Origin of the sequence: Herbiconiux sp. A18JL235, from assembly GCF_040939305.1 — a bacterium.
Classification (GTDB): Bacteria; Actinomycetota; Actinomycetes; order Actinomycetales; family Microbacteriaceae; genus Herbiconiux.
In genome coordinates this window covers 2,651,236-2,706,783 of the sequence record NZ_CP162511.1, presented here as the reverse complement: position 1 = coordinate 2,706,783, position 55,548 = coordinate 2,651,236, and the positions used below count along the sequence as shown (strand labels likewise).

Sequence of the window (55,548 nt, the reverse complement as noted above, 5' to 3'; positions counted from 1 at the left end):
GTCGCGGCGCAGCTCGGAGACGACGTCGCGCTGCATCGCCTTGATCGACTCGGCGACCCGCGCGAAGTCGGCGGGCAGCTCGCGCGCCAGGTGGAGCACGTTCTCGGCCTCTTCGAGCAGCTGCTCGTCGTCGAGGGCGAGGGGGGCAGGGGAGGTGGCGGAACCGTCGGCTGCGGTGCGGGAGGCGGGGTCGGCGCCGGATAGGGATCCTGCCGCGCTCGCGTCGGCGGAGTCAGCACCGCTGGCCATGCCGGCACCTGCGTCTGCGTGGGTGGCCGCGTCGTCGCTCGACAGGCCGGCGCGCAGGGCGGCGATCTCGGCCTCGAGGGCGTCGCGTTCGGCGGTGAGCAGCGCGATGCGGCGCTCGGGGTCGGCCTCGGAATCGCGAGCGAGCCGGTCGACGGCCTCGAGCAGGGTGCGCACCCGGGAGCGCGAGACACGGGCCCGCCCGACGCCCGCTCGGCCGGCTATCTCGAGTGCGCCGACCGCATGCGCCGAGAGGCGGTACACCTCCACGTCGTCTTCGATCTGCGGCACCAGCCAGCCCATGCGCACCCAGCTGCGGCAGATCTCGCGCGCGGTGCCCGAGGGGATGCGACGGTCGTCGTCGCCGTAGCCCGCCGCCCGCAGCTCATCGACCGCCTCCGTGACCTCGGCGTGCGCGTCGGCGACGGCGACCGCCGGGCGGTCTGCGGTGAACACGATGGAGAGCACCGCGACGACGAACGGGGCGAACCGGCCGTGCAGCAGGTCGAGCGTGGGGTTCTTAAAGGCGGCTGCGGATCTCTGGTAGGCAGCCTCGGCCCGGGTGCTCGACATATCGCAGCAAGACTAGCCGCATCCGCTCGGCGCACCCGCCCCGTCGTCTTCTCGTCACTCACGTGGTCGCACAAACTGCGCGCAAAACCAGTGCTGCGAGCACTGTGCTCGACCACAGGAGCGCAATCGAGTGAGTGGTTCTCCCCACACGCGTGTGGAGAGGAACCGCACTCTGCCACCATGCTGGGAGGGGAGTCGGATTCGCCGCCTCGGCGACCGCTGCCTCGAGGAGGAGACGATGACCATGAGCCACGACGACGTGCGGTGGAGCCGGGGCCGTGGGGCTGCAGTCGCCGCGCTCGCAGCGGTGGTGGTGGGGATCGGCGGGATGCTCGGGTCGGCATCGGCGGCGACCGCCTCGTCACCGGTGATCGTTTCGTCACCGGCGGCCGCCCTGCCTGCGCAAACCGCCGTCCGCGACAGCGGCCGGGTGATCGTCTACTACCAGAAGCAGTTCGTCGACGGCTCGACCGGCGCCTACATCTCGCCGCTGCCGCTCGTCACCGAGAACACCGGCGTCGACGTGGTGAACCTCGCCGCGGTGCACATGAACCCCGACGAGCTGAGGCTCAACGACCTGCTGCCGAACGATCCGCGCTTCGACACGATGTGGCGCGAGCTCGCCGAGGTTCAGGATGCGGGGGTCGCCGTGGTCGGCATGATCGGCGGCGCGCAGAACGACACCTGGCAGAGCCTCAGCACCGACTACGACACGCAGTACCAGCGGCTCCACGACTTCGTCGTGACGTATTCCCTCGACGGCATAGACCTCGATGTCGAGACCGAGACCGATGTCGCCGTCGTGGAGCACGTGATCGCCGATCTCGCCCGGGACTTCGGCGACGACTTCCTCATCACGCTCTCACCCGTGACCGCGGCGCTCGTCGGGGAGGACAACCTCTCCGGCTTCGACTACGACCAGCTCTACGCTTCGTCGGGCGCGTCGATCGACTGGTTCAACACGCAGTTCTACTGCGGCTGGGGTGAGCCGACGGCTGCCGACTACGGCGAGATCACCGCGTACCAGGCTGCGCGCAGCGGCGGCATCCCGCCGAGCAAGGTGGTGATGGCAGTGCTCACGAACCCCGAGAACTGCGGCGACGGATGGATCCCGCTCGACGAACTCACCGCCTCGATCCTGCAGATCCGCGAGACGACGCCTGACTTCGGTGGCGTCGCGGGATGGGAGTACTTCAACTCCCTCCCCGGGGGCCCCGAGGCGCCCTGGCGCTGGGCGGGAGTGATGCGCGCGGCGATCGACGCGCCGCTGCCGACGCCGACCCCCACGCCGACTCCGAGCCCGACGCCGTCGCCGGCGCCCACGCCCACCCCGTCATCGACCGGCGCGGCGCTCGCCGACACGGGGTCGGCGGCGAGCGGCCAGGGCCTCGGTGAGCTCGGGGCGCTCGGCGGCATCGCGGCGATGCTCACGATCGGCGGCGTGCTCGTGCTGCGCACCCAGCGCATCCGTTCCCGCCGTCGGGTGTAGCCGATGAGCGACGACGGGTACGAGATCGCCGCCGAGTCGCCGTTCGCGCGCCTCGACGACGACGAGACGCGGGCCTGGTACGCGTACATGAAGGTGCATCTGCGCATCCGCTACGAGATGAACCGGCAGCTGCGCGACGACAGCGGCATCTCGCTCGCCGACTACGACGTGCTGGTGGCGCTCGTCAGCGACGAGCGCGGCACTCTCACCGTCACCGATCTCGCGACCCGCATCGGCGGGGAACGCAGCCGGCTGAGCCATCACGTGAAGCGCATGGCGGCGCGCGGGCTCGTCGAGCTCGGGGTGAGCGAGACCGACCGGCGCGCGAGCACCGTGATGCTGACGACCGACGGGCGGGCGACGCTCGCCGCCGCCGCTCCGGCGCACGTCGACTTCGTGCGCCGGGCTTTCCTCAGCGCTCTCGACGCCGACGAGCTCGCCGGGTTCGCGGGATCCCTCGAGCGCGTCTACGAGCGACTGCTCGAGCACGGAACGCTCCCGCGGCCCGTCGACCACCCGTGACCGGTCGTCGCTACTCGGTGAGCAGAGTGTAGATCTTCGCGATCAGCCCGTTCTCGGCGAAGCAGATGTCGATGCCCTTCACGACCGGGGGCTGGCCGGCGGGACCAAGGTTCCAGGCGAGGTAGCCGAGGTCGTGATTGACGTACACCGGGCCCGCCGGGGAGAACTCGAAATCGGGCGACTGGTCGGCGAGAGCCTGCGCCTTCGCGTTGAGGGCGTCGCGGCCCACGACGACCTCGTCGGGGTCGGTGAACACGACGCCCTCGGTGTAGGTGCGGGCGATGGCCTCGGCGCGGCGGTCGAAGTCCTTCTCGGCGAAGACCTCGAGCAGGTTCGCGTGCATGAGCTGTTCGATCGATGCGGTCACCGGTAGCGCTTCCTCGTTACGTGACATGTCACGTGAATTCCACCAGGTGGACGGATGCGCGTCAAGAGCGACCGGGACGCGACCGGTCCCGAGGCGCTGAGGCGTCGGTCAGAAGATCGGCCAGGGCACCGCGGGCATGCTTCCCGCGGGTGCCGGGAAGCGGCCCGACGCCAGCAGAAGGCCGCAGCGCTCGTCGAGCGCCACGATCTCGAACTCGGTGAGCAGCGGTGACAGGGCGGTGCCCAGCTCGCCGCCCAGCGCATCCTGAACCCTCTTCACCGCGGCGAGCTCGGTCGGCGCGAGGGGCTCGTCGATGAAGCCCCAGAGCACGGTGCGCAGCTTGTGCTCGGCGTGGAAGGTGAGGCCGTGGTCGATGCCGTGCCGGTGCCCGCCCGCGACAGGCAGGATGTGGCCGGCCTTGCGGTCGGCATTGTTGGCGACGACGTCGAACAGCGCCATGCGGCGCAGCGCCTCGCCGTCTTCGTGGATGAGCGAGACCTCCCGGTCGCGTTCGTCGACCCCGTCGAAGACGTGCCGCCAGCCGTTCGGGGGAACCTCGTCGAGCGGCACGACGTCGACCCCCGACTGGTCGGGGTCGACGTCGCACCAGAGCTGCACCATGCCGGGGCCCGCCGGGCCGTCGCGGAGCCACGTCATCGGCACGATGTCGCCGCCGAAGACCTCGGAGACGAGGTAGGCGGCCACCTCGCGCTGGGCGAGGGTGCCGTCGGGGAAGTCCCAGAGCGGTCGCTCGCCCGCCTCGGGTTTGTAGACCACCTCGGTGTCGCCGATCGCGCCCCTGAAGACGGCGTTCGAGGCCGACTCTATGCGGGCGACGAGCACGAGCTCGCCCTCGGGTACGGGACCGGTCGGGCCCTCGGGCGCGGAACCCGCAGGGCCGTGGGGCACGGAACCCGTCGGGCCCTCCGGCTTCACCATCGGGTCACAGGCCGTCGCCGAGCCGCCCGCACACGTGGTCGTCGGCGTCGAGGGGTTCTCCGCAGAGCGGACACAGCGGCCGGCCGGCGCCGACGATCTCACGTGTGCGATCGGCGAAGGCCCGCGCCGTTCCCACCGGGATGCTCACCCGCAGCACCTCCTCCGGCTCGAACTCGACACCCTCCTCCAGGCCCGACTCGAGCGCATCCGCGTCGATCTCGGAGAGCGGGAAGGCCTCGATGACGATCTGCGCGGTCGTCGGGTCCCATCCCAGGGTCATCGCCCCGGCCCGGAACTGCTCGTCGACGGGCTGGTCGAGAGGCTCGTTGTCGATGAGCTCGAGCGGGGTCGACTCGGGAACGCTGAAGCGGTTCTGCTCCACCTTCGCCAGTTCGGCGAGCACGTCTTCGATCTTCTCGGCCAGCACCGCCGACTGCTGCTTCTCGAGCCCCACGCTCACCAGCCGCCGGCCGTCGCGCACCTGCAGGTAGAACGAGCGCGAGCCGGGCCTGCCGATCGTTCCGATCACGACTCGGTCGGGCCAGGCGAACTCGTGGGTGATGGTGGCCATGTGCTCAATCCTAGGAGGGGTCGGCCTCGGCCGCCCGAGGTCCGGCACCCCCGCCGACCGTCGCCGTCGATGCCGCCTTCTCGGCGGCGAGCCAGCTCAGCTCGCCGGCGACGGTGTTGGTGGCGAGCACCTCCGGGCGGTCGGCGCCGTAGCGCACGATCGACACCGAGGCGGGGTCGACCCGGATGCGCTGGAACAGGTCGAGATGCATACCCAGCGCATCCGCCAGCACCGACTTGATGACGTCGCCATGGCTCACCGCGAGCCAGACCGCGCCCGCGCCGTGCTCGGCCTCGACGGCCCGGTCGAGGCGGCGGATCGCCGACACCGCTCGCGACTGCATGCCGGCCATCGACTCGCCGCCGGGGAACACCGCCGACGAGGGATGCCGCTGCACGACCTTCCACAGCGGCTCCCTCGCCAGCTCGGCGAGCGGGCGCCCCTGCCAGTCGCCGTAGCCGCACTCGGTGAGGTCGTCGTCGAGCGTCTCCGCGGGTGCCGGCTGCGTCAGCTGGGCGGCGGCGACCGCGGCTGCGGTGCTGCGGCAGCGCTCGAGCGGACTCGTCACGACCGCGACGAGCGGAACCGCGGCGAGGCGCTCGCCGGCGCGCGCCACCTGCTCGCGGCCGAGCTCGTCGAGCTCGACCCCCGGCAGCCGCCCGGCCAGGATGCCCGAGGTGTTCGCGGTGGAGCGGCCGTGCCGCACGAGGACAACAGTCGCCATGCCTCGAGCCTACGCGCCGGGTCGCCGCCACGAGCCGCCGTCTGGCGATCGACCCGTCACGAACCGCCCTTCAGCGCAGCGCAAGGGGCGGATTGCGACGGGTCGGTGGTGCGCGAGCTACATCACGGCGCCGAAGTAGGAGTACTTCACGAAGACCTCCGAGGCGAAGCCCGCCTCGTCGAGTACGCCTTGCACGGCAGTGAGCATGTACTTCGAGTCCCAGCCCATGTAGAGGAAGGTGTCGTCGTCGAGCCTGTCCCAGTGCCCGTTCCAGGCCTGGGCGTCGTACACCGGGCCACCGCGACGGGCGCTGAAGTCGACGACACTCTGCCGCGAGTCGGCCCAGAGGCGCTTGAACACCCGGTTGAAGAGGTACTTGACGTCGTAGACCTCCCAGTGCTCGCCGCGGTACTCGACGTAGTCCCACTCCCGCTCCCACCCGCGCGGCCAGCCGCGGCGCTTGATGGCGTCGAGCACCGGGGTGAGGTCGTCGTCGTCGATCACCACGACGGCCGGGCGTGCCCACACCGTCACGAACAGCTCGGTGAGCCGCGCCGTGCGAGCGGCGATCGCCGCGGTGTTCCAGGCCGGGATCTCGGCGAGCTCGGTGGTGGTGGGCACCGCGCTCTCGCCGTAGAGCGCCCGCTTCTCAGGGTACGAGCGGTCGAAGGCACGATCGGCGAGCGGCCGTTCCACCAGGGCGAGGTTGCCGAGCGTCTGCGCGAGGGCGCGATGGCTGTTCTGCTCGTCGTCGCTGTAGTCGGCCCACTCGCGCACACCGTCGCCGCTCCACGAGTCGCCGGGCGACACCGGCACGATGTGCTCGACATCGAGCGGACCCAGCGGGCGGAGGCGGAGGCGAGCGGATGCGGGGGCGGGGCGGTGCGCATCCGTCACCGCAGCATCCGGTGTCGTCTGGTGAGCGGCGGAAGACGCATCCGCTCGGGCGCCCGCCGCTGCGGCGAGTCGGGTGAGCACGTAGTGCTGGTGAGGGAGCTCGCTGAACTTGAGGGCGACGCGCACGCGGTCGTCGGAGGGCATGATGCGGGCGATGGCGTGCACCAGGGCTTCGGGGCTCTCGGCGCGGGCGCGGCAGAGACGGGCCACCAGCCGGTCGTTCTTGAGACCGGCGACGGTGCGGCGCAGGAGCAGCGACTGCACCTGCTCGACGAGCTCGACGAACGCCGCCTTCGGCAGCTCGCCGCGCGAGTACTCGCGGTAGGCGCGCATGACGAGGGGGTACATGGCGCGACCGAACACGGCGAGGAAGCCGAGCTGCTCGGCCACCTCGGCGTCGGGTTCGACCGAGGGGTCGAGCAGGGCGCGGTAGGCCTCGGAATACTCGCGCCACTCGGCGGCCCGGGCGCGCAGGGTGTCGATGTCGAGGCGCGGGAACTCCTGGCGGAAGGCGTCGTAGACGCCGCGTTCGCCCGCGACCACGACCTCGCGACCCGTGATCATGACGAGGTAGTGGCGCCAGAAGCTCGCGATCGACTCGCCGGTGTTCTGCTCGATGGGGAGCCAGAACCGCTCCTCGATCTCGCTCTGCTCGGCGTGCGAGAGCCCCATCAGCACGTAGTTGTGGATGAGCTCGTGGTCGCGCAGCGGCTCTCCCGTGGAGTTGAGGCTCTCGAAGATCTGCTGCGCGTTGGCGTCGGCGCCGAGCGTGATGGCGACGTGCTCGAGCTTCTGCAGGCCGCGCCAGATGCGGGGAACCTCGTCGGGGCGCACCTGACTGCGGAAGAACGCGTAGTTGTCGTCGAAGCGCGACTCGCGGAACGCCTCCTCGTCGCTGCGCCGGTCGAGCACGACGCTCTCGAACACCTCGGCCCAGGCGCGGTGGGGCCGCAGCTTCGTGCGGTTCGGGTCGTTCTCGCGCACCAGCACGCGTTCGAGCTCGGCGGCGAGCTCGGGGTCGTCGTCCTTGATGCTGTGGTGGAGGGCCGAGACGAGCAGCATCAGGGTAGTGATGCGCTGCTGGCCGTCGATGAGTACCAGCTCGGAGTCGTCGGAGGAGTCGGCGTCGGCGGCTGTCGAGAGGATCGAACCGATGAAGTGGGTGTGGGCGTCGTGGGTGTCGGAGACTGCACGGATGTCGCCGAGCAGCTGCTCGCATCCGCCGATGTCCCAGCGGTACTGGCGCTGGTAGACCGGCACCACGATGGTGGTTCCAGGTGCACCGAGCCAGGCGATGGTGTTGACGGCGGTGGCTTCTACGTTCGTGGCGTTCGTGGCGGTGACCATGGTGTTCGAGTCTAATGCGGGGGTGCGACCCTGGCTGGGCGGGCGTCGGGCGGGCGTCGGGCGGCCGCGGGACGGGGCGTGTGACGGGCCTCGGGACCTAAGGCCCTATGCAGGGTGGCCGGGATAGGCTTGCCTAAGTTCGGGCCTGTTAAAACGTGCTGGCCCATGACGAAAGGACATGATTCAGGTCATGGCATACATCAAGAGCGCCGCTCTCGAAGAGACCGGTTACGTCGTACTCGACAGCTACAACCAGGAGCTCGACCCCAAGGAGTGGCTCGACATCGAGTACAACGACTGGAAGTCGTCGGGCGACACCCGCTTCGCGCCGCTCGCCTCCGCCAAGGGCGAGATCGAGTGCAACGGCTTCTGGAACCACGAGCCGCCGCGCACCGACAAAGACGGTGTCTGGATCGAGTCCCAGGTCGAGAAGGCCCCCAACCTCACCCGCCGCGCCCAGGAGCCCGGCGCCAACGTCGGCCGCTGCCGCGTCATCGAGCTGCAGCCGAACACCTACGCCGACTGCCTGTACAACCTGCACCAGGACGACAACAACCGCCTCAACCCCGACGGCACCGGCTGGGTCGTGCGCGGATTCTTCAACCTCACCGACGACAAAGACAGCTACTTCGTGCTCCGCGAGAACCGCACCGACCCCGAGGGCGAGGTGCGCATCGCCCTCCCCGCCGGCGCCCAGCTGATCGTCGACACCCAGCGCCTCTGGCACGCGGCCACCCACCCCGGGCCCGACCCGCGCTACTGCCTCATCACCTCGTGGACCTCCGGCCCCGAGCTCGACGCCTACATCGAGAAGTACCACGGCAAGTCGCGCGTCGACAGCGTCGAGGTCTCGCAGGACGTGCTCGACGCCGGTCAGGCCGAGCAGGCGCGCCGCCTCGCCGCCCGTGCCGCGGCGCTCGCCGCCCGCGGCCAGCAGGAGAAGGCGGTGATGAGCGAGGCCTGATCCTCTGCTCTGAGCTGTTCCGGGGGCCCCGATCGTTCGCGATCGGGGCCCTTTCCGTGTGCCTTCGTACGTTCTGGCGGACAAAGTCCGTGATGAATGAGGTTGGGACGGACTTTGTCCGCGAGAACGTTGACGGGTCGCCGTGGGTGCCGCTGTCACTAAGAGGATTCTCATGCGGGGGCAGGGGGTCGTGTCGGGGGTCGCGCCGATAATGGGCAGATGTCGGTGCGGCTGTCGGTGCGGGTGCGGATTCTCGCGACCCTGCTGGCGGTCGCCGCGCTCGGCATGGTGGCGGCGGGGGCGACCGCCTACTTCGTGCAGCGGGAGCGTGTGCTGAGCGCCGTCGACGAGCGGCTCGTGCTGCTGGCGGGCGACGTCGGCACCGTCGCTGAGGAGGCCGTGGCCGACGGGTTCGACGGCGGGTCGGGCGGCGGCGCGTCGGGCGGCGGTGCGTCGGGTGCGGATGCGGGTGGCGGGGTGCTCGACGACGTGATGACGGCGATCGTGCAGCGGGTGCGGCCGGGGGCGAACGAGTCGAGCCTCGGCATCGTGGACGGCGTCGCCGCGCTGAACCCCGGAGGCAGCCTCGACTTCAGGATCGACCGCGACGACGCCCTCGTCGCCCGCGTCGTCGAGGAGACCTCCGGCGGCGAGGTGGTGCGCGGCACCTTCACGGCCCCCGACGGCCAGACGCTCCGCTACGTCGCCGTGCCGGTGCGCGTCGCGGGCGACGACCGGAGCGGCGTCTTCGTCAGCGTCGTCGACCTGCGGGCCGAGCTGCGCCCCCTCACCGACGCCTTCACCACCTACGCCGTCATCGCCGCAGGAGCCCTCGTGGTGGTCGCCGTCGTCGGCTGGTTCGTCGCCGGCCGGCTGCTCGCCCCCATCAGGAGACTGACGGATGCTGCCGACCGCATCAGCGCATCCGATCTGTCGGAGCGCATCCCGGTGGTGGGCAACGACGACATCTCGCAGCTCACCACGACGGTGAACGGGATGCTCGACCGGCTCGAAGAAGCCCTCACGGCCCAGCGCCAGCTGCTCGACGACGTCGGCCACGAGCTGAAGACCCCGATCACGATCGTGCGCGGGCACCTCGAGCTCGTCGACGAGGACGACCCGGCTGACGTCACGGCGACCCGCGACCTCGCCGTCGACGAGCTCGACCGCATGAACGGGCTCGTCGACGACATCGCGCGCCTGGCGGCCGTGGGGCGTTCCGGAGCGATCGTGCGCGAGGCCGTCGACGTCGGGGAGCTGACCGATCGCCTCCTGGCCAAGGCGCGGGGCATCGGCGACGCCACGTGGGTGCTGGCGGGGCGCGCCGGGGGAGTCGCGTCGCTCGACGTCGACCGCATCACCCAGGCGGTGCTTCAGCTCGCGGCGAACGCGGTGACGCACGGGGGCTCCGCGGGGCAGCCGATCGAACTCGGCAGCGCCTGGAACGACGAGCGCGACCCCGTCGAGCTGCGGTTCTGGGTGCACGACCACGGGCCGGGGGTGCCGGTCGAGGCGCAGTCGCGCATCTTCGAGCGGTTCCAACGCGTGCGCGGTGGGGGCGGGCGCGGGGCATCGGGATCGGGGCTCGGGCTCGCCATCGTGGCGGGCATCGCTGCCGCCCACGGCGGCAGCATCGCGGTGCAGTCGAGCCCCGGCAACGGAGCGCGCTTCATCCTGACGGTGCCGGTGGAGGAGGCGGTGCCGGTGTCGACTGCGCGGGGTGCGGGTGCTGTCGGTGTCGGAAGTGCGCGGGTCGGTGATGACGATCGTGCCGGTGCTTCAGGTGCCGGTGCCGGAGGTGCCGCGGCTGCGGCTGCGGTTGCGGACGACGAGGTGGTCGACGATGGGTCGCGGCGCGGGACGACGGCCGGGGCGGAGGGTGCGGGAGGCGCATCCGGGCTGGACGGCGGGGGCGGCGCATCCGGGGTGGAATCGGCGGGAGGCGCATCCGAGGTCGAGGGTGGGCGCGCGAGGGCGAGGGAAGGAGGAGGCGGATGACGGGGATCTTGATCGCTGAGGACGAGGAGCGCATCGCGTCGTTCGTGGCGAAGGGGCTGCGGGCTGCGGGTTTTCAGCCGACCGTCGTCACGAACGGAACCGACGCGCTCGACTTCGCCATGACGGGCGACTTCGGACTGCTCCTGCTCGACATCGGCCTGCCCGGGCTCGACGGGCTCGAGGTGATGCGGCGGGTGCGTGCGGCAGGGTCGACGACGCCGGTGATCATCCTCACCGCACGGTCGGCGGTCGAAGACGTGCTGGCGAGCCTCGAGGGCGGTGCCAACGACTATCTCGCGAAGCCGTTCCGGTTCGATGAACTGCTGGCGCGCATCCGGTTGCGGTTGAACGATGCGGCGAACTCGGCCGAGACCGGTGTCGAGTGGGGCGGGCTGCGACTCGACCTGCGCTCGCGGCGGGCGGTCGTCGAAGGGCGGCAGGTCGACCTCTCGGCCCGCGAGTTCGCGCTGGCCGAGGAGTTCGTGCGGCACCCGGGCCAGATGCTCAGTCGCGAGCAGTTGCTGAGCCGGGTGTGGGGGTTCGACTTCGATCCGGGATCGAACGTCGTCGACGTCTACGTCGGGTACCTGCGGCAGAAGCTCGGCGCGGCGCGTATCGAGACGGTGCGCGGGATGGGGTACCGGCTGGTGTGAGGGGCGCGCGGGGCGCGGGGGCCGCGCGGGGCGTGCTGGCCGCGCAGGTGGGTGGTGCGGGTTGAGCTTTCTCGCGGACAAAGTCCGTCTGAAACAACGTTCAGACGGACTTTGTCCGCAAGGAATGTAGATGTGTGGATGAGGGGTCAGACGTCGCCGCCGTGGTGGCCGGAGTCGTCGGGGTGAGGGGTGTCGTCGGCGCCGCCGTGGCGGCCGGAGTCCCCGGTGCCGTCGTCGGTGCCGCCGCCGTGGTGGCCGGGGTGGTCGGAGTCGTCGTCGTTGCCGCGGCCGCCGCGGTCTCCGCCGTGGTCGTCGGGGTGGGGAGTGTCGTCGGATCCCGGCGCGGGGGCCGGGGCTGCGGGTGCCGGTGCCGGGTCGGCAGGCGCGGGGGGAGCAGCGGGAGCGGAGGCGCCGGGGTCACCGGGAGTACCCCCCGCCTCCGGCCCGGCGGGTGCACCTTCCGCGCCGGGGCCGACGGGCCCACCGGGGCCACCGGGCGCGGCGGGCGGCTTCAGCGAGTCGTCGGAGGACGTGTCGTCGGGGTGGGGAGTGTCGTCGCCGGGACGGGTCGACGGCGGGGTGGGTGGCGCCGACGGAGTGGGCGCGGGCGGGGTCGCATCGGGCGATCCGGTAGGCGCGATCAGCGTCGGCGTCGGGCTCGGCGAGCCGGTGTCGTCTCCGGCGGAACCGCCGTCGCCCCCGACGCGGTCGCCGCCCCGATCGTCGGCGACCGCGGAAGGCGTGGGGCCGGGCACCGCGGCCGCCGAGGCCGCAGCGACGCCGGCCGCTCCGGCGATGAGCCCTGCGGCGATGGCCGCGGTGGTGATGATCTTCGAACGCTTGGAGGTGAGGGGCACGATGAGTCCTTCGGTCGGTCCGCACGGGGCGGGAGTGGCGGGGCGGATGCCCTGACTCCACACTCGCCTCACCCTCTAAGACAGCTCGAAGCCCGCCATGAGAGACCTCTCACGATCAGCGAGCCAGCGCCCTCGAACGCTCGCTCGCGTCGTCGTCGCCCGCCTGACGCGTCGCGGCGAACCAGACCAGTTCCTGCATCGCCTCGAACCCGGCCAGCTCCGGAGTCGTGTCGTACCCACGTCTCAGCCGCTCGCCTCGCGGCAACCGGATGCGCATCCGCACGTCGTCTCGCAGCCCGGCCACCGGCCTCGTCGCGTCGCCGCCGGCGCATCCCGCTCGTCTCACGGCCCGTCCGTCTGCCTCGTCGCGTCACCGCCGGCGCATCCCGCTCGTCTCACGGCCCGTCCGTCTGCCTCGTCACGTCGCCGCCGGCGCATCCCGCTCGTCTCACGGCCCGTCCGTCTGCGTCGTCGCGTCGCCGCCGGCGCATCCACTCGTCTCACGGTTCGGCCATCTGCGTCGTCGCGTCGCCGCCGGCCCATCCCATGTGCCGCCTCGCGGTGGCCCGGATGCGCATCCGCAGTTCACTCGCAGCCCGGCCACGCGGTGCCTCCGCGCCGAGGCTCAGTCGTCGCTGCCCCCGCCGGGGCCGCTCTTGTCGTCTTTGCCGCTGCGGTCGCCGCCGTGGTCGTCGACCGGAACCGGTGGCGGGTCGGGCACCACCACCGCCCCGGTCGGGGTCGGCCGGGGAGGTGGGGTCGGTTCGTCGGCGGGCGGTGTCGGGATGCCGGTCACCGCATCCGTCTCGATCACCACCGCTGGGACGCCGACGCCCTCGCCGCTGCGATCGGGTAGCGCGTTCGCGGCGATGAGTGCCGACCCCACCACCACGGCACCCACAACGGCCCCGCCGACGCCGGCGATGGCGATGAGGCGGCGGCTGCGGGGCATGGGATTCCGTTCGAGAGGATGAGGAGCGACCTCTCCATTGTCGCCCCGCAAGTCATACCAAGGGATGAGAAAGCTCTCACGTTCCATCGGAGCTCTGGACATTTACCCTGACTTCGCTAAACTGAGACATCATCAAGCTCTATTTTTATACGAAAGCTAAACTGTGCATCGCAGGGAGGTGTCTATGCCGGTTCGGACCCTCATCCGCGGCGCTCGCCGGAGGCTGGGAATGAGCCAGAGCGAGCTGGGCCTTCGCTCCGGAATCGCAGGCTCCTCGTTGTCTCAGATCGAGAGTGGGCAGCGCGTGCCCACTCTCGATACGGTCGAACGTCTGCTGTCATCGATCGGGCATCGGCTCATCGCCATTCCCACCACCCGGGCAGACGTTGCGACCGCCGCCGCCGCGATCGCCGATTCCGAGCGAGACGGCCGACCTGACGACGCGTTCCGGCACTTCATCCAGGTCAGCGACAATCTCGCGGCGGAGCACGGCGACGTCCGGTTCGCGCTGGCGTTGGTCGAACCCGAGCCGACGGGTGTGAAGCACTGGGATGCCGCTTTGGCCGCGCTGGTCGAGTACCGCATGCGAGAGGAGGGTCTCCCGCTTCCCGCCTGGGCCGAGTCCGCTGACCGTCGGCTCAAGCGGTCGTGGACGATCAACGCGGGCACCTACGTGGTGCCCGTCGATCGTGAGCAGGTGCCGCCTGAGTTCCTCAGTCGAGGTGTCCTGGTCGATGCGGTCACCTTGGCGAGCGTGTGACCTAGTGCTCGATCGCTCCGACCTCATCGACGGACTGCGGGATGTCGTCAGCCGCCTCCGAGAGCGCGGTGAACCGTGCGGTATTCGCATTGTCGGCGGTGCGGCCCTGTCATTGCGTTACTTCGAACGGCGCACGACCGAGGACATCGACGCGAAGATCCACCCGTCGGATGCGACCTTCGCCGTCGCAGAAGCGATTGCACGGGAGCGAGGCTGGCCGAATGATTGGTTGAACGACAACGCCAGTCAGTTCGTGCCGATTGTCAGGGACGAATGGGAGCCGCTCTACGACGACGGTCGGATCGGTGTGTGGGTGGCGTCTGCTCCCATGCTCCTCGCCATGAAGTTGCGAGCGAGCAGGCCCGGCCGCGACGACGACGACATCGCCAAGCTGTTGGTGATCTGCGGCATCGGTGACCTGGCATCTGCCGAGCGGCATTTCGAGGAGTTCTACCCCGGCGAGGTGCTCAGCGACCGTGCACTCGTGGTTCTCGGCGTCATCCTCGGTGAGGGGCTGCCCGCCCGTCCCGACGAGCCGGAGTTGCCGCTCCTGGGTTGACTCCCGCAAGCGGACTCGGGTGAGACCTCGCAGGGGGCGTGCCCGCACGGGCAGGGGAGTGGTTGGATGGGGGCATGGGTGAGGAGATCATTCCCGCGGACTACGCGGAGTTGCTGGAGCAGCCGAACTACGGGCATCTCGGAACCATCAGGCCCGACGACACCGTGCAGGTGAACCCGATGTGGTTCCTGCGCGACGGGAACACGCTGAGGTTCACGCACACGACGAAGCGGGCGAAGTTCCGCAACCTGCAGCACAACCCGTCGATGAGTCTGTCGGTGATCGACCCGCAGAACCCGTTCCGATACCTCGAGGTGCGCGGCAGGCTGATCGCCGTGGAGCCCGACCCGACGGGGGCGTTCTACGTGGTGCTCGGCAAGCGGTACGGCAACCCCGAGCAGACGCCGCCGCCCGACTCGGCCGACCGGGTCGTGCTCGTCATGAGCATCGAGAAGACGACGGCGCAGTAGCGCGACGCGGCTCAGCCCGACAAGGCCCGGCCGCACTCAGCGCTCCGAACCGCGCAGCACCAGCGCGGTCGGAAGCACCGTCGTGCGGCTCTCCTCGTCGGCCGCCCCGTCGAGCCGGGCCAGCACCGCGCGCGCAGCCGTCTCGCCCATCAGCGACACGTCCTGAGCGACGACGGACACCGCCGGCCGTACCAGCGGCGCCGCCTCGAAGTCGTCGAAACCGACCAGCGGCAGCCGCGTTCCCGCGTGGGTGAACGCCTCGAGCGCACCGATCGACGACCGGTTGTTGGCCGCGAACACGGCGTCGATGCGATCGGACCCGAGGAGCCCCGTCACGATCGCCGCCGCCTCGACGGCCGTGTGTGCCGAGGTGTCGACGAGTGCCGCATCCGGAGCATCGCCGCCGTCGCCCCACGCGCTCAGCGCGCGGCGATAGCCGACCAGGCGCTCGCGCATCGTGTAGAGCTCGATCGAGTCGCCGAGGAACAGGATGCGCCGCGCGCCGCCCTCGAGGAGAGCCCGCGTCGCGTTCTCGGCACCCCCGGCGTTGTCGGCGAGCACGGTCTCGACGGACGGGGCGGGCGGCGGTGGGCCGCCGGGCGGGTGCGCGTCTGGCGACTCGGCGTGCACCGGCTCAGAGGGCTGGGCCACCGGCCGGTCGATCGCCACGACCGGCACCACTGCCGAGGCTGCGGCGGCCCAGAGTCCGTCGTCGCGGCGCGGCGGTGCGACGATGAGGCCGTCCACGCGCTGGGCGATGAGGCGGTCGACCAGGAGGCGGTGGCGCTCGCCGTCCTCCTCCGAACTCACCGTCACCAACAGGTAGCCGTTCGCGCTGCAGACCCGCTCGACGGCGCGAGCGAGCACCGACCAGTACGGGTTCGCGAGGTCGCTGATGACGAGCCCGACGACCTTCGCCGAGCGCCCCGGCCGGATGCTCGCCGCCGCCAGATTGTGCCGGTACCCGAGCGAGACGATGGCATCGGCGATGCGCTGGGCCAGCACCGGGTCGATGTTCGTGGCGCCGTTCACGTGCCGCGACACCGTCTTCAGGGCGACACCCGCCGCGGCCGCCACGTCTTTCATGGTGGGCGGTCTGGCGGGCATGGAGTTCATCGTGTCGGCCGAACGCCACTCGCGCCGCGCGACGCGCCGGTGGACTCGTCGCCGAACACCTCGCCGGCCACCGGCAGGATGCTCCGCATCACCTCCGGCGTCGGCCGCCGCCCCGAGATCACCGCTGCCGCCGCCGCGGTCGCGAGGTGCGCCGCCACGGCGGGTGTCGCGCCGCGCGCGATCCCGAACAGCAGCCCCGCGGTGGACGCGTCGCCCGCCCCGTTGGTCGTCTCCACCCGTGTCACGGTGAGCGGACGCACCCGCAGCGACACATCGGCCCAACGATCGGCGAGCGGTGCGAGCATCCGTCCGCCCTCGGCGAGCCGCGCCGCCGACGCGGTGCGCAGCAGCAGCCCCTCCGAGCCGGCGGAGATCGCGACCACCGCCGCCCCCCATGACAGCAGCACATCGGCATACTCCGCCGCCGCGCGTGCCGGGGGCAACGGGGGGATGCCGAGAACCGGGCCGAGCGCCGAGGTGAGGTCGTCGAGGCTCGGGCTCATGATGTCGGTCACCGCCGCCGCCCGCCGCAGGATCGCCTCCCAGTCGACACCCCCCACCTCCGATGTGGGGTCGACCACGGCGAGGTCGAGCGAGGTGGTGGCCCCGCGCATCCGTGCCGCCGTCAGCACCGCCTCGAGCGGCGCACCGCCGTCGACGAGAAGCGCCGGAAGCAGGGGCGGGTACCCGAGGTGCAGCAGATCGGCATCGCCGACGTCGAGCTGAGCGCCCGTGAACACCGCGTTCGCGCCGGTGTGGTGCCAGAAGGTGCGGTCGTGTCCGGCGGGTTCGAGCACGAGGCTGTACGAGGTGGCGTGCCCCTCGACCGTGTGCAGGTCGGCCCGCACCCCGGCGCGCCGGGTGAGGGTGTCGGCGACGATGCGCCCGAGTTCGTCGTCACCCACCGTCGAGTGCAACGACACGGATGCGCCGAGGTCGGCGAGTGCCAGGCCGGTGTTGGCGACGCACCCGCCGAGCGAGAGCGCGATGGGGCCCACGTCGATGAGTCGCCCCGGGTCGAGGCGGGCGCTCGGGCCGAGCTCCGGCGCCAGGTCGAGGCAGATGTGCCCCGCCACCACGATCGTGCCGTGTGCGCTCATGCGCGTGTCCTCCTCGTCGAGCCGGTGTGGGCTTGTGCCGGGATCCCGGCTAGACAACGTTGTCTCACGGGTATTACTGTGACACATCGAGGGGGTTCGACAAAACCCCGACCGACGACAACTCCCACGATCTGGAGCCACCGCAATGACGCTGTACCGCCTCAACCGCCTCTTCAACCCGCGCTCGGGCCGTGCGCTCGACGTCGCCGTCGACCACGGCTTCTTCGGCGAGCGCTCCTTCATCACCGGCATCGAGAACATGGATGCTGTGGTGAGCACCCTGGTCGACGCCGGGCCCGACGCGGTGCAGCTCACCATCGGACAGGCACGCAAGCTGCAGGCCCACAAGGGCAAGAACAAGCCGGGCCTCGTGCTCCGCACCGACGTCGCGAACGTCTACGGCAACCCGCTCGACGCCTCCCTGTTCAGCCACCACGTGCCCCACGCCATCGAGGAGGCCGTGCGGCTCGACGCGGTAGCGGTGTGCGTCAACCTGATGGAGCTGCCCGGCCGGCCCGAGGTGCGCGAGGCGAACATCCGCTCCATTCTCGAACTGCGCCGGGAGGCGACCCGCTACGGCATGCCGCTGATGGTGGAGCCCCTCGTCATGCAGGACAACTCGAAGGCCGGCGGCTACATGGTCGACGGCGACATCGACAAGATCGTCACCCTCGTGCGCCAGGGGGTGGAGCTCGGCGCCGACCTCATCAAGGCCGACCCGAGCGACGACCTGGCGGAGTACGGGCGGGTCATCGAGGTCGCCGGCGACGTGCCGGTGCTCGTGCGCGGAGGCGGGCGCGTCGACGACCGCACCCTGCTCGAGCGCACGGTCGCCGTGCTCGAGGCGGGCGCGCAGGGCATCGTGTACGGGCGCAACATCGTGCAGCACGAGAACCCGGCCGGCATCACCGCAGCGCTGCTCGCCGTGCTGCACGACGGGGCGACGGTCGAGCAGGGGCTGGCGATTCTCGAGGAGTCGGATGCGGCACGCGGCACGGCAGGTACCTCCGGCACGTCCACCACCGAGGGGGTGCAGGCATGAGCGCCGAGCGCGTGAACGTCGCCATCGTGGGCGGCGGGCTGATGGGCCGCGAGATCGCCGCGGCGATCCAGCGCTGGCCCGCTCTCATCGACCACCCCGTGCGCCCTCGACTCACCGCGGTCTGCGACATCAACCCGGCCGCCCTCGACTGGTTCGACGAGATCGACACCGTCACCACCAAGGTGACCGACTACCACGAGCTCCTCGCCGACGACAGCATCGACGTCGTCTACGTGGCCGTGCGCCACGACCTCCACGAGAAGATCTACAGCGACGTCATCGCAGCGGGCAAGAGCCTGCTCGCCGAGAAGCCGTTCGGCATCGACGGTGCGGCGGCGGAGGCCGTGCTCGCGGTGATGGCCGAGCATCCGGAGAGCTTCGTGCGGTGCTCGAGCGAGATGCCGTTCTTCCCGGGCGCCCAGCTCGCCATCGACTACGTGCGGTCGGGGGCGCTCGGCACCATCGTCTCGGCACGCAACAGTTTCTTGCACTCGAGTGATCTCGATGTGCACAAACCCATCAACTGGAAGCGGCAGACGCAGTTCTGTGGAGAAGCCGGCGTGATGAACGACCTCGGGATGCACGCCTGGCACGTGCCCCTGCGTCTCGGTTGGGTGCCGCAGACCGTCTACGGCGTGCTGCAGAACATCGTGCCGGAGCGCCCCGGCCCCGACGGCGCACCGGTGCCGTGCGACACCTGGGACAACGCGGTGCTGCACAGCTGGACCCGTCACGACGGCGTGCTGTTCCCGCTCACCACGGAGACCAAGCGCATCGACCCCGGTCAGAAGAACACCTGGGAGTTCGAGGCGATCGGGCTCGACGGGGGAGTGCGCTTCAGCACGAAGTACCCGAAGTCGGTGGAGGTGTTCGCGGTACGCGACATCCCGGGCGGCGGCCGCGAGCAGGTGTGGCAGCAGGTCGACGTGGGCAGCCAGTCCGTCTGGCCGACGGTCACCGGAGGCATCTTCGAGTCGGGGTTCTCCGACTCGATCCTGCAGATGTGGGCGGTGTTCCTCGCCGAACGCCACGGCTCGCTGGGCGACCGCTTCGGTGCCGCGCGTCCGGAGGAGGCGGCGCTCACCCACCGCATCTACCGTGCCGCCATCACCTCCCACGAGGAGCACCGCGCCGTCGCTCTGTAGTGCGGGGTGCGGTCGGCGGGGGCGCCGCCCGCCCCCCACGCTGCCGGGCGTGCGCGGACGGTATGAGAATCGTGGCGTCGAGCTCTCTACAGGCTCGAGTGCGCGATTCTCATACCGTTCCGACGCCCACCCGGCAGGAGTCGCGCTCGACGAGGGTGACGGGCAGCACGGTGCGGCGGCGCAGCCGCCGGCCGGGGTGGGCGCTCCGCTCGAACAGCCGAGCCGCTGCCAGGCGCCCGAGCTCGGCGGGGTCTTGGGCGATCACCGTGATCGAGGGCGTCAGCGAGTCGGCGAGCGGGAAGTCGCCGAATGCGGCGAGCGCGATCGGGTCGGCCGTGAGCGCCGGAACGGCGGCCATCGTGCAGCGCGCATCCGACGAGAACACCGCGGTGACGCCGAGCGCCGGCGACCGCAAGCGCTCGAGCGCCGCAGCCGCCCCGGGACGGGTCGCCGCTTCGAGTGCGACGAGCTCGGGGTCGAACGGGACTCCCGCCTCGGCGAGGGCCTCGCGGTAGCCTTCGAGCCGCTCGGCCACGGTGGGCAGGGCGAGGGAGTCGCCGAGGAACCCGAGGCGCCGATGCCCGTGCCCGAGGAGGTGCGCGGTCGCGAGGCGTGCCCCGCCCCGGTCGTCTTGGGTGAACGAGTCGGCGACGAGCCGCCCGGGCGCCCGGTCGACGAAGGCGATGGGGATGCGCTCGGCCCACGGCTTCAGGTACGCGTGATCGGTGGTGGTCGGCGCCACGACGAGCCCCGAGAGCTGCCGGCGCAGCACCGATTCGAGGGCCTGCCGCTCGCGCGCCGGGTCGTGCCCGAGGCTCGTGACCAGCGTCGAGAGGTCTTCGGCGAGCGCAGCCTCCTCCACCGCGTTCACGATCGCGGCGAAGAACGGGTCGACGATGTCGGGCACCGCCACACCGACCACCGGCGACCGCCCGGAGCGGAACGTCGTCGCCAGCGCGTTCGGCACATAGCTGAGTTCGCGCATGGTGGCCTCGACGCGCATCCGTGTCGCCGGCAGCACGTGGGGGTCGTCGTTCTGCACGCGTGACACCGTCTTGAGACTCACCCCGGCGGCCGCGGCGATGTCGCGCATGGTGGCCATGGGTGCTCCTGTCAATGGTGGGGTGCCGGATGCCGCAGGCCCGCCGACGCACTCAGGCTATCGGCGGGCCGGCGGCATCCGTGGGTCGTCAGCGGCTGCTGTAGCCGCCGTCGATGGGGAGGGAGACACCGGTGATCATGCCGGCGGCGTCGCTCAGCAGGAACACCACGGGGCCGGCGATGTCGTCTTCGGTCGCCCACTTGCCGAGCGGCATCTGCTCGAGGAAGGGGCCCTCGATGTCGGGACGGCCCCAGTACCAAGCCGACATCGGGGTCATGACGACTGTCGGGTTGACGCTGTTGACGCGGATGCCGTACCGGCCGAGCTCGAGCGCCGAGACGCGGGTGATGTTGTCGAGAGCCGCCTTCGACGAGCCGTAGGAGATGTGGCCGGAGAGGCCGACAAGGCTCGCCTGGCTGGAGATGTTCACGATGGAGCCGCCACGCCCCTGCCGGATCATCTCACGCGAGGCGTACTTCGTGACGAGCAGCGAGCCGCGGGCGTTGATGCTGATGACCTTGTCGAACACCTCGATGTCGGTGTCTTGCGGGGTGGCGATCTCGCCGCCCCAGCCGCCCGAGTTCACGACACCCCAGATGTCCCGGCCCTCGATGGCCTCACGGATGCTGTCTTCGCTCGTGAGGTCGAAGGGCAGCGGGGTGGCGCCGGTGGCGGCCGCCACGCTCTCGAGCTGCTCGACGTTGCGGCCCGAGGCGAGCACGTCGGCTCCGGCTGCGACGAGGTGTCGCACGACGGCGCCGCCGATGCCGCCGCTGGCGCCGGTGACGAGCACGGTGCGTCCGGTGAAGTCAGTCATGGGGTGTTCCGATCAGGTCGAGTGGTGGGTCGCCGCGTCGGTGCGGCGACCTAGATGATGCACCATCATAACCACGGATCCACGCGGATGACACCCGTGTCATGGAAATGCACGACACCGGTGTCATCGCGTTGACACGACGACGACGGATGCGTACTGTCTCGGTCGAGACGACCGTCGCGACACCGTCGTGCGGCACCCGATCGTCGGCCCGCTGCTGCGGTGCCGCCCCTGCGTCGACTGGAGACACCGATGACCATCCTGACTGCCGGCACCGTCGGTTCCCTCGCGAGTGCGGTCGCGGTTCCCCCCTACGATCGCGGTGCGGTTCGTGCCGGCATCGTTCATTTCGGGGTGGGGGCGTTCCACCGGGCGCATGAGGCGATGTTCGTCGACCGGGTGCTCGGGGCGGGTGCCGGTGGGGGCGCGGGCGACTGGGGCATCATCGGTGTGGGCACGCTCGCGGGCGACGCGGCGATGCGCGACGCGCTGACAGCGCAGGACTGCCTCTACACCCTCGTCACCACGGCGCCCTCCGGCGAGGTCGAGGCCCGCGTGATCGGCTCGCTGGTGCGCTACCTCTTCGCGCCCGAGCAGGGGGCGGAGGTGGTGGAGGCGCTGCGCGACCCCGCCATCCGCATCGTCTCGCTCACCATCACCGAGGGCGGCTACGGCATCAACGACGCCACCGGTGCCTTCGAGCCGAGCGATGCGGCGACCCTCGCCGACCTGGACGTGTTCGTGGGGCACAAGGAGGAGTTGACCGGTGAGGGTGGCGACGACGCGCATCCGCTCGACCGGCCCGTCCCCACGAGCGCCCTCGGGTTCATCGTGCGGGGTCTCGCCGATCGACGTGCCGCCGGCGAGGTGCCGTTCACGGTGATGTCGTGCGACAACATCCAGGGCAACGGGCGGGTCGCCCGCGCGGCAGTGCTGGCGTTCGCGCAGCGCATCGACCAGGAGCTCGCCGAGTGGATCGCCGCCGAGGTCGCCTTCCCGAACTCGATGGTCGACCGCATCACGCCGGCGACCACCGACGAGTCGCGGGAGCGGGTGGCACGCGAGTTCGGCATCGAAGACCGCTGGCCGGTGCTCTCGGAGTCGTTCGTGCAATGGGTGCTCGAAGACTCGTTCACGGCAGGGCGCCCGCCGTTCGACGAGGTGGGTGTGCAGATCGTGCCCGAGGTCGAACCCTACGAGCTGATGAAGCTGCGGCTGCTGAACGCCTCGCACCAGGCGATGAGCTACCTCGGCCTGCTGGCCGGAGCCGAGTACGTGCACGAGGTGTGCCGCGACGAGCTGTTCGCCGACTTCCTGCTCGGCTACATGACGCGCGAGGCGCGACCTACGCTCGACCCGGTGCCCGGCGTCGACCTCGACGAGTACAGTGCCGAGCTCATGCGGCGCTTCGGCAGCGAGGCGATCGCCGACACGCTCATGCGGCAGATCGTCGACGGGTCGGAGCGCATCCCGAAGTTCCTGCTCCCGGTCGTGCGCGCGCAGCTCGTCTCGGGCGGGGAGATCGAGCGCTCGGTGCTCGTGCTCGCCGCCTGGAGCCGCTTTCTCGAGGGCGTCGCCGACGACGGCTCGACCCTGACCCCCGTCGACCGTCGGCTGCCCGAGCTCCAGGATGCGGTGGCCGGCGAGAAGGATGCCCCCGGCTCCTTCCTCGACTACGCACCCGTGTTCGGCGACCTGGGCGCCGACCCGCGCCTGCGCGCGGCCTTCGTGGACGCGCGGGCGCGCCTCGCGGAGCTCGGCGCCCGCGGCGCACTCGGGGCGCTGCGCGGCTGAGGCGCGGGCTGCGCCCGCCCGCGCGCCTGCCCGCCCGCGCGTTGGTCGCGCGAAGTGCTCCTTGGCGCGGGAATGGGGACGCCTTGTGCGACCAAGTTCGGGGGTGGTGGGTGCGGCGCGGGTGGGTGTGCGACCAAGGTGGGGCGACTCGTCGGGTTGGTCGCGCAGAGTGCTGCTTGGCGCGGGAATGAGGACACTTAGCGCTGCCAAGTGCGGCAGGGCGCGCAGCGCACGCGGGGCGCGGGGCGCGCAGCGGCCACGAGGCGCGCCGCGGCGCGCGCTACGCGGGTGCGAGGCGGAAGCCGCCGCCCGCCTCGGGGAGGGCGCGGAGCTGGAAGAGGCCGTCGATGACGAGATCGGCGTCGAGGTCGGCGGCGTCGTGGGTTCCGGCGATGGCGATCGTCGCGCATCCGGCAGCGCGGGCGGCGGCGAGGCCCGCGGGGGCGTCTTCGAAGACCACGCACTCGGCGGGGTCGACGCCGAGCCGCGACGCGGCCAGCAGGTACGGCTCGGGATGTGGTTTGCCCCGAGTCACATCGTCGAACGTCACGAAGACGGCGGGGCTCGAGAGCCCGGCCGCGGCCACCCGGTTGCCGGCGATGAGACGGGTTCCGCTCGTCACGATCGCCCGCTGCGGGTCGGGGAGGGAGTCGAGCAGCGCCGCCGCGCCGTCGAGCGCGATGACGTCGTCGAGCTCGTCGGCTTCGATCTCGGTGACACGTGCGAGTGCCGCCTCGGCGTGCTCGGGCGGGAAGAGCGCGGCGATCACCTGGGCCGCGGGCTGCCCGTGCCCCGCCGCCATGAGGTCGAGGGTGAGTCCGAACTCGCGACCGAGCTGCTCCCAGGAGCGGTTCACCGCGGGAGTCGAGTCGATGAGCGTGCCGTCGAGGTCGAACAGCGCGGCGGCGAAGGTGCGCGCGAACACCGGTGACGAGACGGGAAGCTGCCGCCCGCCGCCCAGCCTCCGCAGCACCGAGGACAGCTGCTGGCCTGTGGTGAGGGATGCATCGACGACGAGGTGGGGCACGCGCGGAGCGGAGTCGGCGGGGGAGTCCACGATGTGCGCGTCGCGATCGGCCGAGCGGATGCGCCGGCGTTCGGCGAGCAGCTCGGGTGAGGCGCGCAGCCAGACGACGGCCGGCTCGCCGCCGGCGGCGTCGACGAGCTCCCGCCACTCGGTTCCACCCTGAAGCTCGGCGGTGAAGGGCGCTACAAGCACCGCGTCGACACCCGCCCGAACCTGGTCGGCCAGCACCGCCCGCAGCGCGGCGTAGCGGGCGGGACGGACGACGGGGCGGAGCTCCGGGGCGTTCCAGTGCGTTCCGGCGGGAAGGGTCGGGGTCATCGCCTCGAGCACCGGATTGGTGATCGTGTCGAGGTCGAGCAGCGCTGCACCCAGTGCGCGCGCGAGTTCGACGGCGAGCGTGCTCTTGCCGCTGCCGGCCGGTCCTGAGACAACGATGTTCATCATGCTCCTGGCTCGACGGCCCGAGAGGCCTGCCGTGATGGGTTGGTTACCAAATCGAGACATCGACGCCGCTTGACAACGTTGTCGCTCTGTGGTCAGTATAGGCGAACACGAGAACGACGGGGTTCGGGAATCCGGATCCCTCCAGGCATGACAACGCTGTCAAGGAGGTGAGCGCAGATGCTCCGCACGACTGGGTACCCTGCTCTCGCCGAGGTGATCGCATGATCCGCCGGCCGGGCATCAAAGACGTCGCCGCGAGCGCCGGCGTCAGCATCAAGACCGTCTCGCGGGTGGTCAATGCCGAGGAGTCGGTGCACCCCGAGACCCGGGCTCGCGTGCTGCACGCCATCCAGGCCCTCGGCTACGTGCCGAACACCGCGGCGCGCTCTCTCAAATCGGGCACGGGCGGGGCCATCGGCGTCGTCATCGACTCGCTCGCCGACCCGTTCTTCGCCGCACTGGTGAGCGCCATCGAGAGCCGCGCCCTCGAAGAGGGGCTCAACGTCCTCGTCGCCTCGTCGACGCTCGACGCCGAACGCGAGCGCGAGTTGCTGCTCAGCTTCGTGGCCGGCCACCAGGTGGCGGGCGTCATCTTCGCGCCGGTCGCAGGCGAGCATCCGTACCTCGACCCCTACCGCGCCGTCACCCCGCTCGTCGCCGTCGACCGCTCGAGGGTCGGTTTCGACAGTGTCGTCGTCGACGACCGCGGCGCGACCGCGCTCGCCGTCCAGCAGCTGGTCGACCTCGGCCACGAGCGCATCGCCTTCTTCGATCGCGACGAGCGCTTCTCCACCATCCACCGCCGCATGAGCGGTTACCTCGACGTGCTGCGTGAGACCGGCATCCCGTTCGACCCCGAGTTGGTCTCGTCGACCATCGACGGCTCGCTCGCCTACCAGGCCGAGACGCAGCGGCTGCTCGGCCTCGACCGGCCCGCCACCGCGTTCTTCGCCTCGAACACCAAGGCGGCGATCGGGCTGACCGCGTCGCTGCATCACAGCCACCGCACCGATGTCGCGATGATCGCCTTCGGCGACTTCTCCTTCGCCGACGTGCTCCGCCCGGCCGTGAGCTGCATCGACCAAGACCCGTTCCTCATCGGCAACGCGGCGATCGAGCGGCTCCTCGCCCTCCGCGAGGCGGCATCGAACGAGCCTCGCGAGTGGATCGTCCCGACCGCCCTCCTGCAGCGCGGCTCGGGCGAGATCGCGGCTCCGGTCGCGGGCCGGGAGCCCGTCGAAGCCGCACCGGATGCTGCAAGGGCGACGGAATCGGGGGCCGCCTCTGCCGGCGTCCCCGTGTCGGCGATCCGGCCGTCCCGCTCGGTCACCGTTTCCGCCCAGCCAGCCGGCGCATCCGTGATCGCCCCTGCTCCCGCCCCCGCACTCATCACCACCGCTGGAGGAGAAGCCTGATGAAACCCACACCGCTCGCCCCCAACCTGATCGACCACTTCTACCTCGGTGGGGGCCGCATCGCCGCCCTCCGCGGCATCGAGCAGACCTCCGAGCGCCAGCCCGAGGAGTGGCTCGCGGCCACCGTCTCGCGCGCCGGCGCCGGCGATGTCGGGCTCGCCCGTACCGTCGACGGCGACCTGTTGCGCGACCTCGTCATCGCCGACCCCGCCGCCTGGGTGGGGGAGCACCACGCCGACGCGGCGGATGCGAGCGACACCGGCATCCTGGTGAAGCTCCTCGACGCCGGTCAGCGCCTCCCCGTGCACGTGCACCCCGACCGTGGGTTCGCGGCGAGCCACCTCGACTGCCCCTACGGCAAGACCGAGGCCTGGTTCGTGCTCGAAGCCGATGCCGGTGCCGCCGTGCATCTGGGCTGGAAGGAGGCAGTCGACCGCGACGAGCTCGACCGCCGTCGTGACGCGCAGGACTCCGAGTGGATGCTCGACCACATGAACCGCATCGAGGTGGAGCGGGGCATGGGCGTGCTGGTGCCCGCCGGCACGGTGCACGCGATCGACGGCGGCATCTTCGTCGCCGAGGTGCAGGAACCCACCGACTTCTCGATCGTGCTGGAGTGGTCGGTCACGACCTCGACCCGGGAGGAGTCGCACCTCGACCTGGGCTTCGACACCGTGATGCCCGCGGTGTCGGTCGACCGGCTCGACGAGTCGGCGCTCGCCTCCCTCGTCACGCGCAACGACCTCTCGGCCCGCGGCGCCTCCGCCCGCAGCCTGCTGTCGGCCGAGGCCGACCCCTATTTCCGCTTGTTCCTCGCCGCACCGGATGCGGGGAACGAGACCCCGGTTCCCTCCGGCTTCGGCGTCGCCCTGGTACTCGAAGGGTCGGGTTCGCTCGTCGCCGACACCGGCGACGAGGTCGAGTACCGCTCGGGACAGGTGTTCGCCGTCCCGGCCTCGTTCGGGCCGTGGCGCGTGCGGGGCGAGGGCAGCATCCTCGTGGCCGAGCCCGGTGCGGGCTGGCCCTCCACTCTCACCGGAGGCATCCGATGATGCAGCCGGGTTCCACCACCACCGAACACCCAGCTCAGGCCGAGGACGGCCAGGAAGGAAGGGAAGCACGATGACCACACCCGTGCTCGAGGCCCGCGGGCTCTCACGCCAGTTCGGCCATGTCCGCGCGCTCGATGACGCCGACTTCGTCGCCTACCCCGGCGAGGTCACCGCACTCATCGGAGACAACGGTGCCGGCAAGTCGACCCTCGTCAAGGCCCTCTCGGGGAACCTCGCCGTCGACTCGGGAGAGATCCTGTTCGAGGGCAAGAAGGTCGAGATCACCTCGCCCACCCAGTCGAGCGCCATGGGGATGGAGACGGTCTACCAAGACCTCGCCCTCGCCCCGCACCTCGACCCCGTGCAGAACATGTACCTCGGCCGCGAGATCATGCGCTCAGGGATCGGTGGAGCCTTCGGCTTCATGGACAAGAAGGCGATGGCACTCGACTCGCGTCGCGCCTTCGACGAGCTCGGCGCCACCGTGCGCTCGCTCACCAGCCCCGTCGGCTCGATGTCGGGTGGTCAGCGCCAGGCGATCGCCATCGCCCGCGCCGTGCACTGGGCGAAGAAGCTCGTCTTCCTCGACGAGCCCACCGCCGCCCTCGGCGTCCGCCAGACCAAGAACGTGCTGGAGACCATCAGGCGGGTGCGCGACCAGGGCATCGCCGTCGTGTTCATCAGCCACTCGATGCCCCACGTCATCGAGGTCTCCGACCGGGTGCAGGTGCTCCGGCTCGGACACCGCGTGGCGAACATCGACACCAAGACCACGAACATGGAAGAGCTCGTCGGGCTGATGACCGGCGCGACCACGAGGAACGTGTGATGAGCGACGACATCAAGCAGACAGACATCAAGAAGGCCGAGTTCGGCCCCGAATACGGTGCCGAGACCACGTCGATCATGGCCGCAGAGCAGAAGGAGACGCCGCTCAAGCGCATCTTCAAGGCGCAGTCGTTCCAGATCTTCCTGGTGCTGATCGTCATCGTGATCATCTTCAGCATCATGGCCCCCGACACCTTCGCCCAGTTCTCGAACCTGCGGCTCGTGGTGCAGAACGCCTCGATCCTCGCCGTGCTCGGCGTCGGCATGACGTTCATCATCATCACCTCGGGCATCGACCTCTCGGTCGGCTCGGTGCTGGTGTTCTCCGGCGTCGTCTCGGCGATGGTGATGAGGGCGATGGGCGGCGACGACTGGGGAACCGCCACGGTCGGCATCGTCGTCTCGATCGTGGTGGGGCTGCTGTGGGGTACCTTCAACGGCTTCCTCATCGCCAAGGCCAAGGTGCCGCCGCTCATCGTGACACTCGGTAGCCTCGGCATGGCGCTCGGTCTCGCGCAGATCCTCACCGGCGGTGTCGACATCCGCCAGGTGCCCTCCGTGCTCACGACGAGCATCGGCTACGGCAACGTGTTCGGCGCCGTCCCGATCATCTCGGTGATCGCCCTGGTCGTCGTGGTCATCGGTGCCGTCGTGCTGCACAAGACGAAGTTCGGTCTCTACACCTACGCCGTGGGCTCCAGCGAAGAGGCGGCACGCAGGGTCGGCGTGAAGGTCGACAGCCACCTCATCAAGGTCTACGCGCTGTCGGGCGGTCTTGCCGGTCTCGCGGGCATCCTGTCGCTGTCGCAGTTCAGCACGACAGCCATCGCCGGCCAGTCGCAGACGAACCTCAACGTCATCGCTGCCGTCGTCATCGGCGGAACGTCGCTGTTCGGCGGCTACGGTGGCATCTTCGGAACCGTCGTCGGCCTCTTCATCCCCGCCGTGCTCCAGAACGGCTTCGTCATCACCGGGGTTCAGCCGTTCTGGCAGCAGGTCGCTGTCGGAGCCGTGCTGATCATCGCGGTGTACATCGACCAGGTTCGCCGTGCCGCAGGTGCGCGCGGCGGATCATCGAGCCTCTGGCGACATCTCTTCGCCAGCAGGAAGCAGTAGGAAACCCCGCACCTGAATCACCTCAAGCACCAACACCAGAAAAGAGAAGGAATCACAATGATGTGGAAGAAGACAGCACTCACCGGCCTCGCACTCGCGGGCACGGCGGCGCTTTTCCTCACCGGCTGCTCGAGCTCGGGCAGCACCGACAGCACCTCGGCGGCCGGCGGCGACGGAGACTACAAGATCTCCTTCGTGCAGGGCGTCGCGGGTGACGAGTTCTACATCTCGATGCAGTGCGGTATCGAGGCAGCGGCCAAGGACGCCGGCGCCACCGTCACCACGCAGGGCCCCGAGAAGTTCGACCCGACCCTCCAGAAGCCGCTGATCGACTCCGTCGTCGCCTCCAAGCCCGACGCGCTGCTCGTCGCCCCGACCGACGTCTCGGCCATGCAGGCCCCGCTGCAGGCAGCTGCCGACGCCGGCATCAAGGTCGTGCTCGTCGACACCACCGTCGAAGACCCCTCGTTCGCGGTGTCGGCGATCGCCTCCGACAACAAGGGCGGCGGAGCCGCGGCGTTCGACGCCATCAAGGAAGCACACCCCGACGGCGGCAAGGTGCTCGTCGTCTCGATCGACCCGGGCATCTCCACCTCGGATGCTCGTGCCGAAGGCTTCCAGGAGGCCGTCGAGGCCGACAGCGACTTCGAGTTCCTCGGCATCCAGTACAGCCACAACGAGCCGGCCACCGCTGCCGAGATCGTGACCGCCGCGCTGCAGAAGGACCCCGACATCGTCGGCATCTTCGCCGCCAACCTGTTCGCCGCCGAGGGCACCGCCACCGGCGTGCAGCAGGCAGGCAAGCAGGGTGACGTGACCGTCGTCGGCTTCGACGCCGGCCCCGCCCAGGTCGAGCAGCTGAAGAACGGCGTCGTGCAGGCGCTCGTCGCTCAGGAGCCCGCCACCATCGGCAAGGACGGCGTCGAGCAGGCCATCAAGGCGCTGAAGGGCGAGTCGACCGAGAAGGAGATCCAGACCGGCTTCACCGTCATCACCCAGGACAACCTGGACGGCGAGGGCGCCGACGCGGTCTACCAGAGCAAGTGCTGAGTTAGTTGCACCTGATGAAGGCCCGGTCGCTGTCGCGGCCGGGCCTTCACCTTGTGCCGGGTGGGAGCGGCCCGTAGCGCTCCACTGCCGGCACGTCATCTCTCAGGGGGCTCGACCTCTCAGGGGGTGAGGGTGCCGAGCAGGCGGGTGATCTCGACGGCGACGGCGGCGCGCGCCGGGGCGAAGTACTTGCGAGGGTCGACGAGGGCCGGGTCGGCGTCGAGAGCCTCGCGCACCGCGCGGGTGAAGACACCGTTGATGTGCGTCGAGATGTTGATCTTGCGCATCCCGTTCTCGAGGGCGGTGACGATGTCGGCATCGCTCACGCCGCTCGAGCCGTGCAGCACCAGGGGTACGGGAACCGCCGCGGCGAGCTCGGCGATGAGGTCGAAGTCGAGCGAGGCGCTCCGCGAGGTCATCGCATGGGAGCTGCCGACCGCCACCGCCAGACCGTCGACGCCGGTGGCCTCGACGAACGCGACCGCCTCGGCGGGATCGGTGCGCACGCCCGGGGTGTGGGCGCCGCCCTTGCCGCCGATCGCGCCGAGCTCGGCCTCGACCCACACCCCATGAGCATGCGCTCGGCGCGCGACCTCCGCGGTGCGGGCGACGTTCTCGGAGTAGGGGAGTGTCGCCGCGTCGAACATCACCGAGGTGGCGCCGAGCTCGATGGCCTCCCAGACGAGGGCTTCGTCTTCGGCGTGGTCGAGGTGCACGGCCACCTCGACCGATGCCGCCGCCGCGACCTCGAGACTCGCCCGGGTGATCGGGGCGAGACCTCCGTGGTACTTCGCCGCGTTCTCCGAGATCTGCAGCACGACCGGCCGGCCCGCGGCCTCGGCCCCGGCGACGATCGCCTCGGCGTGCTCGAGCTGGATGACGTTGAACGCCAGCACGGAGCGCTCATGATCGAGGATGTCGCCGGTGGAGACGAGGCTCATACGTGGATTCCCTTCGGGATGGAGGTGGAGCGGCTGCCGGGATGCTCCCCGGCGAGAACGAGTTCGGGACCGTCGTCTTCGACGCGAGCGGCGAGTTCGGTGTCGAGCCTCGTGTCGGTGACGACGGTGTCGAAGCGGTCGAGGGTGGCGAAGCGGCTGAACGACGGGCTGTCGAACTTGGAGGCAAGCACGGCGAGGATGCGGTGGCCGGCCGCGCCGAGCATCCGTTCTTTCACGGCGGCCTCTTCAGGCACGGTGGTGAACGCGCCGCGCCCGGGGGTGACACCGTTGGCGCCGAGCACGGCGGCGTCGACCTGGAGCTCGGTCAGGCGTTGCTCGGTGGCGGCGCCCACCACGGCCTGGGTGACGGCGCGCACCCGGCCGGGGAGCAGCAGTGCGTCGAGGCGAGGGTGCCTCGCGAGCAGGAGGGCGACCGGCAGGCTCGTGGTGACGACGAGGAGGGAGCCGCCCGTCGCTCGGGCGGCGAGCGTTCGGGCGATCTCGAGCGTCATCGTGCCGGAGTCGAGCAGCACGGAGCCCTCCTCGGGCAGCACGGCGACAACGGCCTCGGCGACGGCGCGGCGCTCGGCCGACTCGGCGAGCCCGCGGAGGGAGAGGGGGCTCTCGAACGGCGCCCGTGCAGTGAGCACCGCGCCTCCATGCCGACGGCGGAGCAGCCCTCGTCGCTCCAAGGCGCCGAGGTCGCGCCGCACGGTCTCAGGGGTCACCTCGAGGAGCTCGACGAGGTGCTGGACGGACACCTCGCCGCCCGTGCGACGGGCGGCGTCGAGGATCGCGGCGTGTCGCTCCGCTGGGTACATCATGGCTCCGCCGATCGATCGAGACGGCCCGATTCTATCCGATCGACGACGATTCGGGCTAGTGAAATGTGGGATTGGGTGGGTAAGCTGATCGAAACCGACGCTTTCGGGCATCCGGAGGCCTCGTCGTCCCACCTCGTGAGGAAGAAGCACACCATGCCCGCACCCGGCCCCCGACACCTGCTCGGCGTCGACGTCGGCCAGACCGCCGTCAAGGCCGTCGTGCACGACGAGTCATTGCGCCCCGTCGGGGTGGGGCGTCGGTCGAGCCCGGTCGACCGCGAGGTCCCCCGCTTCGCCGAGCGGTCGCAAGACGCGCTGTGGGCGGCGGCCGCCGGAGCGATCTCCGAGGCCGTCACCGCCTCGGGCGTCGATCCCGCTTCCATCGCGGCGGTCGGCATCACCGGCCACGGCGACGGGCTCCACCTCGTCTCGGCCGACGGCACCCCGGTCGGCCCGGCGATCACGGCGATGGACTCGCGCGCGCACGTCGAAGCCGCGCAGCTCGCCGCCGACGAGGAGCGGATGCGCGTGGTGCTCGGCCGCTCAGGCCAGGAGCCCACTCCCGGCGCGGCCGGCAACCTGCTGCGGTGGCTGCTCGAGCACGACCCCGAACGCATCGCTCGCGCCGATGCGATGCTGTTCTGCAAAGACGTCATCCGGCTGCGGCTCACCGGCGTCATCGCCACCGACTACTCCGACGCGACGGCATCGTTCCTCGACACGGCGACAGCGGAATGGAGCGGGGAGATCGTCGAGGCCTACGGGCTGCCCGACTCGCTGATGCGCCTTCTCCCGCCACTGCACCCGAGCGGAGACGTCGTGGGTGCGGTGCTCCCTGAGGCTGCGGCAGCGACCGGGCTGACGGTCGGCACGCCGGTCGTCGCCGGGTTGCACGACGTGCAGGCTGCCGCGATCGGCATGGGGGCGCTCGAGCCCGGGCGGCTCGCGATCGTCGCCGGGTCGTTCAGCACCAACGGCGTCACCACCACGCGCGACGACGTCGACCCGCGGTGGCAGTCGAGGCTCTCGATCACGCCCGAGCTGCGCATCGCGATGTCGACCTCCGCGACCGCGTCGCCTGCCCTCAACTGGGTGCTGCGGATGCTCGGGGCACATGACGACGCGGCCCGCGACCTCCTGTTCGCCGAGGCCGCGGCGCTCGACCCCGAGGAGCAGGTGCCGCTCGTGCTGCCCTTCCTCGTCGACTCGCCGCTCGGCGCCGACAGCTCGGCGGCTCTCGCGGGAGTGCGAGGATGGCACACGCCCGCCCACGTGCTGCGAGGCGCACTCGAAGGCATCGCGCTCATGCACGTCTGGCACACCAGGGCGCTCGGTGAGAGGTTCGACTGGGAGCAGCCCGTCGTGCTCGGCGGAGGCATCGCCCGGGCGCCCCTCTACGTGCAACTCGTCGCCAACGCGCTGCGCTCGCCGGTCGTCGTGGTGCAGAACGAGGAAGCGGGGGCGTTCGGTGCCGCTGCCGTCGCGGGGGCGGCCGTCGGGGTGTTCGAGTCGGTGTCGGCGGCTCAGGAGCTCGTCGAACGGTCGTCGCCTGTCCTGCCGACCGAGGAGTCGGCGGCCTACTGGGCCGGGGTCATCCGGTCGTTCGACGAAGCGACCGCGGCGCTCACGCCGTGGTGGCGTGCGCGGGCCGCCGTGTCTTCGGAGGCCGGGCGGTGAGCGGCCTCGGAAGGGCGAGCGGCCTCGGAAGCACCGTCCGGCGGAGGCGGGAAAGCATCCTCAGCGAGCTCGCTCAGCACGGGCGGGTCGAGGTGGCGCAGCTCGCCCGCTCGCTCGACGTCGCCGAGGAGACCGTGCGGCGCGACCTCAGCGCGCTCGAGGCAGCGGGTGCCTTGCTCCGGGCTCACGGAGGTGCCGTGCCGGCCGACCTGGGTGCCGACCCCGAGACGAACCTGCGTCTGGGGCCGGTCGACTTCGTGACCGCCGACGCGGCGGGCGTCGCCGTGGCGATCCGCTCTGCGGCTGCGTCTGCGGGCGCGGGCGCGAGCGGGTCTCCGGCGGAGACGGCGGAGGCGCATCGCCGGGTCGGAGAGGTCGCCGCCGCCGTCGTCGAGCTGCTGCCCGACGCCGGGGCGCTCTACCTCGACGGTGGGCCGGTGAGCGAGGCGATCGCTTCACGCCTCCGCGAGGAACGGCGGCTCACCATCCTGACCGCGTCGGTGCCGGTGGCGCTCGCCGCCGCCGAGTCGTCAGACCCGGGTGAGGTGCATCTGCTCGGCGGGCGTGTCGGCGTCGACGGAGCGACCGAGGGGCCGTGGGCCAGAAGCGGCGCGGAGGGCCTCCGCCTCGCCATGGCGGTGTTCGACGGAGGGCAAGGACTGCCAGGAAGCGCCGTTCTCGCCACCGATCCCGAGGCGGCGGCTCTGGCGGAGGCACTTGCGACCTCGGCCGAGCGGGTGGTGCTGGTCTATCCGGGCGTGCATCGGAGTGCGCACGGATCGTCGTCGGCGTGGCTGACCTCGTTGCCGCTGTCCGCCGTCGACACCGTGGTCGCGCATCCGTTCGCGCTCGCCGGCGCTGCCGACGGAGAGCCGGTGAGCGATGAGATGCCCAGACATGACGGCCGCCCCGCGCACGACGAGGTGTCAGACCGGAGCCGGCAACTGGCCGGTGAGCTGCGAGAACGGGGCATCGACCTGGTCATGGCAGGAAGAGCGGCATGAGCGCCCGAGCTCCCCGGCGCGGGATCGTGACCCTCACACCCGCGCCGGCCATCGATCTCACCTACCGGGTCGAGGCACTCGAACTCGGAGACGTGAACCGCGCGCTCGAGGTGACCACTGAACTGAGCGGCAAGGGCGTGAACGTGGCGAGGGCTGTGGCGCTGTCGCCGGTGCCGGTGGCGGCCGTGCTCGCGCTCGGCGCCCAGGGCGAGGCGCTCGCCCGGGAGGGCGGGTTCGAGCACCTGCTCGCAGGCGTACCCGACACCGGGCGCACCCGGGTGAACACCACGCTGCTCGATGCGAGCGGCACCACCACGAAGGTGAACGAGTCGCCGGTCGCCGTCGAGCCGGCGCTCTGGGGCAGAATCGCCGCGCGCACGGAGCGCGAGCTCGATCGGCTCGACGCCGAATGGCTCGTGGTGTCGGGGTCGATCCCGGCGCTCGCCGGCAGCGGTGAACCCGTGCCCTTTCTCGACGTCGTGCACCGCGCGGCAGATCGCGGGGTGCGGGTCGCCGTCGACACCGCGGGCGCGTCGCTGCGTCGGGTGGTCGACGACCTCGCCCCGGTGGCCCTCCTGAAGCCCAACACGCACGAGCTCGCAGAACTCACGGGCCGCGAGCTGCGCACCATCGGCGACGTCGCCGATGCGGCGTTCCGCCTCCACGACGCGGGGTGCGACATCGTCTACGTGAGCATGGGGTCTGACGGGGCGCTCGCCGTCTCGGCGAGCGGGGTGCTCCGCGCCCACGCACCCGCCACCGTGGTGAACACGGCAGGAGCGGGTGACGCATCGCTCGCCGGGTTCCTCGTCGGCGCCCTGGGCGAAGGGGCAGGCCCACCCGCCGCCGGAGTCGGTCTCGGCGCAGGGCTGCTCGGAGCGGCCTCCCCGCGCAGGCCCACCGCGCTCCCCGATGTCGCGGCAGGCCTGCTCCTCGCGGCATCGTGGGGTGCCCACGCGGTGATGCAACCCACCACGCTCCTCTCCTCGATCACCGCCGCACCCACGGCCACCCTCGACCTCGACCCCGACCCCACCACCCCCCTCCGCGAGCCCGCCACCCCCTAGCGACCAGGGTGCGCGGGGCGGCCCGCGCTCAGTGGATGCGGCCCACGAGTTCGCGATAGGGGTCGAGGCGTTCGTCGGCGGGGTCGAGGTCGGTGACGAGGGTGTCGATGCGATCGAGGGTGAGGGCACGTACGCGCGCTCGCGATTGCAGCTTCGTCGAGTCGACGGCGAGGATCACCGTCGCGGAAGCCCGGGCCATCGCATCCTTCACGGCGGCCTGGGCGAGGGTGCTCTCACTGGTGCCGCTCTCGCCGTGCACACCGAGCGCCGAGATGACGCTCGCGTCGAAGTGGAAGGCGCCGAACGCCGAGAGCGTGAGCGCGCCCACCAGGCTGAGGTTCTGCTCCTCGCGCTCGCCGCCGGTGAGGTACGCGCGCACGCCGCCGAGCCGCGCGAGCGACTCGAAGGCGCTGAGACCGTTGGTCACCACGGTGAAGCGACTGTCGGCGGGGAGCGCGTCGGCAAGGACGTAGGCGGTCGTCGACGAATCGAGTCCGACCGCCCCTCCGTCGGGCAGGAGCGGCACGATCTTCTCGGCGATGCGCTCCTTCGCCCGCAGGTTGCGCCCCTGCCGGGCACCGAAGGCGTCGGCCTCCACCGGCACGATCCCGCCCCGCACCCGCCGCACCCGCCCGATGCTCTCGAGCACCTCGAAGTCGCGCCGGATGGTCATCGGATGCACGCCCCACAACTGCGCCGCCTCCGACAGGTGGAGGCCGCCGCGTTCGCTCGCGAGGTCGAGGAGGGCGGCGCGGCGGGTCTCGCCGTCGAGGGTTCCTTTGAGTGCCATGCGCGTTCCTCCGCTCGAGATCTCGACACCACCTTGCCGGATGTTGTGCGGCAATGCTACATTTCACACGAAATAACATTCATCGCTCCGCGCTCACGAGGATGTGACATGCCCGCACCGCACGCTGCCTACGCCGCCGTCGACCTCGGCGCGTCGAGCGGGCGGGTGATGCTCGGCTTCGTCGAGCGCGGCAGCGGCGCCGCCGACGCAGGAGACGGCAGCTCCACCTCTCGCAGGGCCGGCGCGGCCTCCGGCGCGCACGGAACGAGCGCGGGCGTCACCCACCGCGCCGCCACCAACCCCGAGCCCGGCCGGGTGCGCATGCTCGAGGTGCACCGCTTCCCCAACGGCCCGCTCCCCTCCTCGCTCGCGAGCGGTGAGACGCTGCGGTGGGACGCCGAGCGTCTGTTCGAGGCGACCCTCGACGGCCTCGCGATCGCCGCATCCGTCGCCCGGGAGCACGGACGCGAGCTCGCCGGCATCGGCATCGACAGCTGGGGCGTCGACTACGGGCTCCTCGACGCCGCCGGCCGCTTCGACGGCACCGTCGAGCACTACCGTGGGGCGCCCGCGGGCGCCCCGGCCGACGCCGACGCCGTCGTCGCTCCACGTCGGTCGTACGCCGTCAGCGGCGTTCCTCCGCAGACCATCAACACCTCGTACCGACTCCGTGCCGCCGCGCTCTCGCGCGACGAGACCCGCGCCTCCGGCACCGTCGTGCTCGTGCCCGATCTCTGGGTGTGGCTGCTGAGCGGTGCGCTCGGCGCCGAACGCACGATCGCCTCCACCACCCAGCTGCTGGAGGCGCGCTCCGGTGAGTGGTCGCGCGAGCTCATCGAGGCGTGGGGTCTCGGCTCGTTCACGTTCCCCGAGCCAGCGGATGCCGGCAGCCTCGCCGGGTACACGCTTCCGCACATCTCGCGACGGCTGGGTGTCGAGCATCCGGTCGCCGTCTATCGCGTGGCGGGTCACGACACGGCATCGGCGCTCGCGTTCGCGACGCCGGGCGACGGGCAGCTGCTCGTCTCGAGCGGGAGCTGGTCTGTGGCCGGGGTGAGTCTCGCCGCACCGCAGCTCGACGAGTCCGCACTGGCCGCCGACCTCACCAACGAGCGCAGTGTCGGCGAGCAGACCCTGCTGCTGCGCAACCTCTCGGGCATGTGGCTGCTGGTGGAGTGCGTGCGCGAGTGGTCGGAGGAAGACGGGCGGATGCTCGACCCAGTCGCTCTCGTGCGTGAGGCCGCCGCACGCGACGACCTCGGAGCGCCGGTGTTCGACGTGGGCGACCCGCGGCTGGTGGCGCCCGGCGCCATGCCCCAGCGCATCGCCCAGCTCTGCGCGGAAGCGGGCGGTGTCGCGCCCGAGGGCCGCATCGGCACGGTGCGGAGCATCATCGAGAGCCTCGCCGTCGCCTACGCCGAGACGGCACGCTCATTCGGCACAGTGCTCGGCGAACCACTCGTCTCGGTGCGCATCGTGGGCGGTGGCTCGCAGAACGAGCTCCTGTGCCGCCGCACCGCCGAGCTCGCAGGGCTGCCCGTCGTGGCGGGCCCTGCCGAAGCATCGGCCTTCGGCAACCTCGCGGTGCAGCTCGTCGCCGCAGGGGAGTTCGCCGATCTCGAGGCGGTGTACGCGGCCGGCGGCGACGCCGGGGGAGTGACCGCCCGCTACGAGCCCGACCGCCCCTTCGTCGTCGACCGCTCCGAAAGGACCACCGTCTCGTGACCACCCCGACCCCCGCCACCCGCGACCAGGCACTCGCCGCGCTGACCGAGCTCTCGCGTGAGCTCGGCCGCCCCGACCGCGCGTGGGCGGTACTCGCCGAGGGCAACACCTCGGTCGCCCTCGGCGGCGACAGCGGCAGCATGCTCGTGAAGGCCTCGGGGGCGTCGATGGCGATCGCGGTACCCGACGACTTCGTCGAGGTGCGCATCGCCGAGGTTCTCGCCCTGGTCGACGCGTCTGCCGCGGATGCGGATGCGGATGCAGCCGACGACGCAGCAGCCGCCGACGCCGCAGCCGCCGACGCCGCCGACGACGAGGCCGTGCGGGAGCTCTTCTCCGCGGCGTCCGACGGTGGCCGCCGCCCCTCCGTCGAGGCCCTCCTCCACGCCGTCTGTCTCGATCTCCCCGGTGTCGAGGCAGTGGGGCACACGCATCCGATTCCCGTGAACGGGCTGCTCTGCTCACCGCAGGCGCCGCTCCTCGTGGCGGGCTCCCTCTTCCCCGACCAGATCGTGGTGCTCGGCACCGACCCGCTGCTGGTGCCCTACATCGACCCCGGGCTGAAACTCGCCAGAGAGGTGAGACGGATGCTGCGCGAGCGTGTCGCCTCGACGGGCTCGGTTCCCAAGGTCGTCTACCTCGCCAACCACGGCATGTTCGCGCTCGGCGCGAGCACCGCCGAGGTGCTGCAGATCACCGAGATGGCCGTGAAGGTCGCGACCGTGCTGCTGCACACGCTGTCTGCGGGCGGTCCGGTGTTCCTCGACGACGCCCAGGTGGCCCGCATCGACACCCGCCCCGACGAGCTGCTTCGCCGCGCCGCGCTGGCGTCGGCATCGAAACCCGCCCGCAACGACGCGGCACCAGCATCCGTGCCCTCCCGCACCACCGCCCTCTCGAACGGAGCCGACCGATGAGCCCTCTCGCCCACGACGACCCCGCCGCGGCCCACGCGGCTCACGCGGCCCACGCCGGCGGCTCGGGCAGCCTCGCCGGGCGCGTCGCGCTCATCACCGGCGGCAGCTCGGGCATCGGCCGCGCCTACGCGCAGGCGCTCTCGGCCGAGGGTGCGAAGCTCGTTCTGGTGGGGCGCTCCGAGGATCGCCTGCGCCAGGTCGCCGACACGTTGCCCGGGGAGACCCGCGTCGTCGCGGGTGACGTCGCCGACTACTCAGTCTCGGTCGAGGCCGTGCGGGTCGCCGTCGACGAGTTCGGACGACTCGACGACGTGCTCGCGAACGCGGGCCTGTACATCGGCGGCGACTTCGCCGACACCGACCCGGGCACCATGGAGCAGCTGGTCTCGGTGAACGTGTTCGGGGCGATGGCGACCGTGCGTGCGGCGCTGCCGCGCCTCATCGAGCAGGGCTCCGGCGACGTGCTGGTGACGAGCTCGGTCTCGGGTCACCAGGACATCCACTGGGAGCCGGTCTACTCGGCCACGAAGCACGCGACCCAGTCGTTCGTGCACACACTGCGCCGCCAACTCGTGGGCACGGGCGTTCGTGCCGGGGCGATCGGGCCCGGGGTCGTGCTCAACGAGCTGTGGGGCTTCGCCGAGGGTGCCGACGGGGTCGACCAGAAGGTCGGCGATCGCACGGGCATCCGTTCGGAGGACGTCGCCGAAGCCGTGCTGTTCATGCTCACGAGGCCGCGGCACGTGACCATCCGCGACCTCGTGATCCTGCCGACCGACCAGGAAATCTGAGCCGGCCGAACCGGCCGACGACCATGACAGCGACGAACTCGACGAAGGAGACGTGATGTTCGAAGATCTGAAGGGCCGCACCGCGGTCGTGACCGGAGGCGCCCGAGGCCTCGGCTACTCATTGGCGACGGCGCTGGCGGGCCAGGGCGTGAACGTCGCACTCGTCGACCTGCTGCCCGCGGTGGAGCAGTCGGCCGAACGGCTCGCCGCCCGGTTCGGGGTCGAGGCCCGCGGCTACGTCGTCGACGTCACCGACAGCGTCGCGCTCGACGCGGTGTTCGGCGAGGCCGAGTCAGCACTCGGCACGGCGTCGCTGCTCGTGACCGCCGCCGGCATCACGATCTGGGGTGACAGCGTCGACGTCGCGCCGGAGACCTGGCGCAAGGTGCTGGCGGTGAACCTCGACGGCACCTTCTTCGCCGCCCAGTCGTTCGCCCGCCGGGCGCTCGCTGCAGGCATCCCCTCGTCGGCGGTGTTCATCTCGTCGATGTCGGCGTTCATCGTGAACCAGCCGCAGTTCCAGGCCTCGTACAACTCCTCGAAGGCAGCGGTCAGCCATCTCGCGGCGTCGCTGGCCGTCGAGTGGGCGCCCTCGCGCATCCGGGTGAACGCCATCGCCCCGGGGTACTTCCTCTCCGACATGACCCGCGAGTTCACCGAGGCGAACCCCGACCTCGCCGCCCGGTGGATCGGCACCATCCCCGCCGGTCGCATGGGCGAACCGGAAGACCTTCACGGGCTCGTCGTGTACCTGGCCTCGGATGCGTCGTCGTACCTCACCGGGCAGAGTCTCGTCATCGACGGGGGCTACACAGCGGTCTGAGGGCGTCTCTGACCGTCGACCCGTCACGATCCGCCCCTACCGCGGCAGGAGGGGGCGGATCGTGACGGGTCGATCAGGCGCGAGCCCCCGCGCCGCCGCGCCCGCGGCCCGCGCGCACCAGCGGGATGACCTGCTCACCGAAGCGCTGCAGCTCCTCGAGGGCGGGGGAGAACTGCAGCAGCAGCGTGTCGACGCCCACCGCCTCGAACTCCAGGATGCGCTCAGCCACCTGCCCGGGCGTGCCCACGAAGCCGGGGCGGAGGCCGCGGTTCGAGACCGAGTAGTCCTTGAGGTCGACGCGGGTGTCGAGCTGCGACTTGCTCACGAAGTCCTGGTAGGACTCATAGGCGGCGCCGTGGCGCACATCCGTGATGCGGTCGAGCTCGGCCTGGGCCTCCGCCTCGGTGTCGCGCACGATCGCGAAGCCCGCCATGCCGAAGCGCTCGAACGGTTCGCGCCCCGCCTCGGCGCGACGGCGCCGCATGTCGGCGATCTTCGCGGCGAGCTCGTCGACGGTGCCGCCGTGGGTGAGGTAGGCGTCGGCGAACCCGGCGATCGCCGTGCGGCCCGCCTCGCTCTCGCCGCCCGCGTACACCAGCGGTACGACCTCGGGCTTGGGTTCGAGATAGGTGCCGTCGAGCGTGAAGTGGTCGCCGTGGTGGGTGTACGGGGTCTCGCTCCACAGCCCCCGCAGCACCTCGACGTACTCGGCGGTGAGGGCGTAACGGTCGTCGTGCTCCCGGAACTCGACGCCGTACTGCCGCGCCTCCTCGGCCCACCACGCCGACACGACGTTGAGGGTGAGCCGCCCTTCGGCGACGGCCTGCATGGTCGCCGCCTGTTTCGCCGTGAGGGCCGGCGGGTGGTAGCTCGGTCGCAGCGCCACCATGAGCTCGAGGGTCGAGGTGACGGCGGCGAGCGCGGTGGTCGTCGCCCACGCGTCGAAGGTGGGGCCGGCGAACCCGCGGATGTCGTTGAGGTTGAGCTCCGGCACCAGTGTGAGGTCGAACCCGCCCGCTTCTGCGGCGCGAGCGATCTCGGCGAGGTGCGGGAAGGTCAGCGGCGTTCCCTCGTCGTCGACGTTGCGCAGCCATCCGCCGAACATCGGCGTCCAGTAGCCGAATCTCATGCTGCGACCGCCGAGACCGCGGCGAGTTCCGCGCCGAGGAACCGGGCGAGCGCGGCCGCTGCAGACCGGCTCGTCACCGCCTCGACGTCGGGGCTGTAGTTCGTGTTGGTGTTGATGTCGTAGGGGAGCGTGCGCCCGTCGGCGGTCTCGAAGAACTCCACGCCGGCCACCTCGACTCCCTGCTCGGCCAGGAAGGCCTCGAGTGCGACGACGAGCGGATGCTCGGCCGACACCTCCACGCGCTCACGGAACAGACCGGCAGGCTCCGCCACCGCCCCGGGCTCGGGCACCGCGCAGGCCTCGGCGGGGCACAGCTCGAACGAGCCCGCCGAGGTGTCGACCTCGACCGCGTAGACGAACCGGCCGCCCACGAACTCCGCCCGGGTGACGAAGGGCGCCGCAGTGACGACGTACTCCTGCAGCAGGGTGATGCCGTCGACGGGATGCTCGAACTCCGGCCCGTCGACGTAGGCGTCGAACTCGGCGAGGGTGTCGAAGCGCCGCACGCCGAGGCCCTTGCCGCCCTGGTTGTGCTTCGTGATGAAGGGCAGTGGCAGCTCGCGGGCGCGCGCCTTCAGATCGCCGGTGCCGAACACGACGACGGTGTGGGGCACCTCGAACCCGGCCGCCCGGAGCGCCGTGTACTGTGCCGCCTTGCTCACCTCGAGCTCCACCGCGCGGCTGCCGTTCACCACCCGGCGCCCCCACGACTCGAGCCAGCGCAGCACCGCGCGGGCCTGCTCCTTCGCGTGCTCGTGGCCGCGGGTGTGCGACGAGGCGCTCAGCCGCGACCAGAACACACCGTGCGGCGGCTCGGCCGAGAGGTCGATCGACCCGCCGGTGAGGGGCCATTCGCGGTGCGCCACCCCGGCCGCGTCGAGTGCGGCGGCGAGCGGGGGAATCCACTCCTCGTTCTCGTGGAGGATGTGCACGGCGGGCGTGTCGGCGGTGGGACGTGTCATGCGCTGGGGTTCCTCGTGGTCGGGTTCTTCGATCGTCGCACGGATCGCCGCTGCGCCCGTCGCCGCCCGTCACACGACGACGCGCGGCGGCCGGCGCGCGGCCCCACCTCCGCGTCGCGCTCGCCGCTCCGGGTCACTGCGCCCCACCCCCGTCCTGAGCCGGGCCGCATCTGCTCCGGCTTGCCGGAGTGCATCGGGCTCAGCGCGGGCGCGTCACCTCGGCGAGCAGCTCCAGCACATGTCCGTACTCCTCGCCGGTGGCGCGGGACATGCCGAGCTCGCAGGTGCGGTTGCAGCTCGCGTGGGCCGTGGCGCCCGCAGCCCGCACCTGGGCCGCCTGTGCGGCGGTGGCCGAGGCGGTGAGCTCGGGGTGGAGCATCCCTCGGTCTCCGGCGAAGGCGCAGCATCCCCAGTCGTCGGGAACCACGACGCTCTCGGCGACGGCCCCCGCCACGGCGGTGAGCTGCGGGTTGATGCCGAGCCTCGTCGACGAGCAGGTGGGATGCAGCGCGAGCGAGTCGATGCGCTCATGCTCGGGCAGCAGCGGCAGGATGCGCGTCGCGACGAAGTCGACGGCGTCGATTACGCGCATCGGGGGTCGGGCGGTGTCGGCCTCGATCTGGTGCAGGATGCCCTCCGTGCACGACGACGCGTCGCAGACCACGGGCAGCTCCCCGTCGCGGGTCGCGCGGCGCAGGCTCGCGAGCACCCGTTCGCGCATGACCGCGGCACCGTCGGGCAGACCCTTCGACGACCACGGCGTGCCGCAGCAGAGGGAGTCGACATCGTCGGGGAGCACGAGCGTGATGCCGGCGCGCTCGCACAGCTCCTCGAAGCTCCGCTGCACCCCCTCTCCCACGGGGCCGAACATGGTGTTGACGCACGCGGGGAGGTAGACCGCCTCGGCGACTGCCGCACCCGCGGCGCCCGTCTCGCCCGAGGTGCCCCCCGCATCCGTCGTCACCTCCGCACCCGTCGTGCTTGCCGCATCCCTCGACGCACCGGCGCCCGCGCCGGTGGGCCCGAAGATCGAGTTCTTCGAGCGCTTGCGCCCGCCGGCGGGCAGCTCGGGAGACCACAGCGGCAGCACGTCGTCGCCCACCACGGCACGCCCGAGCTTGTTGACGCCGCTCACCACGGGCGCGAGCGGGGCCGGGATCTTGTCAGCGATCGTGAGCGCCGCCGACGCCACCGCCGTCGTGCCGGCCCAATGCGCGGAGGCCTGCTTCCAGACCGCCTTCTCGGAACCCGCGTGCCCCGTCTTGCGGAGCCGCCGCACCAGGTCGCCGGTGTTGATCAGCACGGGGCACGCGGTCTGGCACATGCCGTCGACGGCGCATGTCTGCACGCCGTCGTAGCCGTAGTCGTCCTCGAGCTCGGCGGCGAGGGCGTGATCGCCGTCGGCGGTCGCCGTCGCGATGGCGCGCTTCACGACGATGCGCTGGCGCGGCGTGAGGGTGAGGTCGCGGCTCGGGCACACCGGCTCGCAGTAGCCGCACTCGACGCAGCGGTCGGCCTCGGGCTCGATGGTGGGCGTGCGCTTGATGTCGCGGAGGTGCACGGCGGAGTCGTCGGTGATGATGACGCCGGGGTTGAGCATCCGTGCCGGGTCGCAGAGAGCCTTGAGCTCGAGCATCACCTGGTAGAGCTCGTCGCCGTACTGCCGCCTCACGTAGGGCGCCATGACCCGGCCGGTGCCGTGCTCGGCCTTCAGCGAACCGCCCTCGCCGAGCACGAGGTCGACCATGTCCTCGGTGAACGACTCGTAGCGGTCGAGCCCCTCGCCCTCGAACAGGTCGGTGAGCATGAAGTGGATGTTGCCGTCTTTCGCGTGCCCGAAGATGACGCTGTTCTCGTAGCCGTAGCGGTCGAACAGCACGCTCAGCTCGGTGCAGGTGCGGGCGAGGGAGTCGACCGGAACGACGACGTCTTCGAGCAGCGCGGTGGTGCCCGAGGGGCGGGCGCCCGCGACGGTGGCGTAGAGCCCCTTGCGCAGGTGCCAGAGCGTCGCGCGGGTGGTGGCGTCGGCGCTCAGCACCGCGGGTGCCGCGAGGTCGAGGTCGGCGAGGAGGCGCTCACCGGTGGCCTGTGCGTCGGCCAGTTCGGCCGTGCTGGCGGCCTGGTACTCCACCAGCAGGGCGGCCTGCGCCACGACGTCGAGATCGCGGATGGCGGTGGGCGCATCGGCCTCGGACTTGCCGACCCGGAGCGACTGCGCATCCATCAGCTCGACCGCGGAGGCGCCGGTGGCGACGATACCGGGGAGGGCCTCGTTCGCGGCGCGCAGGTCGTCGAAGACGACGAGTCCGGTGGCGAGGTGCGGATGCAGGGGCAGCGTGCGGAACACGGCCTCGGCCACGAAGCCCAGCGTTCCCTCGCTGCCGATGACGAGCCGCGCGAGCAGTTCGGCGGGCTCGTCGTGGTCGAGGAAGGAGTTGAGGCCGTAGCCCATGGTGTTCTTCATCGAGAACTGGTGCTCGAGGATGCGCACCGACTCCGGGTTGCCGCGCACGCGGTCGCGCAGGCGCTCGAGCCCCGCGAAGAGCTCGGGCTCGTCGTGACGGAGGCGCTCGTTCGCGTCGGGTGCCGCGGTGTCGACGACGGTGCCGCTCGGCAGCACGACGGTCATCGACAGGAGCGTGCGATAGGTGTTGCCGGTGGTGCCGCACGACATGCCGCTGGAGTTGTTCGCGACCACGCCCCCGATCGTGCACGCCGCCTCGCTCGCCGGGTCGGGGCCGAGCTTGCGGCCATGGCGGGCGAGCCGGGCGTTGACCTGCCGCACGGTGGCGCCGGGTTGCACGCGCACGACGAGTCCGTCGTCTTCGATCGTGATGCGGCGGAAGTGGCGGCGCACGTCGACCAGCACGCCGTCGGTGACGCCCTGGCCGCTGAGGCTCGTGCCGCCGGAGCGGAGGGTGAGCTTGGTGCCCGACTCGGCGCTCGCGCGGAGCAGGCGCCCGACCTCGGCGGCGTCTTTCGCGATGACGAACGCTTCGGGTACGAGGAGGAAGTGGGAGGCGTCGTGGGCGTTCGCGTGCAGGTCGATGGCGCGGGTGCTGACGCGGGCCGGGTCGGCGAGGGCGGTGGCCATTGCGGTGGCGGTTGCGGTGGCGGTGGACGTGGATCTGGTCTCGGCAACAGCCGAGGTGGCCGCGGCGGGGGTGTTCGAGGAGGAAGCGGATGCGCGACGCTGCGTCATGGAAGGCCGATCGGTCGTGAAGGTGAAAAAGGGAAATCTTGTCGGACAAGTTTACTTGTATAGCGTGGTGCTTTCGCTAGTCTTGAGACGCATCCGTCGAGCATGGGAGGAGTGGCTGTGACCAGCACCGAGGCGAACCCACCGCCCGTGGTGCGCGAGTTGCGCACGGTCTCCGCGGTCGATGCCGTCGGCGACGACCTGCGGCGGCGCATGTTCGCGGGGGAGCTCGTGGGCGGCGAGCTGCTCAAGGAGGCGGTGGTCGCGGCGGAGTACGGCGTGTCGCGGTCGACGGCGAAGGCGGCGATCGAGAAGCTGACCGCCGAGGGGTTGCTCGAGCGGTCGGCGAACCGCTCGGCGCGGGTTCCGCGGCTGACTGCCGCCGACGTGCACGACATCTACCGCACCCGCCTGCGTCTCGAGAGCTCGGCGCTGCGCGAGCTCGCCGCCGCGCGCCGCGCGCCACGCGAGGCGGCGGAAGCGAACGCGCGCGTGCGCGCCGCGGGGGCGGCGGTGGGCGGCGCCGGGGTCGCGGGCACGGCGGGTGAGCCGGGGTCGGCGGGCCGCGCGCCGTCCGTCGACGGCGAGGGCGCGTCGGGAGCGGTTGTGGGTGGCGCCAGGGCCGTGGGCACGGCGGGTGGGCCGGGGTCGGCGATCGCGTCGGTGGAGCCCGACATGAGATTTCACGCGGCGCTGGTGGAGGCCATCGGCAGCGAGCGGCTCGAGCGCATGTACGGGTCGCTCGTCGGCGAGGCGCGTCTGTGCATGGTGCAGGTGCAGGGTCGGAGTCTGCTCGCGGTCGACCGGATCGCCGACGAGCACGACGAGATCCTCCGTCGTCTCGCCGCGGGTGACGCCGACGGTGCCGTCGAGGTGCTCACCGTCCACCTCACCCGGGCCAGCGAGCGCCTCGAGGCCGCCCTCGACGCCTGACGCGCGCCGTCCCCATCCGTCCACTCGCCCCACCACGTTCTTGCGGACAAAGTCCGTGACAAACGAGTTCTTCACGGACTTTGTCCGCGAGAAAGTTGGGCGAAGGCGTCGAGGGGTCGACGTGGAGGGGATGACATCGATGACATGGCCGTGCTACAGTGCATGTCATCGATGACATGGCGCCTCGACGGCGAGGTGGATGAGGTTGTCGGAGAACGGAGCAGCGCATGAACACGCTCGTCGCAGGGCTCGACCTCGGCAGCACCGGTGTGAAGATGCTCGTCGCCGACGAGCACGGCACCGAGGTGCTCATCCGCCAGCTGCCGACGCCGTGGGTCGCCGGCCCCGGCGGCACCACCACGATGACCGCCGCCGATCTGGTCGCCACGCTGCGCGAGCTCGTCGCGCTCGTCGACTCCGATCTGCGCGAGCTCCGCGGCCCCGAGGTGCGCATCGGCGCGCTCGCCGTGTCGGGCATGGGGGAGTCGGGTGTGGTGCTCGGCGCCGACGGCGAGCCCGTCGCCCCGGCGATCGCCTGGTTCGACCCGCGCGGAGCCGAGCAGGTCGACGCCCTCCCACCCACCATCCGCGACGAGTTCGCCGGTCGCACCGGCCTGCCGCTCGGTGTGCAGGTCTCGGTGATCAAGCTCCTCCACCTGCGCGACGAGGGCCTCGACCTCACCGGCGCCCGCTGGCTGAACCTCCCCGAGTTCGCCGTCGCCGCCCTCGGCGGCGAGCAGGCCGCCGAGTACTCCCTCTCCTCCCGCACCGGCCTCCTCGACCAGGACACCGGAGCCCCCTGGCCCGAACTGCTCGCCCACCTCGGCGTCACCGCCGACTTCCTGCCGCCCTTCGTCGACGCAGGCACCCTGCTCGGCGAGGCGACCGCCGACTGGCTCCCCGCATCCTTCGCCGGTGCACGGCTCACCGTGGCCGGGCACGACCACCTGGTCTCGGCCGTGTCGACCGGCGAGTTCCCCGACGACCGATACCACGTGTCGATGGGCACCGCCGAGGTGCTGCTGCGGGTTCTGGATGCGCCCCTCCCGTTCGACGCGCGCGCCCGGTTGGCCGATCGGCTGATCAACTGCGTGCGCCACGTCGTTCCGGGAAATTGGGTGCTCGTCGCGGGCGTCAAGACCGGACTCATCATGCGACGCACCCTGCAGCTCGTCGGCGTGAACGATCGCGCCGGCCGGGACGCCCTCGACGCTGCCGTGATGGCGCAGCCCTACCAGGGCGTGCTGCAAGACGGCGACGTCGAGGTGACGGGCGCCCGCAACGACGACGGCGTGCTGCGACTCGTCGTGCGCGCCGACGGGGCGGGCCCTGCCGACCTGTTCGGCGCGGTGCTCCGCCACGGCAACGACGAGCTCGCACTGCTCGTCGCCGCGATGGACGCCGAGGTGCCGCCCGCGACCTCCGCCCTGCTCACGGGCGGCTGGGCGAGCATGCGCTCGGTGCAGCGCGCCCGCTCGCAGGTGCTCGCCGGGGTGCGCGTCTCCGACCGGGCGCAGGACACCGCCTACGGGGCCGCTGTCTTCGCCTCCCGCCTCCTCACCCCCACCTCGACTCCCGCCTCGGCCCCCACCTCGACCGCCTGAACCCTGGCGAGCAGCGCCCGCTGGGTGCCCGCCCGGCCCACCTCGCCCGACTCGCCCGCCCGCCCGCTCCACCTCGCCCGCCCCACCCCGCCCGCGTCGCACGCAGGCTCCGCACGCCCGACAGCCCCCGATCCTCACCCCCCCCGATCCCCACCCCCGATCACCTCACCAAGGAGACACTCCCGTGACCGAACTCACCACCCTCGAACGCCGCGCGCTCGCCAAGATCAGCACCGCATCCGGTGGCATGCTCATCGTCGCCGCCGACCAGCGCAACGGCATGAAGGCCGTCATGAAGGATGCGCCGAACGGTGCCGAGGGCATTTCGACCGAGGAGCTCGCCGACGCGAAGTCCGACCTGCTCGCCTTCCTCGGCAACAAGGCGCCCGCCATCCTGCTCGACCCGCAGACGGCCCTGCCCCGCGTCGTCGACGACGGCACCCTCGACAGCGACACCGGTCTCGTCGTGGCGATGGACGCATCCGGGTTCGCCGTCGAGAACGGCCTCAAGCGCACCCGCTACGTCGACGGAATGACCCCGCGCCGCGTGCGCGACCTCGGTGGCGACGCCGCGAAGATGCTCTGGTACCTGCGCGCCGACCGCCGCGACGACGAGGCGGCCGTGCTCGACGACATCGCCCGCCTGGTGTCGGAATGCGAGGCGGAGGGCGTGCTGCTCATCGTCGAGATCCTCACCTACCAGCTCGACGGCGAGAGCGACGATGACTACAAGGCGGTCTTCCCCTCCCTCATCGAGGGCGCGGCAGCGCTCAGCGTCGCCGCCGGGGCCAAGGTGCTGAAGCTGCAGTACCCGGGTTCGGCCGAGGGTGCCGCCGCCGTCACCGCCGCCGCGGCCGGTGTGCCGTGGGCCGTGCTGTCGGCGGGCGTAGACCACGAGACCTTCGTGGGTCAGGTGCGCACCTCGGTCGAGAACGGCGCCGCCGGCGCCATGGCCGGCCGCTCGCTCTGGAAGGACGGCCTCTCCATCTCCTCCGCCACCCGCGAGGAGCTGCTCACCACCAAGGCGCTGCCGCGACTGGTCGAACTCGAGTCGGTCATCGACGAGGTGCTCTCGGCCCGCCCGTAGACTCTCGGGCAGGGTCTTCAGGGGGCGGCGCCGAGCGGATGCGCGGCTCCGCCCCCTGAGAACACCGTCACCTCGGTCGCCGCTCGGGTCGCGCGCGCCGGGTCGACGCCGTGAGAGGAGCGGGTCATGGCCACCATGCAAGACGTCGCCGCGCTGGCGGGAGTGAGCGCCAAGACGGTGTCGCGGGTGTTCAACGACGACCCGCACGTGCTGCCCGACACCCGTCTGCGCGTCGAAGACGCCATGCGGAGCCTCAACTACGTGCCGAACGTGCTCGCCCGCACCTTTCGGGCGGGGCGGTCGTCGAGTGTGGGCGTGGCGGTGCCCGATGTCGTCGATCCCTTCTTCGCCTCGATCGTGCGCGCCGTCGAGAGCGTGTGCTCGGCGGCCGGGCTCACCACGCTGGTGACGAGCATCGGCGACGACCCGGCGCGCGAACGCTCGGTGCTCGAGGCGCTGTTGCGCACGCAGTTGATGGGGCTGGTGCTCGCGCCGGTCGCCTCGAGTCACGCCTGGCTCGCGCCCTGGATGGAGACGACCCCGATCGAGTTCGTCGACCGCGCGCCGGTCGACCTCGACGCCGACCATTTCGTCGAAGACGACCGCGACGGCTCGTACCTCGCCACCCGGCACCTGCTCGACCACGGGCACACGCGAGTGGCCTTCCTCGCCGATCAGACGCATCCGCCGAGCTCACGGCGCCGACTCGGCGGCTACACCGAGGCGCTGACGGATGCGGGGGTCGCCCTCGACGAACGCCTCATCGCCTTCGACGCCGGCAGCGACGAGGGCGCGGGGCGCGAGCTCGACCGGCTGAGCCGGCTCGCCTCGCCACCGACAGCCGTGTTCTCATCGAACGCACGCGTGACGATGCACGCGTTCGGGGCGTTGAAGAGCTCGGGCGCGGCGTTCGTGGGGTTCGGCGACTTTCCGATGGCCGACCGGCTCACGCCCGCCGTCACGGTCATCGACCAAGACCCGGCCCACCTCGGCCGTCTCGCCGCCACCCGCGCCCTCGAACGATTCGCCACGCCCGACGCGCGCTACGAGCCCGCCACCGTCGTGCCCGTCGGCCTCACCGTGCGCCACTCCTGCGGCTGCCCGTAGGCGCGCGCCCGCGCCCGCGCTGGCGTGCCCTCGCCATGTCTGTGTGCCCGCGGGGCGCCCGCCGCGGTCAGTAGCGGTCGCGGCGGGGGCGGTCGGTGTCGCGGCCGGGGCGGTCGGGGCGCTTGGCGGAGGAGTTGAAGCGGTCGGGCTTGAGGTCGATGAGCTGGCCGCTGATGCGGGTGTCTTTCAGCCGGCGGAACACGTCGTTCGGCAGGTCGGCGGGGAGCTCGACCAGGGAGAAGTCGGGGCGGATCTGGATCGCCCCGAAGTCCTCCCGCCGCAGCCCGCCTTCGTTGGCCAGGGCCCCCACGATCTGGCGCGGCTCGACGCGCTGGCGCTTGCCGACCGAGATGCGGTAGGTCTTCATCGGGGCGCCGCCGCGTGCGCGCCTCTCGGGCCGGTCGCCGCGGTCGCCCGAGCGCGTGTCGCGATCGTAGCGGTCGCCGCCGTCGCGCGATCCGCCGTCGCGCGAGCCGCGCTCCGGACGGTCGCCGCGGTCACCGCCGCGCTCCCGGTCGAACCTCGACCCGCGCTCCCGCTCGGGCTCGGGCTCGAGCAGCAGCGGCGTGTCGCCCTGCGCCACGACCGCGAGCGCTGCCGCGACATCCGTCTCGGGCACGTCGTGGTGGCGGGTGTAGTGCCCCACGATGTCGCGGAACAGCTGGATCTGCTCCGGGTCGGCGAGCGCCGCCGTGATGGCGTCGTCGAAGCGGGTGAGCCGGGTGGCGTTCACGTCGTCGACGCTCGGCAGCTTCATCTCGGTGAGCGGCTGGCGGGTGGCCTTCTCGATGGAGGTGAGCATCCGACGTTCCCGCGGGGTGACGAAGCTGATGGCGTCGCCCGTGCGACCGGCGCGGCCGGTGCGGCCGATGCGGTGCACGTACGACTCGGTGTCGATCGGCAGGTCGAAGTTCACCACGTGGCTGATGCGGTCGACGTCGAGGCCGCGGGCCGCGACATCCGTCGCCACCAGGATGTCGAGCTTGCCCGACTTCAGCTGGTTCACCGTGCGCTCGCGCTGTGCCTGCGCCACGTCGCCGTTGATCGCCGCCGCGGAGTAGCCGCGGGCGCGCAGCTTCTCGGCGAGGGTCTCGGTCTCGTTCTTCGTGCGGGTGAAGACGATCATGCCCTCGAAGTTCTCGACCTCGAGGATGCGCGTGAGCGCGTCGACCTTCTGCGGGTACGACACCACGAGGTAGCGCTGGGTGATGTTCGCCGAGGTCGTGGTCTTCGACTTCACCGAGATCTCTTCGGGGTCTTTGAGGTACTGCCCCGACAGGCGGCGGATCTGCGCCGGCATCGTCGCCGAGAACAGCGCCACCTGCTTGTCGTCCGGCGTGTCGGCGAGGATGGTCTCGACGTCTTCGGCGAAGCCCATCTTGAGCATCTCGTCGGCCTCGTCGAGCACGAGGTACTTGAGCTCGGAGAGGTCGAGGGTGCCCTTGTCGAGGTGGTCCATGATGCGGCCCGGGGTACCCACCACGATGTGCACGCCTCGGCGCAGCGCCGACAGCTGCACCCCGTAGCCCTGCCCGCCGTAGACGGGGAGCACGTGCACGCCGCGCAGGTGGGCGGCGTAGCGCTCGAACGCCTCGCACACCTGCAGCGCCAGCTCGCGCGTCGGGGCGAGCACGAGCGCCTGCGGGGTCTTCTGCGACAGCTCGAGCCGAGACAGGATCGGCAGCGCGAACGCCGCCGTCTTGCCCGTTCCCGTCTGCGCCGTGCCGAGCACGTCGCGCCCCTCGAGCAGCGGCGGGATGGTCGCCGCCTGGATGGCCGAGGGCGTCTCGTAACCGACGTCTTTCAGCGCCTTCAGCACCGCGTCGTCGAGCCCGAGGTCGGAGAAGGTGAGCGGCGCGGGGGCGTCGTCCGTGGCGGGGACTGTGGTGGTGCTGGGGGTGGACATGTGTCAAGGGTAGAACGGATGCGCCTCCCGCCGCTCCGCTTCCGGCGGCACGGTGGCAGGCTGACTGCCATGCACCGCCCCAGCGCCTCTCAGACAGACCTCTCCGCCCTCGTCCGGAAGGCCGGGTTCAGCGAGTTGAGGGCCGGTCAGGAGGAGGCGGTGCGCGCCGCGATCGACGGACGCGACGTGCTCGCCGTGATGCCCACGGGACACGGCAAGTCGGCGATCTACCAGCTGGCCGCCACAGCTCTCGGCGGGCTCACCGTGGTGGTCAGCCCGCTCATCGCCCTGCAGTGGGACCAGCTGCGCCAGCTCGAGGAGCTCCCGGGCGCCCCTGAGGGGCGGGTCATCAACTCGGGACTCACCGACGCCGAGGAGGCCGACGCCTGGGCCGCCATCGAGGGCGGCGACACCGGCGTGGTCTTCCTCGCCCCCGAGCAGCTCGCCAAAGACGAGGTGTTCGAGCGGCTCGAACGCCGCGGCGTCACCCTCTTCGTTGTCGACGAGGCGCATTGCGTGTCATCGTGGGGTCACGACTTCAGGCCCGACTACCTGCACCTCGGCGACGTGATCGAGCGTCTCGGGCACCCGGTCGTGGTGGCGCTCACCGCGACCGGGTCGGCCCCGGTGCGCGATGACGTCGAGACGGTGCTCGGGCTGCGGGACCCGTTGGTGCTGGTGACCGGCTTCGACAGACCGAACCTGCACCTCGCCGTACTGCGCCACGAGACCGACTCCGAGAAGGAGGCGGCGGTCGTCGAGCAGGTCGTGGGGCTCGCCGCCGCCGGCCCGGGGCTGCTCTACGTGGCGACGCGGCGTGACACCGAGCAGCTCGCCGAGCGCCTCGTGACTGCGGGCCTGCGGGCTGCGGCGTTCCACGGGTCGTTGGCGGCGCGTAAGAAGGAGGCGGTCTTCGAGGCCTTCTGCGACGGCGGGCTCGACGTCGTGGTCGCCACCTCGGCGTTCGGCATGGGCATCGACAAGTCCGACATCCGTTTCGTCGTGCACGCGGCCATCACCGAGTCGGCCGACGACTACTACCAGGAGATCGGCCGCGGTGGCCGCGACGGCGACGCCTCCACGATCGTGCTGCACTACCGGGAAGAGGACCTCGGTCTCCGTCGCTACTTCACCAGCTCGAAGCCGAACCGCGAGAAGCTGACGAAGGTGGTGAAGGCCCTCCGCGCCGCGAAGACGGCTCCGGATGCGCGCACCCTCGCCGAGAAGACCGGCCTGTCGACGAGGGCGTTGCGCGGCCAGCTCGATCTGCTCGCCGAAGCGGGCGTGGCACGCGAGGAGGGCGGTGCCGTGCATCTCGTGCGGCAGCTCACCCCCGCCAAGGCCTTCGCGGCCGCGGAGGAGGTGGCCGAGCGCCGCACCCGCATCGGGGTGTCGCGCCTCGAGATGGTGCGGCAGTACGCCGAGACCCTCGACTGCCGGCGGCAGTTCCTGCTCGGATACTTCGGGCAGGAGGCCCCCGACTTCTGCGGCGGGTGCGACAACTGCGACGAGGGGCGCGGGCGCACGAGGGCGACCCTCGTGGCGGTGCCGACGGGGGAGACGCCGGAGACGGGGCCACGCGCATCCGGTGCCTCACCCGACGCGCCGGGCGGCGCCGCCGTCGGCTCGGCCGACGAGCCCTGGGCGGCCGGGTCCACCGTCGACCACGAGCGCTTCGGCCCGGGCACCGTGGTGAGCGTCGACGACGACCGCCTCACCGTCTTCTTCGAGAGCGAGGGCTACACCGTGCTGTCGAAGCAGATCGTCGCAGACCAGGGGCTGCTCCGGGCGAGCTGATTTCAGCCCGGCACGAACGGCGCGCTACCGTGAACGGGTGACCAGCGAGTTCGAACCACCCGCCACGACAGCCTCCCTCGACCTCACCCGGCAGAGCGTGAGCGACGAGGTCGACAGCGACCTCCGCGCCGACGTCAGTCTGTTGGGTTCGCTCCTCGGGCGCGTGCTCACCGAGGCGGGCGGAGACGGGCTGCTCGACGACGTCGAGCGGCTGCGCGCGCTCGTCATCCACGCCTACGAGCGCGACAGCGACGCGTCGATCGAAGACGCCGAGGCGCTCGTCGAGTCGTTCAGCAGCGAGCGCGCCGAGCAGGTGGCTCGCGCGTACACCTGCTACTTCCACCTCTCCAACCTCGCCGAGGAGCACCACCGGGTGCGCGTACTGCAGGCGCGGCTGGGGGCCGCAGGAGGCGCGGGGCTCGCCTCGGACACCTCCGCGCGACCCGACTCCCTCCCCGCCGCCATCGAGCGCATGCGCGCCGAGCTCGGGCCCGAGGCCGCAGCCGAGCGCCTGCAGTCGTTGCGGTTCCACCCGGTGCTCACCGCGCATCCCACCGAGGCCCGCCGACGCGCGATCGCCTCGGCCATCCGCCGCATCAGCGAGCTGCTCGACGAGCGCGACGCCGCCGAGCCCTTCTCGATCGCCCTGATCGAGAACGAGCGCCGCCTGCTCGAGGACATCGACGTGCTCTGGCGCACCTCGCCCCTCCGCCTCACCCGCCCCACCCCGCTCGACGAGGTGCGCACGGCGATGTCGATCTTCGACCAGACCCTGTTCGAGACGGTGCCGCGCGTCTATCGTCTCCTCGACGACTGGCTGCAGGGGCCGGCGGATGCGGGGCGGAAGCCCGCGGTCGCCCCCGCCTTCCTGAGACTCGGCAGCTGGATCGCCGCCGACCGCGACGGCAACCCCTTCGTCACCGCCGAGGTGACGAAGGAGGCGGCGGCGATCGGCGCCGAGCACGTGCTGCTCGGCCTCGAGCGCGCGGCCACCCGCATCGGGCGCACCCTCACCCTCGACGAGGCCGACACCCCGCCGAGCGACGCGCTGCGCGAGCTCGCCGCGCGGCAGGAGCAGATCGCCCCGCACGTCACCTCGAAGATCGGCACCCGCGCCCCCAACGAGCCGCACCGCCGCGCCGTGCTCGTGATAGCCGAGCGCATCGCGGCCACGCGGCGCGGCGAGTCGCCGCTCGGCTACGCCGACCCCGAGGAGCTGCTCGCCGAGCTGCGTGTGGTTCAGGAGTCGCTGCGCGAGGGCGGCGCGAGCCGCAGCGCCGACGGCGAGCTGCAGAACCTGGTATGGCAGGTGCAGACCTTCGGCTTCCA

General features: G+C 71.4%; 51 protein-coding genes (2 of these 51 cut by a window edge). 30 read left to right on the top strand and 21 right to left on the bottom strand.

Annotated features, from left to right (window positions below; translation table 11 throughout):
• Positions 1 to 819: the beginning of a DUF3375 domain-containing protein gene (locus tag ABFY20_RS12655; RefSeq protein ID WP_368496605.1), read on the bottom strand. 846 nt of this gene lie to the left of the window's left edge; only the first 819 of its 1,665 coding nucleotides appear in the window; it begins with the start codon at positions 817 to 819; its stop codon lies off the left edge, out of view.
• A gap of 238 nt (positions 820 to 1,057) precedes the next feature.
• Here ABFY20_RS12655 and ABFY20_RS12650 point away from each other — a divergent pair, with 238 nt between their 5' ends.
• Entirely contained in the window at positions 1,058 to 2,308 is a 1,251-nt protein-coding gene (locus ABFY20_RS12650) for a glycosyl hydrolase family 18 protein (RefSeq protein ID WP_368496604.1), read from the top strand.
• A gap of 3 nt (positions 2,309 to 2,311) precedes the next feature.
• A complete protein-coding gene (locus tag ABFY20_RS12645; RefSeq protein ID WP_368496603.1) occupies positions 2,312 to 2,830 on the top strand; it encodes a MarR family winged helix-turn-helix transcriptional regulator in 519 nt (172 codons plus the stop codon).
• A 10-nt stretch (positions 2,831 to 2,840) separates the two neighbouring features.
• Here ABFY20_RS12645 and ABFY20_RS12640 read toward each other — a convergent pair whose 3' ends face one another.
• From ABFY20_RS12640 to ABFY20_RS12620, 5 genes are all read right to left on the bottom strand, one after another.
• Positions 2,841 to 3,197 (bottom strand): nuclear transport factor 2 family protein, encoded by a 357-nt coding sequence (locus tag ABFY20_RS12640; protein ID WP_368496602.1) that lies wholly within the window; start codon positions 3,195 to 3,197, stop codon positions 2,841 to 2,843.
• A 108-nt stretch (positions 3,198 to 3,305) separates the two neighbouring features.
• A complete protein-coding gene (locus ABFY20_RS12635) occupies positions 3,306 to 4,136 on the bottom strand; it encodes an SCO1664 family protein (RefSeq protein WP_368496601.1) in 831 nt (276 codons plus the stop codon).
• A 4-nt stretch (positions 4,137 to 4,140) separates the two neighbouring features.
• Positions 4,141 to 4,707 carry a DUF3090 domain-containing protein gene (locus ABFY20_RS12630; RefSeq protein WP_171704314.1) on the bottom strand — a complete coding sequence of 189 codons (567 nt, stop codon included), beginning with the start codon at positions 4,705 to 4,707 and terminating at the stop codon, positions 4,141 to 4,143.
• 10 nt (positions 4,708 to 4,717) lie between these two features.
• Positions 4,718 to 5,431, bottom strand: a complete 714-nt coding sequence (locus ABFY20_RS12625; protein ID WP_368496600.1) for a histidine phosphatase family protein — start codon at positions 5,429 to 5,431, stop codon at positions 4,718 to 4,720.
• A gap of 117 nt (positions 5,432 to 5,548) precedes the next feature.
• A complete protein-coding gene (locus tag ABFY20_RS12620) occupies positions 5,549 to 7,675 on the bottom strand; it encodes a DUF262 domain-containing protein (RefSeq protein WP_368496599.1) in 2,127 nt (708 codons plus the stop codon).
• A 190-nt stretch (positions 7,676 to 7,865) separates the two neighbouring features.
• Here ABFY20_RS12620 and ABFY20_RS12615 point away from each other — a divergent pair, with 190 nt between their 5' ends.
• From ABFY20_RS12615 to ABFY20_RS12605, 3 genes are all read left to right on the top strand, one after another.
• The gene (locus ABFY20_RS12615) at positions 7,866 to 8,639 is read left to right on the top strand and encodes a hypothetical protein (protein WP_368496598.1); all 774 of its coding nucleotides are present in this window, start codon (positions 7,866 to 7,868) and stop codon (positions 8,637 to 8,639) included.
• 219 nt (positions 8,640 to 8,858) lie between these two features.
• Complete coding sequence (locus ABFY20_RS12610) at positions 8,859 to 10,637, top strand: ATP-binding protein (RefSeq protein WP_368496597.1); 1,779 nt, start codon at positions 8,859 to 8,861, stop codon at positions 10,635 to 10,637.
• Entirely contained in the window at positions 10,634 to 11,290 is a 657-nt protein-coding gene (locus ABFY20_RS12605; protein ID WP_368496596.1) for a response regulator transcription factor, read from the top strand. The genes ABFY20_RS12610 and ABFY20_RS12605 overlap by 4 nt, the downstream gene beginning before the upstream one ends.
• A 146-nt stretch (positions 11,291 to 11,436) precedes the next feature.
• Here the strand turns inward: ABFY20_RS12605 and ABFY20_RS12600 are convergent, their stop codons facing one another.
• The 3 genes from ABFY20_RS12600 to ABFY20_RS12590 all read right to left on the bottom strand — a co-directional run bounded on the left by ABFY20_RS12600 (position 11,437) and on the right by ABFY20_RS12590 (position 13,099).
• Positions 11,437 to 12,147 (bottom strand): hypothetical protein, encoded by a 711-nt coding sequence (locus ABFY20_RS12600; protein ID WP_368496595.1) that lies wholly within the window; start codon positions 12,145 to 12,147, stop codon positions 11,437 to 11,439.
• Positions 12,148 to 12,262: 115 nt separating this feature from the next.
• A complete protein-coding gene (locus ABFY20_RS12595) occupies positions 12,263 to 12,493 on the bottom strand; it encodes a hypothetical protein (RefSeq protein ID WP_368496594.1) in 231 nt (76 codons plus the stop codon).
• A 279-nt stretch (positions 12,494 to 12,772) separates the two neighbouring features.
• Entirely contained in the window at positions 12,773 to 13,099 is a 327-nt protein-coding gene (locus ABFY20_RS12590; RefSeq protein WP_368496593.1) for a hypothetical protein, read from the bottom strand.
• A 184-nt stretch (positions 13,100 to 13,283) separates the two neighbouring features.
• Between ABFY20_RS12590 and ABFY20_RS12585 the strand changes: the two genes are divergently transcribed.
• The 3 genes from ABFY20_RS12585 (at position 13,284) to ABFY20_RS12575 (ending at position 14,888) form a co-directional block, all read left to right on the top strand.
• Positions 13,284 to 13,859 (top strand): helix-turn-helix domain-containing protein, encoded by a 576-nt coding sequence (locus tag ABFY20_RS12585; RefSeq protein ID WP_368499779.1) that lies wholly within the window; start codon positions 13,284 to 13,286, stop codon positions 13,857 to 13,859.
• A gap of 4 nt (positions 13,860 to 13,863) precedes the next feature.
• A complete protein-coding gene (locus ABFY20_RS12580) occupies positions 13,864 to 14,418 on the top strand; it encodes a DUF6036 family nucleotidyltransferase (protein WP_368496592.1) in 555 nt (184 codons plus the stop codon).
• Between the two features lie 74 nt (positions 14,419 to 14,492).
• The gene (locus ABFY20_RS12575; RefSeq protein ID WP_368496591.1) at positions 14,493 to 14,888 is read left to right on the top strand and encodes a PPOX class F420-dependent oxidoreductase; all 396 of its coding nucleotides are present in this window, start codon (positions 14,493 to 14,495) and stop codon (positions 14,886 to 14,888) included.
• 36 nt (positions 14,889 to 14,924) lie between these two features.
• Here ABFY20_RS12575 and ABFY20_RS12570 read toward each other — a convergent pair whose 3' ends face one another.
• Both ABFY20_RS12570 and ABFY20_RS12565 read right to left on the bottom strand, forming a co-directional pair.
• Positions 14,925 to 15,995 (bottom strand): LacI family DNA-binding transcriptional regulator, encoded by a 1,071-nt coding sequence (locus tag ABFY20_RS12570; protein WP_368496590.1) that lies wholly within the window; start codon positions 15,993 to 15,995, stop codon positions 14,925 to 14,927.
• A 5-nt stretch (positions 15,996 to 16,000) separates the two neighbouring features.
• Positions 16,001 to 17,104 (bottom strand): carbohydrate kinase family protein, encoded by a 1,104-nt coding sequence (locus ABFY20_RS12565; protein ID WP_368496589.1) that lies wholly within the window; start codon positions 17,102 to 17,104, stop codon positions 16,001 to 16,003.
• 145 nt (positions 17,105 to 17,249) lie between these two features.
• On the opposite strand from ABFY20_RS12565, the gene ABFY20_RS12560 reads away from it, so the two are divergent.
• Both ABFY20_RS12560 and ABFY20_RS12555 read left to right on the top strand, forming a co-directional pair.
• Positions 17,250 to 18,146, top strand: a complete 897-nt coding sequence (locus ABFY20_RS12560; protein ID WP_368496588.1) for a class I fructose-bisphosphate aldolase — start codon at positions 17,250 to 17,252, stop codon at positions 18,144 to 18,146.
• Positions 18,143 to 19,291 (top strand): Gfo/Idh/MocA family protein, encoded by a 1,149-nt coding sequence (locus ABFY20_RS12555; RefSeq protein ID WP_368496587.1) that lies wholly within the window; start codon positions 18,143 to 18,145, stop codon positions 19,289 to 19,291. The genes ABFY20_RS12560 and ABFY20_RS12555 overlap by 4 nt, the downstream gene beginning before the upstream one ends.
• 109 nt (positions 19,292 to 19,400) lie before the next feature.
• Here the strand turns inward: ABFY20_RS12555 and ABFY20_RS12550 are convergent, their stop codons facing one another.
• Together ABFY20_RS12550 and ABFY20_RS12545 are read right to left on the bottom strand one after the other, a co-directional pair.
• Positions 19,401 to 20,393, bottom strand: a complete 993-nt coding sequence (locus tag ABFY20_RS12550) for a LacI family DNA-binding transcriptional regulator (protein WP_368496586.1) — start codon at positions 20,391 to 20,393, stop codon at positions 19,401 to 19,403.
• Between the two features lie 88 nt (positions 20,394 to 20,481).
• The gene (locus ABFY20_RS12545; protein WP_368496585.1) at positions 20,482 to 21,210 is read right to left on the bottom strand and encodes an SDR family oxidoreductase; all 729 of its coding nucleotides are present in this window, start codon (positions 21,208 to 21,210) and stop codon (positions 20,482 to 20,484) included.
• A 252-nt stretch (positions 21,211 to 21,462) separates the two neighbouring features.
• On the opposite strand from ABFY20_RS12545, the gene ABFY20_RS12540 reads away from it, so the two are divergent.
• Positions 21,463 to 23,004 carry a mannitol dehydrogenase family protein gene (locus ABFY20_RS12540; protein WP_368496584.1) on the top strand — a complete coding sequence of 514 codons (1,542 nt, stop codon included), beginning with the start codon at positions 21,463 to 21,465 and terminating at the stop codon, positions 23,002 to 23,004.
• Between the two features lie 280 nt (positions 23,005 to 23,284).
• On the opposite strand, the gene ABFY20_RS12535 is transcribed toward ABFY20_RS12540, so the two are convergent.
• A complete protein-coding gene (locus ABFY20_RS12535; RefSeq protein ID WP_368496583.1) occupies positions 23,285 to 24,475 on the bottom strand; it encodes an HAD-IA family hydrolase in 1,191 nt (396 codons plus the stop codon).
• A gap of 221 nt (positions 24,476 to 24,696) precedes the next feature.
• Between ABFY20_RS12535 and ABFY20_RS12530 the strand changes: the two genes are divergently transcribed.
• From ABFY20_RS12530 to ABFY20_RS12510, 5 genes are all read left to right on the top strand, one after another.
• Positions 24,697 to 25,890, top strand: coding sequence for a substrate-binding domain-containing protein (locus tag ABFY20_RS12530; RefSeq protein ID WP_368496582.1), 1,194 nt, complete (start codon positions 24,697 to 24,699; stop codon positions 25,888 to 25,890).
• On the top strand, positions 25,890 to 26,942 hold the full coding sequence (locus tag ABFY20_RS12525; RefSeq protein ID WP_368496581.1) for a class I mannose-6-phosphate isomerase: 1,053 nt from the start codon (positions 25,890 to 25,892) through the stop codon (positions 26,940 to 26,942). The genes ABFY20_RS12530 and ABFY20_RS12525 overlap by 1 nt, the downstream gene beginning before the upstream one ends.
• Positions 26,943 to 27,012: 70 nt before the next feature.
• Entirely contained in the window at positions 27,013 to 27,771 is a 759-nt protein-coding gene (locus ABFY20_RS12520; protein ID WP_171704335.1) for an ATP-binding cassette domain-containing protein, read from the top strand.
• Positions 27,771 to 28,886, top strand: coding sequence for an ABC transporter permease (locus ABFY20_RS12515; protein WP_368496580.1), 1,116 nt, complete (start codon positions 27,771 to 27,773; stop codon positions 28,884 to 28,886). The genes ABFY20_RS12520 and ABFY20_RS12515 overlap by 1 nt, the downstream gene beginning before the upstream one ends.
• A 57-nt stretch (positions 28,887 to 28,943) precedes the next feature.
• Complete coding sequence (locus tag ABFY20_RS12510; protein ID WP_368496579.1) at positions 28,944 to 29,936, top strand: ABC transporter substrate-binding protein; 993 nt, start codon at positions 28,944 to 28,946, stop codon at positions 29,934 to 29,936.
• Positions 29,937 to 30,055: 119 nt separating this feature from the next.
• Here ABFY20_RS12510 and ABFY20_RS12505 read toward each other — a convergent pair whose 3' ends face one another.
• Together ABFY20_RS12505 and ABFY20_RS12500 are read right to left on the bottom strand one after the other, a co-directional pair.
• The gene (locus tag ABFY20_RS12505) at positions 30,056 to 30,877 is read right to left on the bottom strand and encodes a class II fructose-bisphosphate aldolase (RefSeq protein ID WP_368496578.1); all 822 of its coding nucleotides are present in this window, start codon (positions 30,875 to 30,877) and stop codon (positions 30,056 to 30,058) included.
• A complete protein-coding gene (locus tag ABFY20_RS12500; protein WP_368496577.1) occupies positions 30,874 to 31,701 on the bottom strand; it encodes a DeoR/GlpR family DNA-binding transcription regulator in 828 nt (275 codons plus the stop codon). Before ABFY20_RS12500 ends, ABFY20_RS12505 begins: the two co-directional genes overlap by 4 nt.
• 153 nt (positions 31,702 to 31,854) lie before the next feature.
• Between ABFY20_RS12500 and ABFY20_RS12495 the strand changes: the two genes are divergently transcribed.
• Genes ABFY20_RS12495 through ABFY20_RS12485 form a run of 3 tightly spaced genes read left to right on the top strand, consistent with a single transcriptional unit; the run spans position 31,855 to position 35,449 of the window.
• The gene (locus ABFY20_RS12495) at positions 31,855 to 33,378 is read left to right on the top strand and encodes an FGGY-family carbohydrate kinase (protein WP_368496576.1); all 1,524 of its coding nucleotides are present in this window, start codon (positions 31,855 to 31,857) and stop codon (positions 33,376 to 33,378) included.
• A complete protein-coding gene (locus ABFY20_RS12490) occupies positions 33,375 to 34,382 on the top strand; it encodes a DeoR family transcriptional regulator (RefSeq protein WP_368496575.1) in 1,008 nt (335 codons plus the stop codon). Before ABFY20_RS12495 ends, ABFY20_RS12490 begins: the two co-directional genes overlap by 4 nt.
• Entirely contained in the window at positions 34,379 to 35,449 is a 1,071-nt protein-coding gene (locus tag ABFY20_RS12485; protein WP_368496574.1) for a 1-phosphofructokinase family hexose kinase, read from the top strand. Before ABFY20_RS12490 ends, ABFY20_RS12485 begins: the two co-directional genes overlap by 4 nt.
• Before the next feature lie 28 nt (positions 35,450 to 35,477).
• On the opposite strand, the gene ABFY20_RS12480 is transcribed toward ABFY20_RS12485, so the two are convergent.
• A complete protein-coding gene (locus ABFY20_RS12480) occupies positions 35,478 to 36,239 on the bottom strand; it encodes a DeoR/GlpR family DNA-binding transcription regulator (RefSeq protein ID WP_368496573.1) in 762 nt (253 codons plus the stop codon).
• 108 nt (positions 36,240 to 36,347) lie between these two features.
• Here ABFY20_RS12480 and ABFY20_RS12475 point away from each other — a divergent pair, with 108 nt between their 5' ends.
• Genes ABFY20_RS12475 through ABFY20_RS12460 form a run of 4 tightly spaced genes read left to right on the top strand, consistent with a single transcriptional unit; the run spans position 36,348 to position 40,495 of the window.
• On the top strand, positions 36,348 to 37,964 hold the full coding sequence (locus tag ABFY20_RS12475) for a rhamnulokinase family protein (protein WP_368496572.1): 1,617 nt from the start codon (positions 36,348 to 36,350) through the stop codon (positions 37,962 to 37,964).
• Positions 37,961 to 38,881, top strand: a complete 921-nt coding sequence (locus ABFY20_RS12470; protein WP_368496571.1) for a class II aldolase/adducin family protein — start codon at positions 37,961 to 37,963, stop codon at positions 38,879 to 38,881. Before ABFY20_RS12475 ends, ABFY20_RS12470 begins: the two co-directional genes overlap by 4 nt.
• Positions 38,878 to 39,672: an SDR family oxidoreductase gene (locus ABFY20_RS12465; RefSeq protein ID WP_368496570.1), complete on the top strand. Its 795-nt coding sequence runs from the start codon at positions 38,878 to 38,880 to the stop codon at positions 39,670 to 39,672. Before ABFY20_RS12470 ends, ABFY20_RS12465 begins: the two co-directional genes overlap by 4 nt.
• A 55-nt stretch (positions 39,673 to 39,727) precedes the next feature.
• A complete protein-coding gene (locus ABFY20_RS12460) occupies positions 39,728 to 40,495 on the top strand; it encodes an SDR family oxidoreductase (RefSeq protein WP_368496569.1) in 768 nt (255 codons plus the stop codon).
• A gap of 73 nt (positions 40,496 to 40,568) precedes the next feature.
• On the opposite strand, the gene ABFY20_RS12455 is transcribed toward ABFY20_RS12460, so the two are convergent.
• The 3 genes from ABFY20_RS12455 to ABFY20_RS12445 form a co-directional block, all read right to left on the bottom strand.
• On the bottom strand, positions 40,569 to 41,624 hold the full coding sequence (locus ABFY20_RS12455) for an LLM class flavin-dependent oxidoreductase (RefSeq protein WP_368496568.1): 1,056 nt from the start codon (positions 41,622 to 41,624) through the stop codon (positions 40,569 to 40,571).
• On the bottom strand, positions 41,621 to 42,586 hold the full coding sequence (locus tag ABFY20_RS12450) for a RimK family alpha-L-glutamate ligase (protein ID WP_368496567.1): 966 nt from the start codon (positions 42,584 to 42,586) through the stop codon (positions 41,621 to 41,623). The genes ABFY20_RS12455 and ABFY20_RS12450 overlap by 4 nt, the downstream gene beginning before the upstream one ends.
• A 199-nt stretch (positions 42,587 to 42,785) precedes the next feature.
• Positions 42,786 to 45,680 (bottom strand): FAD-binding and (Fe-S)-binding domain-containing protein, encoded by a 2,895-nt coding sequence (locus ABFY20_RS12445; protein WP_368496566.1) that lies wholly within the window; start codon positions 45,678 to 45,680, stop codon positions 42,786 to 42,788.
• On the opposite strand from ABFY20_RS12445, the gene ABFY20_RS12440 reads away from it, so the two are divergent.
• From ABFY20_RS12440 to ABFY20_RS12420, 5 genes are all read left to right on the top strand, one after another.
• A complete protein-coding gene (locus ABFY20_RS12440) occupies positions 45,673 to 45,909 on the top strand; it encodes a hypothetical protein (RefSeq protein ID WP_368496565.1) in 237 nt (78 codons plus the stop codon). The genes ABFY20_RS12445 and ABFY20_RS12440 overlap by 8 nt on opposite strands.
• Positions 45,906 to 46,718, top strand: a complete 813-nt coding sequence (locus tag ABFY20_RS12435; protein ID WP_368496564.1) for a GntR family transcriptional regulator — start codon at positions 45,906 to 45,908, stop codon at positions 46,716 to 46,718. The genes ABFY20_RS12440 and ABFY20_RS12435 overlap by 4 nt, the downstream gene beginning before the upstream one ends.
• A gap of 227 nt (positions 46,719 to 46,945) precedes the next feature.
• Entirely contained in the window at positions 46,946 to 48,322 is a 1,377-nt protein-coding gene (locus tag ABFY20_RS12430) for an L-fuculokinase (RefSeq protein WP_368496563.1), read from the top strand.
• A 184-nt stretch (positions 48,323 to 48,506) separates the two neighbouring features.
• Positions 48,507 to 49,409: a hypothetical protein gene (locus ABFY20_RS12425; protein ID WP_368496562.1), complete on the top strand. Its 903-nt coding sequence runs from the start codon at positions 48,507 to 48,509 to the stop codon at positions 49,407 to 49,409.
• Between the two features lie 126 nt (positions 49,410 to 49,535).
• Positions 49,536 to 50,516 carry a LacI family DNA-binding transcriptional regulator gene (locus tag ABFY20_RS12420; protein WP_368496561.1) on the top strand — a complete coding sequence of 327 codons (981 nt, stop codon included), beginning with the start codon at positions 49,536 to 49,538 and terminating at the stop codon, positions 50,514 to 50,516.
• 67 nt (positions 50,517 to 50,583) lie between these two features.
• Here the strand turns inward: ABFY20_RS12420 and ABFY20_RS12415 are convergent, their stop codons facing one another.
• Entirely contained in the window at positions 50,584 to 52,422 is a 1,839-nt protein-coding gene (locus ABFY20_RS12415; protein WP_368496560.1) for a DEAD/DEAH box helicase, read from the bottom strand.
• 69 nt (positions 52,423 to 52,491) lie between these two features.
• Between ABFY20_RS12415 and ABFY20_RS12410 the strand changes: the two genes are divergently transcribed.
• Entirely contained in the window at positions 52,492 to 54,219 is a 1,728-nt protein-coding gene (locus tag ABFY20_RS12410) for an ATP-dependent DNA helicase RecQ (protein ID WP_368496559.1), read from the top strand.
• Between the two features lie 97 nt (positions 54,220 to 54,316).
• Positions 54,317 to 55,548, top strand: the 5' portion of a protein-coding gene (locus ABFY20_RS12405; RefSeq protein ID WP_368499778.1) for a phosphoenolpyruvate carboxylase. Its footprint extends 1,420 nt past the window's final position; only the first 1,232 of its 2,652 coding nucleotides appear in the window; the start codon lies at positions 54,317 to 54,319; its stop codon lies beyond the right edge, outside the window.

Excerpts from the sequence above, each read along its gene's own strand:
- ABFY20_RS12650 (WP_368496604.1), top strand. The coding sequence starts at position 1,058 with ATGACCATGAGCCACGACGACGTGCGGTGGAGCCGGGGCCGTGGGGCT.
- ABFY20_RS12645 (WP_368496603.1), top strand. The coding sequence starts at position 2,312 with ATGAGCGACGACGGGTACGAGATCGCCGCCGAGTCGCCGTTCGCGCGC.
- ABFY20_RS12635 (WP_368496601.1), bottom strand. The coding sequence starts at position 4,136 with ATGGTGAAGCCGGAGGGCCCGACGGGTTCCGTGCCCCACGGCCCTGCG.
- ABFY20_RS12630 (WP_171704314.1), bottom strand. The coding sequence starts at position 4,707 with ATGGCCACCATCACCCACGAGTTCGCCTGGCCCGACCGAGTCGTGATC.
- ABFY20_RS12625 (WP_368496600.1), bottom strand. The coding sequence starts at position 5,431 with ATGGCGACTGTTGTCCTCGTGCGGCACGGCCGCTCCACCGCGAACACC.
- ABFY20_RS12620 (WP_368496599.1), bottom strand. The coding sequence starts at position 7,675 with ATGGTCACCGCCACGAACGCCACGAACGTAGAAGCCACCGCCGTCAAC.
- ABFY20_RS12615 (WP_368496598.1), top strand. The coding sequence starts at position 7,866 with ATGGCATACATCAAGAGCGCCGCTCTCGAAGAGACCGGTTACGTCGTA.
- ABFY20_RS12610 (WP_368496597.1), top strand. The coding sequence starts at position 8,859 with ATGTCGGTGCGGCTGTCGGTGCGGGTGCGGATTCTCGCGACCCTGCTG.
- ABFY20_RS12605 (WP_368496596.1), top strand. The coding sequence starts at position 10,634 with ATGACGGGGATCTTGATCGCTGAGGACGAGGAGCGCATCGCGTCGTTC.
- ABFY20_RS12590 (WP_368496593.1), bottom strand. The coding sequence starts at position 13,099 with ATGCCCCGCAGCCGCCGCCTCATCGCCATCGCCGGCGTCGGCGGGGCC.
- ABFY20_RS12585 (WP_368499779.1), top strand. The coding sequence starts at position 13,284 with ATGCCGGTTCGGACCCTCATCCGCGGCGCTCGCCGGAGGCTGGGAATG.
- ABFY20_RS12575 (WP_368496591.1), top strand. The coding sequence starts at position 14,493 with ATGGGTGAGGAGATCATTCCCGCGGACTACGCGGAGTTGCTGGAGCAG.
- ABFY20_RS12570 (WP_368496590.1), bottom strand. The coding sequence starts at position 15,995 with ATGCCCGCCAGACCGCCCACCATGAAAGACGTGGCGGCCGCGGCGGGT.
- ABFY20_RS12565 (WP_368496589.1), bottom strand. The coding sequence starts at position 17,104 with ATGAGCGCACACGGCACGATCGTGGTGGCGGGGCACATCTGCCTCGAC.
- ABFY20_RS12560 (WP_368496588.1), top strand. The coding sequence starts at position 17,250 with ATGACGCTGTACCGCCTCAACCGCCTCTTCAACCCGCGCTCGGGCCGT.
- ABFY20_RS12555 (WP_368496587.1), top strand. The coding sequence starts at position 18,143 with ATGAGCGCCGAGCGCGTGAACGTCGCCATCGTGGGCGGCGGGCTGATG.
- ABFY20_RS12550 (WP_368496586.1), bottom strand. The coding sequence starts at position 20,393 with ATGGCCACCATGCGCGACATCGCCGCGGCCGCCGGGGTGAGTCTCAAG.
- ABFY20_RS12545 (WP_368496585.1), bottom strand. The coding sequence starts at position 21,210 with ATGACTGACTTCACCGGACGCACCGTGCTCGTCACCGGCGCCAGCGGC.
- ABFY20_RS12540 (WP_368496584.1), top strand. The coding sequence starts at position 21,463 with ATGACCATCCTGACTGCCGGCACCGTCGGTTCCCTCGCGAGTGCGGTC.
- ABFY20_RS12535 (WP_368496583.1), bottom strand. The coding sequence starts at position 24,475 with ATGATGAACATCGTTGTCTCAGGACCGGCCGGCAGCGGCAAGAGCACG.
- ABFY20_RS12530 (WP_368496582.1), top strand. The coding sequence starts at position 24,697 with ATGATCCGCCGGCCGGGCATCAAAGACGTCGCCGCGAGCGCCGGCGTC.
- ABFY20_RS12525 (WP_368496581.1), top strand. The coding sequence starts at position 25,890 with ATGAAACCCACACCGCTCGCCCCCAACCTGATCGACCACTTCTACCTC.
- ABFY20_RS12520 (WP_171704335.1), top strand. The coding sequence starts at position 27,013 with ATGACCACACCCGTGCTCGAGGCCCGCGGGCTCTCACGCCAGTTCGGC.
- ABFY20_RS12515 (WP_368496580.1), top strand. The coding sequence starts at position 27,771 with ATGAGCGACGACATCAAGCAGACAGACATCAAGAAGGCCGAGTTCGGC.
- ABFY20_RS12510 (WP_368496579.1), top strand. The coding sequence starts at position 28,944 with ATGATGTGGAAGAAGACAGCACTCACCGGCCTCGCACTCGCGGGCACG.
- ABFY20_RS12505 (WP_368496578.1), bottom strand. The coding sequence starts at position 30,877 with ATGAGCCTCGTCTCCACCGGCGACATCCTCGATCATGAGCGCTCCGTG.
- ABFY20_RS12500 (WP_368496577.1), bottom strand. The coding sequence starts at position 31,701 with ATGATGTACCCAGCGGAGCGACACGCCGCGATCCTCGACGCCGCCCGT.
- ABFY20_RS12495 (WP_368496576.1), top strand. The coding sequence starts at position 31,855 with ATGCCCGCACCCGGCCCCCGACACCTGCTCGGCGTCGACGTCGGCCAG.
- ABFY20_RS12485 (WP_368496574.1), top strand. The coding sequence starts at position 34,379 with ATGAGCGCCCGAGCTCCCCGGCGCGGGATCGTGACCCTCACACCCGCG.
- ABFY20_RS12480 (WP_368496573.1), bottom strand. The coding sequence starts at position 36,239 with ATGGCACTCAAAGGAACCCTCGACGGCGAGACCCGCCGCGCCGCCCTC.
- ABFY20_RS12475 (WP_368496572.1), top strand. The coding sequence starts at position 36,348 with ATGCCCGCACCGCACGCTGCCTACGCCGCCGTCGACCTCGGCGCGTCG.
- ABFY20_RS12465 (WP_368496570.1), top strand. The coding sequence starts at position 38,878 with ATGAGCCCTCTCGCCCACGACGACCCCGCCGCGGCCCACGCGGCTCAC.
- ABFY20_RS12460 (WP_368496569.1), top strand. The coding sequence starts at position 39,728 with ATGTTCGAAGATCTGAAGGGCCGCACCGCGGTCGTGACCGGAGGCGCC.
- ABFY20_RS12455 (WP_368496568.1), bottom strand. The coding sequence starts at position 41,624 with ATGAGATTCGGCTACTGGACGCCGATGTTCGGCGGATGGCTGCGCAAC.
- ABFY20_RS12450 (WP_368496567.1), bottom strand. The coding sequence starts at position 42,586 with ATGACACGTCCCACCGCCGACACGCCCGCCGTGCACATCCTCCACGAG.
- ABFY20_RS12445 (WP_368496566.1), bottom strand. The coding sequence starts at position 45,680 with ATGGCCACCGCCCTCGCCGACCCGGCCCGCGTCAGCACCCGCGCCATC.
- ABFY20_RS12430 (WP_368496563.1), top strand. The coding sequence starts at position 46,946 with ATGAACACGCTCGTCGCAGGGCTCGACCTCGGCAGCACCGGTGTGAAG.
- ABFY20_RS12420 (WP_368496561.1), top strand. The coding sequence starts at position 49,536 with ATGGCCACCATGCAAGACGTCGCCGCGCTGGCGGGAGTGAGCGCCAAG.
- ABFY20_RS12415 (WP_368496560.1), bottom strand. The coding sequence starts at position 52,422 with ATGTCCACCCCCAGCACCACCACAGTCCCCGCCACGGACGACGCCCCC.
- ABFY20_RS12410 (WP_368496559.1), top strand. The coding sequence starts at position 52,492 with ATGCACCGCCCCAGCGCCTCTCAGACAGACCTCTCCGCCCTCGTCCGG.